The organism is Acinetobacter sp. 10FS3-1, assembly GCF_013343215.1.
Taxonomy (GTDB): domain Bacteria; phylum Pseudomonadota; class Gammaproteobacteria; order Pseudomonadales; family Moraxellaceae; genus Acinetobacter; species Acinetobacter lwoffii_C.
Window position 1 is genome coordinate 403,700 of sequence record NZ_CP039143.1, and the last position, 57,671, is coordinate 461,370.

Consider the following 57,671-nt stretch of genomic DNA (forward strand, 5'->3'; position numbering starts at 1 on the left):
GATCAGACAGTAAGTTAGGAGATCCAGCTCAAGCCCGCTAACTGCAACAGATCCAACTGTATAGTGATGATTTAATAAAAATTGCTACTAACAGCTGTTTTGTAAATACAATTCTGTACGGGGTTTGGAGTAGTCAGCTGTACAGGATTTATTCAAGCTTTGAAGCAACAAAATATTGTAAAACAGGAGAGTAGCAAGCCGGTTTATAATGACCAGCTGATTCAGGCCAAGGAAAATCTGGATGCCTTCAGTGTGATTAATGCCGCGAGTATAGCCGCTATGATCGGCCAGCCCGGTACTGAAATCCTGTCTTAACACAAACGAATCAAAGTTATAGAAGAAGAGAATAAAATAGTATTTCGCAAGCGATGCTTGCGTTTTATATTGTGCTTATGCAACTCTAATATAAGAGCATAAAGGTTAAACTATGGAAAATACCGGAATCTGGGTGGCGCTCGTCATCATTATTTTTGTGCTGGGGTCGATCTTTGGACTGCGCATTAGTCCTCGGGAAAAAGCCTTAGGCATAATGCGTGACAAAGCCCGTAAAATAGGGCTGCACCCGCGACTGGTGGTTGCACCAGAATGGACCAAAGTTCCCAAAGCGACAGAGAGTCGTGCCAGTATGGTGGCATATTATAGCATCCTGCTCCCAGAGGCGCGGTTGCCACTCATGCGTGCCCGTGTGGTCGACAATAAGCTCGAGCTGGTGCAGGGCGATGATAAATTTGCAGATTTTCCCATTGCATTAAAGGGCATTTATGCTATTGATATGCAGGCAAACTGTGTAGGAGTCTATTGGGATGAAGAAGCTGATCTTAGAGCGACTCAACTAGACGAGATCAAGACACTTTTACATGCTTTGACTAAACTTTAATTTTAGATATGAACAGGATTAACGGTTAATATGGCGAACGCTCCTCGGTCCACATCAAAAAGCAGCACGGCAAAAACTTCCGACGCTGGAAGTAAACGTGCCTTGGTGATTGTGGAGTCGCCTGCAAAAGCGAAAACAATCAACAAGTATCTCGGTCCAAACTACATTGTGAAATCTTCGGTAGGTCATGTGCGTGATCTGCCAACCGGCGGTTCTGCCAAGAGTGCAGAGAAAAAACCGGCGACACGAGTCAAATTGACCGAAGCTGAAAAAGCTGAAAAGGCACAAAATGCGTTGATTAACCGGATGGGCGTCGATCCAGAGCATGGATGGAAGGCCAAATATGAAGTCCTTCCGGGTAAAGAAGGCGTGGTCGCTGAACTGAAAAAGCTGGCCTCACAAGTTGACGAAGTTTATCTCGCAACGGATTTGGACCGTGAAGGGGAAGCGATTGCCTGGCATTTAAAAGAAGTGATCGGGGGAGATGATTCACGTTACCAGCGTGTGGTCTTTAACGAAATTACCAAAAATGCCATTCAGGAAGCCTTTAAACAGCCAGCACGTCTGGATACCAATAAGGTCAATGCCCAGCAGGCACGGCGTTTCCTGGACCGTGTGGTCGGCTTTATGATCTCGCCGCTACTTTGGGAAAAGATTGCCCGTGGTCTGTCTGCCGGTCGGGTGCAATCGGTGGCGGTCAAGCTGGTTGTCGAACGCGAACGTGAAATCCGCAAATTTATTCCTGAAGAATACTGGCAGGTTTTTGCCGATACCCAATCCAATAAAGACAATATCCGTCTGGAAGCGGTCAAGCAACATGGCAAGACCTTAAAGCTGCGTAACAAAGATGAAACCGACGCGCTTTTAAACCTGATTAAAGATGCCGAATACAAGGTCATCACGCGTGAGGATAAGCCGACCAAGGTAAATCCAAGTGCGCCTTATATCACCTCGACCTTGCAGCAAGCCGCCAGTACCCGTTTAGGGTTTTCGGTGAAGAAAACCATGATGCTGGCGCAGCGCCTGTATGAAGCTGGTTTTATTACCTATATGCGTACCGACTCGACCTTCTTGAGTACAGATGCTGTCAATATGGTGCGTGATCATATTGAGTCCGAATACGGTACAAAATACTTGCCGGCCCAGCCGAACCGTTATGGCAATAAGGCGGGGGCACAAGAAGCCCACGAAGCAATCCGTCCATCAAATGTGGCATTGAAAGGCGATAGCCTGGCCGGAGTAGAACGTGATGCGCAGCGTCTGTATGACCTGATCTGGCGCCAGTTTGTCGCTTGCCAGATGACCCCGGCAGAATATCTGTCCTCGACCATTTTAGTGGATGCCAATGGGGTAGAACTGAAAGCCAAGGGCCGTACGCTGGTATTTGACGGTTTTACCAAAGTTCGTGGTCAGAACAAGTCTGATGATGATGTGCTGTTACCGGCGGTTAAAGTCGGCGAAGTACTAAAACTGGAAAAACTCGATCCTTCTCAGCACTTTACCAAGCCGCCAGCACGCTTTACCGAAGCTTCATTGGTGAAAGAGCTGGAGAAAAAAGGCATTGGCCGTCCATCAACCTATGCTGCGATTATTTCTACTATTCAGGATCGGGGTTATGTGAAGCTGGAAAACCGTCGTCTCTATGCCGAAAAAATGGGCGAGATCGTCACCGATCGTCTGGATGAAAGCTTCAATAACCTGATGAATTACGACTTTACTGCCGATCTTGAAGGACAACTGGATAAGGTTGCGGATGGCGAGCGTAACTGGAAAGAGCTGCTGGACAGTTTCTATGGTGATTTCAAACAACGACTGACCAATGCCCAAGGCGAGAACGGAATGCGCCGTAATCAGCCGGTAGAAGTTGAGGCAGTACATTGTAAAGAGTGTGACCGTCCGATGCAGATTCGTACTGGAACTACGGGAGTATTTCTGGGTTGTTCAGGCTATAACCTGCCACCGAAAGAGCGTTGCAAAGGTACATTTAACCTGACCCCGGTTGAATCTTTGGCTGCCCTTTCCGATGATGACGCTGCAGAAACAGCAGATCTGATGTCTAAAAAACGCTGTCCAATCTGCTCAACCGCGATGGACAGTTATGTGATTGATGGCGGGCGTAAACTGCATATCTGTGGGAATAACCCGGATTGTGCCGGTTATGAGCTTGAAGAAGGCGAGTTTAAAATCAAGGGGTACGACGGCCCAACCATTCCATGTGATAAATGTGATGGAGAAATGCAGCTGAAGACTGGCCGTTTTGGTCCTTATTTTGCCTGCAACAACTGTGATAATACCCGCAAAGTCCTGAAAAATGGCCAGCCTGCGCCGCCGCGTGTGGATCCGATCAAGATGGAACATTTGCGCTCAACCAAGCATGATGACTACTTTGTGCTGCGTGATGGGGCAGCAGGTCTATTCCTGGCGGCAAGCAAGTTCCCGAAAGTTCGTGAAACCCGGGCCCCTAAAGTAGCCGAATTGCGGACTGTGGCAGATCAAATTGATCCAAAATATCAGTTCCTGTTACAGGCACCCGATGTGGACCCTGAAGGAAATCCGACTCTGGTAAAATTCAGCCGTAAGAACCAGGCCCAATATGTGGGTTCGGAAACACCAGAGGGCAAGCAGACCAAGTGGTCTCTGGTATATCAGGATGGCAAATGGGTGGAAGCCTAAAGCTTAAAAATATTCAAAAAATGCTGACGAATGTCGGCATTTTTTATTTATGATGTATGCCATTTTAAAAATAACGATAAGGCAGTTTTGGGGCAATGTGGAAAAAGATTCGGATTCTGATTTTATTGGTGATTCTACTGATTGTGGCCGTTAATGCCTATCGGGACCAGAATCAGGACTGGAATAAGCCGGTTTTTGTCCTACTGCATCCGGTCAATGCTGATGGATTGGCCACTACTCAAAATTATATCCAGCAGCTGTCAGTACAGGATCTGGAAGAGGCCCGGACTTATTTGCAAACCTCTGCACAGCAGTATCGCGGAAAGCCGACTTATTTTTATTTTAATCTGGGGCGTGAACTGAAGGAGTTGCCGCCTAAAGTACCTGAACAGGCGTCTTTATTGCAAACGGTAGGCTGGAGCCTAAAATTCAGGTTTTATGCTTGGCAACAACATCAGGACTCAGATCCGTCAGCCAACGTGACCTTATTTTTAAATTACTATGACCCGGCCCGAACCAGCCAGTTAAAACATTCCACCGCTTTACAAAAAGGTCGGATTGGTTCAGTCAATTTATTTGCCTCCGAAAAACAGGCTGAACAGAATAAAATTGTGCTGGTACATGAGCTATTGCATGCCTTTGGAGCCTCGGATAAATATGACTTGGCCACAGGCCAACCTATTTTTCCAGTAGGTTATGCTGACCCCAAGCAGCAGCCTTTATATCCACAGGCCAAAGCGGAGCTGATGGCGGGCCATCTGCCGATATCGCAAAGCACCAGTAAAATGCCCGCATCTTTAAAGCAGACCCTGTTGAATGAAATAACGGCTATTGAACTTGGCTGGAAACAATAAAAGAGAGTGTGGATAACACTGAAATTATCCACAGTCTATAACCAGCCTGAGGGATAAAAGTAGCACTTTTACACCTTTTGTTCATTTGAATTGAGTATGATCAATAAGAGAAAAAGATCATTGGAGATGAAAGAATGAAAACAGTAGGCAATGACTTGGTGCGCAGCCAGCTGCATCAACAGCGAAAATGGTATCTGGGACTGGGTATCTTATTGATGATTTTCGGTCTGGTCTTACTGGCTACTTTACCTTTTGCCACCTTGTCCGCAGTCTTTATGTTCGGGGCATTGATGATGATGGGTGGAATTCTGCATTTTATTGCGGCATTCAAAATTTTTCAGGGTGGTTTTCGCTGGTTCTGGGCCTTGTTCGGGGTTTTATATCTCCTGGCCGGATATTATGCTTTTAGCACCCCTGTACAGACAGCAGTGGTCTTGACTCATATTCTGGCCATTATCCTGATTATTGCCGGGGTTATCCGTATCCTGAATGCGCTTTTGTTCCGTACTGCACGTGGATGGGGCTGGACTTTATTATCCGGTGTATTCACCCTGCTGGCTGGTGTAGTCATTTTACAGTCCCCTGATGCACCATTTTGGGTATTGGGCTTATTTCTGGCCATTGATATTCTATTTCAAGGCGTGAATTACCTGTCACTGGCTACCTATATCCGCCGCGAAGTTCCAAAAAGTTCAGCAGAATTTTAAATAGACAGTTAAACACAGCTCTATATATTTGTGTTGCATGATGAATAAAAAACAGGGAATCAGTGGATGGCGAAAATCTTTGTACTTGCACCGGATTCCTTTAAGGAAAGTCTGAGCGCTGTCCAGGTCTGCCAGGCCATGCAGAGTGGCATCCTTCAGGTCTGTCCGGATGCTGTCTGCTTGGCAGTGCCGATGGCAGACGGCGGTGAAGGAACGGTAGATGCCTTAATCTCTAGCTTAAAGGGGCAGCAGGTTTTTTGTCAGGTCACCGGCCCATTGGCCAGTCAGCGGATCAACACCTATTTTGGTCTGGTTGATGAGGGCTGGACCGCCGTGATTGAAATGGCCAAGGCCAATGGCATTCATTTGTTAGTCCCCTCACAGCGTAATCCGATGCTGACCTCCAGCTACGGAACGGGCGAGATGATCCGGCAGGCGCTAGATCTGGGTGTGGAAAAAATCATTATCGGGTTGGGGGGAAGTGTGATCAATGATGCAGGTGCGGGGATGGCTCAAGCGCTTGGCGCGCAATTTCTGGGCGCCACCGGTGCCTCCATTCAGGTCTGTGGCGGTAATCTAAATGGTATTCACCAGATTGATTTGACCGGACTGGATGCGCGGCTGCAACACACCGAGATGGTGATTGCTTCTGATGTCAATAATCCGCTCTGCGGTACCCAGGGAGCTTCTGTAGTTTTTGCTCCGCAAAAAGGTGCGACGCCTGAGATGGTGCAGCAACTGGATCAAAATTTACACTATTTTGCCGACTGCATTGAACAGCAGCTCGGACAGCAATTTCAGAATATTCCCGGGGCAGGGGCGGCTGGTGGTTTGGGTTTTGGCTTGATGGCGCTGACTGGAGCAAAGCTTCAATCTGGTGTGGAGCTGGTGATGCAGATGACAGGTTTGGCTGAAAAAATTGCCCAGGCAGATATGGTGCTGACGGGCGAAGGCAAAATCGACAGTCAAACCGCTTTGGGTAAAACACCGTTTGGCGTCGCTCAGCTAGCCAAACGTTTGAATAAACCGGTGGTTGCTTTTGCAGGTGTAATTGGTGAGGGGGTTGAGTCGCTTTATCAGGCGGATTTTACAAAGATGGTGGGGATTAACCCGCCGGACTGTTCATTGGAAGAGGCATTAAAAAATGCCGAATTCAATCTGGAAAAGGCGGTTGCCGGATTCATTCAATCGCAAATATGAAGGTATGAGTAGATGTTACTTTTAAGGATGAAAAATAATAAAAGTCTTGTGCTGGATTGAGGGCAGATCCTTAGACTGCAATCCAAAAGCCATAATTAGGAACGCGATCTGTTAAACTATCCTTATCCACAGAATGATGAGTGACCATGAGTTTAGCCGCCCTAATTGATGAATTAAATCCACAACAAAAGCAAGCTGCGACCACCGAAGCAAAGCACAGTTTGGTTTTGGCCGGGGCGGGCTGTGGCAAGACCAAAACCATCGTAGCGCGGGCGGCTTATCTGATTGATCAAGGTGTGCCGGCCAATCAGATTCAGATTTTGACCTTTACCCGCCGTGCAGCCAGCGAAATCGTGGCACGGGTCGAGTTGGCACTGGGTGAACAGGCCAAAGGGCTGCGCGCTTCGACCTTTCATACCTTCTGTATGTATCTGCTGCGCCGTATTCCAAAAGCTTTCGGTCTGGAGCAGTTTTCCATTATTGACCGTGATGATCAGCTGATGCTGTTTCGCCTGATCCGTGGCCGTGATGACAAGAAAAATCCAAATTACTTGCCTAAGCCGCAGGAACTCTGTGACCTGTATTCTTTTGCACGAAATACCCGGCAAAAGCTTAGCTTGGCGCTGGAAAAACAGATGCCGGAATATCTGGCGCTCAAAGACCAGATTGCTGACATCATGAAAGAATATGAGGCACGTAAAAAAGCACGCAGTTTTCTGGATTATGACGATATTCTGGCGGTGGTGGCCACTGCTTTGGCGCAGTCTGACGGTCTGGTCGACTATGTCGCCTCAATTTGCCGGTATATACTGGTCGACGAAATGCAGGATACCAATCCATTGCAATGGGCCTTGCTGGAGCCGTTAAAAGATCGGATCAGCCTGTTCTGTGTCGGGGATGATGCCCAGTCGATTTATGGCTTCCGCGGGGCGGATTTTGAGAATATCCATCATTTTAAAGAGCGCGTGCCAGATGCCCAAATCTTCAGGCTAGAGCAAAATTACCGTTCTACCCAGGAAATTCTTGATCTGTCGAACTGGCTGCTGGATCAGTCCGAAATCAATTATGACAAGCGTCTGGATGCGTATCGCGGTGAAGGGATCAAACCGAAAATGCACATCTTTCCGAATGAGTTTGATGAAGCCAAATGGATTGCGATTGATATTAAAGAGCGCCATTATATCCATGGGGATAAATGGTCAGATCATATGGTCTTGGTGCGCTCCAGCTTTTCAGCCCGTCATATTGAAGCAGCCTGTATTGCTGCAAATATTCCTTACCGTTTTATTGGCGGCATGAAACTGCTGGAAACAGCCCATGTTAAAGACCTGTTAAGCCTATTGCGTGTGGTCGCGAATCCGCTAGATGACATTGCCTGGATGCGCTTTCTGACCTTATGGAATGGGGTCGGCGATGTCGGTGCAAGCAAGTTGTCTCAGCAATTGCTGATAGAGCCAGAGATGGAAATGATTGCCGGAAAATTAGAAAAATTTGGCAAGATTCCGCTGGAAACCATTTTGATCATGAAACAGATGGCAGTACTCAAAACTGAAGTACAGGCCTGTGTAAGTCTGGCTGTACAGGCAATTGAATCTCAACTGGCTGACAACTATAAAAAGGACTGGAATCGCCGTGCAGGGGATTTTGAACTGGTGAAACAGCTGGCCTCCAAGCATACCCAGCTCAGTGAATTTCTAGAAGAATATGTTTTAGACCCGGTATCTATTTCCGAAATCGAACGTCAGTCCGACAGTGATGTGGTCACGCTGATTACCATTCACTCAGCCAAAGGAACCGAACAGAAAGTCTGTTATGTGGCTAATGTCACGCCGGGGCAGTATCCACATGCACGGACCCAAGGTGATTTCGATGATGTTGAAGAAGAGCGCAGGGTGTTATATGTGGCACTGACCCGGGCGCAGAATGAGCTGATTCTGACCAAGCAGAACCTGAATCACTGGGCGCGTGAAACCGTGGATGAGCAGGGTCGCAAAGTCGAAAGCTATTTTATGAATGATCTCACCCGTAATTTGTGTACCATGGAAACGCATTACAAAACCAGGCAGCAGACCGTTAAAAGTGCCCTGATCGAACGCCAAGCGATTAATTTAGATTTTGGCATTGATCTCGATTAAACTGTCATACTTGGGTTTTACGCAAAAAGTAGAGTAGGCAGGTGCTTTTTGATTATTTTTGCCTATCTTCTTAAGGTGATCCGATGAAAATTTTAGTCCGTAACTTGGAACGCACGGTAACAGAAGCTGAATTGCTGACTTTGTTCCAGCAATATGGCACTGTGGAGACTTGTACGCTGGTACTGGATGCCGACACGGGTAAATCCAAGGGCTTTGCCTTTGTAGAAATGCCACAGGGCCGTGAAGCAGTTAAGGCAATTAAAGGCCTGAATACCCTGCGTTTGCATGGCCGTGGTATTCGCGTCAAACAGGCTGAAGACAAGCCGCAGGCTTAAACCGGGCGGTATAAAAAAGAGCATTATTGAATGCTCTTTTTTTGTGGAGATAAAAAGCTGTAAATGTGAGTAAAGCTGTAATCTTAGATGTCTTAAACAAAAAGTCAGTCTAATAGAAGAGCGCTTGCAAATCTTGGATTGCGTAATGAAGGCGGACGTTTTACTTTAAAGAGGCCAAAATATGTTTTAAATCTCAGGAAATCTCGATGACACGAGTTGCTCGCTACCATGCAGACCGTACCAACCAGAAACTTTATTTTGCTCGTTTAGCCTGCCAGCAGGCCGAACAGAATGATCATGTGCAACAGGCACAGGCGTATCGTGAAGCCGCTGTGTTTCATCTGCATGGAGCCTTGCTGGCCTTTCTGCAGGAACTGGTTCGCTACTACCGTTTAAATGATTTAACTCCGACCTTAAAGTCGATTGAGGAACAGCTGGCTGCCAAAGGTCAGATCTCGCCTGAAGTGTCGGTTTTGCAGCGCCTAGCCAAAGACGGTTTTATTGCTGAATTAAAACGTGCCCACCGCCTGTGCGAGTACGCACCCGAACCGAGTGTACCGCAAGGGGAAGACGAAACCTCTTCAAATCTCATCATTAAAGTCACACAGTCTCCACAGGCCTGGCTGCCTGATATTGCTATACTTAGAGAGTGGCACCGTGACCTGACCTATCTGATTGATGGCTTTCGTAATGAGATGGTAGAGTTCTAATCCAATGGATTAATGGCACTTGAAATTATTATTTCTAACCTTATATCAATTATTACTCTGATGATGCAAAGTGCAATCGTGCTTTGCCACCATGTTGAACATGGAGGATATATGTCTATAGAACAGTTGAAAGACTTATTTGGTAATCAAGAGGCGATTTTAGAACTCGTTCAACTTGAAGGTGGCGTGTTAGCATTAAGAAATGCAGGCTCGGAACAGCAGCCTCTGGTCATGATTCAGTTTAATGATGAAGTAAAAGCGCTTTTGGGTGACCAAACACCTGTGATCGCACAGCAGATGATTCAGGCTGCCTTATACGGCTTGCTGGAACAGCAAGTCAATGAGTGGCAGGCAGAAGTAGTGGATGAAAAACCGAAATATCTGAGTTGATTCATCCCGGTCCAGCAGCACATCTTCGGATGTGCTTTTTTGTAGTTCTCAAATTAAAAAGTGCCTTGTATCACTGCGGTCCAGGTTTTTAGTTTTCAGGGAAGAGACTTAAATTCTCCTCTAATAAAAAAGTTGCCCGGATGGACAACTTTTCACTGAGCAAGCCCGGCTTAATGTGAGCTGTGCTGATGGGCCACTTCAATCTGGTGCAAAATATAATGGCTCATGTTCTTCGCCATTTCTTCCTTGGCATAATACACTTCACCGACCTGATCACGGCGAATGATTTCGGCTTCTTCCTTGTTTTCTGCGCAGACCAGAACCTGAATTTGCGGATTCAGGGTTTTGGCAATGTCGATAATTTTATGAATATCGACAATATCCATGGGAGAAAGTACCAGTAAGCGTGCGTGCTGGATATGTGCCTGAATCAGTACGCCGGCTTCAGTGGCAATCCCGGAAACCGCAGCAATCCCTTTTTTACGTAGATCTTCGACAATTTCACGGTTTTCTTCAGCAATGACGACCTTGATGTTGTGCTGCATCAAGGACAGGGTGATACGGCGACCGACTTCACCATGACCGACAATCACCACCTGATCACGCAGATAATCCTGTGATACTTCATCTGGCAGCATGGCCAGCGGGTCCCCGCTGCGTTCCAGTAAGCGTGCCAGGGTTGAGCGTTCACGAATCCATTTTTGTACCGGCTCAATTGCAGAAAACACAAAAGAATTCAGGCTAATGGAAAATAAGGCCCCTGCCAGAATCAGGTTCTGTGCCTCCAGGCTTAACAGTTGCAAGGACAGGCCAAGGGTTGCCAGAATAAATGAAAACTCACCAATCTGGGCCAGTGAAGCGCCAACGGTTAAGGCCGTATTCAGTGGATAGCGGAAAAACAGTACCAGTGCCATGGCCGCAATGGTTTTACCAATCATAATAATACCGATGACTGCTAATACATGCAGCGGCTGTTCAACCAGAATACGCGGATCAAACAGCATCCCGACCGAAACAAAGAACAGGATCGAGAAAATTTCGCGTAGCGGTAAGGTTTCCTGTTCAGCACGGTTACTGAAGTCAGACTCTTTAACCACCATACCGGCAAAGAAGGCACCCAGTGCCATCGAGACACCAAAGATCTTGTAGGCGCCAAAGGCAATTGATACGGCCGCTGCCACCACGGTTAAGGTGAACAGTTCACGTGAACCCAGACGTGCAACCACCTGCATAATCATCGGAACCAAACGTTTACCGATAATCAGCATAAAGGCAATAAAGCCGATCACTTTAAGCAGGGTCAGCCCTAAGGTCATCCAGATACTTTCATCTACTGAACCTTCTGGGGCCTGACCGCCCAGAAGAACTGCAGTCGCTGGTAATAAGACCAGAGCAAGCACCATTACCAGATCTTCGACCAGCAACCAGCCTACCGCAATACGGCCGTTGATGGAGTCAAGCACTCCCCGATCACTCAGGGCTTTAAGAAGTACCACAGTACTGGCACAAGACAGACTCAGACCAAAAATCAGTGCAGAGCCAAAGCTCCAGCCCCACATCATGGAAATACCCATTCCCAGTAAGGTGGCAACAGCAATCTGTAAAATTGCACCGGGGAGGGCAATCCGGCGTACCTGCATCAGGTCGTTTAGGGAGAAATGCATACCGACGCCGAACATCAGGAACATGACGCCGAGTTCTGCAAGCTGGTTGGCCAGATGAATGTCACCGACCACGCCGGGAGTATTGGGACTGATCAGAATGCCGGCCACTAAATATCCGATCAGGGGAGGAAGGCGTAAACGTGCAGCAATATAGCCAAACAACAGCGCTAAGCTGAAACCAACAGCCAGTAAGATAATGAGTTCTACGTCATGGGGCACCAAACACTCCTTTATTCTGGGTTTAACGGGAAATAAGCTGAAAAAATACCAAAGTAGGTGGAAATTTTATCAAGCTGCATAAAAATAGTGCAAAAAAAAACGACCTTTAAGGTCGCTTTTTTTAAAAAGCTAAAATTATTTGATTTTAGCTTCTTTGAAAATCACGTGTTGACGGATTTTTGGATCAAATTTTTTGATTTCCATTTTTTCCGGCATAGTACGTTTGTTCTTAGTAGTGGTATAGAAATAACCTGTACCAGCTGAAGAAACTAAGCGAATCTTATCACGCATTGTCTTGACTCCTTACTTAGATCTTTTGGCCTTGAGCACGCAGGTCAGCAACAACCTTTTCAATGCCCAATTTGTCGATGATACGCATACCTTTAGTGGTTAAACGAAGACGTACAAAACGTTTTTCGCTTTCTAACCAGAAACGGTGGTTGTGCAGGTTCGGCTCGAACCGGCGCTTAGTTTTGTTGTTGGCGTGTGAGACGTTGTTACCAACGACTGGACGCTTGCCGGTAACTTGGCAAACCTTAGACATGGTGTAACTCCATTGATTTAGCCAACAGCAAATCTGTATGGCCAGTCAAAAATAAACGGATTGAATTCATTCAAGGGGCGTTTTATATCAAAAATACGCTTAAAAGACAAGCGATTTTGTCTAAAAATAAACATGAGCTGGTGTGATAGCTTATACCTTGATCAGTTATCGAAGAAGCGCCTTTGAAATCAGCTTATGAATTGGCTTATTAAACGGCGGAAGAATATATTTCAAGCTATACAGCTTAGGATTCGACATTACCGAGCGTTCATGCGACAAACTGAAGAAGCCTTCTGGTCCATGATATTTCCCCATACCGGATGCACCGACTCCACCAAATGGAAGATCATCCTGCGCAACATGCGTGAGTACCGTATTTTGTCCAAAATGCCCTGAATGAGTACGCTGTGCAATATAATCGGCACGCGCTTGATCAAAGTCGAAATAGTATAATGCAAGAGGACGCGGACGGCTATTAATAAAGTCGATAACATCGTCGATTTGATCATATTCCATGATTGGCAACAGCGGACCAAAGATTTCGTGCTGCATGATTTGCATGTCGGGCATGACATTGGTCAGAATGGTCGGTGCGATCTTGCGAACCTCGGCAAGGTTTTCCTGATGCGGATTAAATTCAATAATCTGCGCACCCTGTTCACGAGCCTCTTCCAGATAACCTTGCAAGCGCTGATATTGCTTGTCATTAATAATCGAAGTGTAATCCTGATTATGCTGGATATCCGGATACATGTGCTCAACACAGGCTTTAAAATGGTCGATGAACTCTGCGGTCTTGCCACGCGGCAGGAACATATAATCCGGGGCAACACAGGTTTGACCTGCATTCCAGAGTTTACCCACTGCAATCCGCTGTGCCACATCACGCAGATCAATGGAAGGATGCACCAGCACCGGAGATTTTCCGCCCAGCTCTAAAATCACCGGTACCAGATTTTCTGCTGCGGCTGCCATTACCGTTTTACCTACTGAAGTAGATCCGGTAAAGATCATCTTATCGAACGGCAGATGCGAGAATGCATCGGAAATCATGCCGCCCCCATTGATCACAGTCACCAGTTCTTTGGGAAAAGCCTCAGCCAGGGCTTTTTCCAGTACAGCACCAAATTCTGCCGAGGAACTGGATACTTTAATCATGGCATGATTCCCGGCAGCCAAGGCACAGATCAAGGGCCCAACAGACAACAATAAAGGATAGTTCCAGGGTGCAATGATTCCGACCACACCCAAAGGCTGATATTGCACCCAGGCTTTGGCCGGCTGGTGAATAAGGCCAACGTGACGTTTGGATGGCTTCATCCACGCCGTCAGATTTTTGCTGTAATATTTAATATGTTCCAGACAGGTCAGCAGCTCGCCGATTTTGGTTTCGCCAATCGAGCGGTTACCATAGTCCTGATTAATTGCATCGGCAAATTGATCTTGATACTTAACTAAGATACGCTTAAGTCGAGCTAAACGATCGATACGCTCCTTTGCAGTCGGCAGAGGATAGCGTAGATAAGCGTATTTTTGTTGAGCCAGCATTTCATTTAAGTACTGGCTGTCCAAAAAATGTGGTGTCATTGGTGTTGTTTTTGTATGACTGTTCATGCCGCACTACCATTATTCAAATCTCGGTTAATCAATTTTTAGAGCAAATACTCTAATTAGTCAAGTTACTTTGTGTGTTAGCCTGCTAATGCATGCACAGAATGGTTATTTTTAGGATGTCCCAAACCAAAACCTTAAAAACGAAAGAGCGTATCTTACAGCTTAGCTTAAAGTTGTTTAACGAGCGCGGTGAGCGGTCTGTAACCACCAATCATATTGCGGCTGAGCTCGGCATGAGTCCGGGCAACCTGTACTATCATTTCCGCAATAAAAACGAAATTATTAAGGAGTTGATGGAGCAGTACCAGAAGCAAACGCTGGAAATGCTGGCTTTGCCGGATGACCGTCAGCTGGATACCAATGACAAGATTCATTATTTTCAGGTATTGAGCAGTCAGCTCTGGGCTTATCGTTTCCTGCATCGAGATGTCTACCATTTGGTTGAAAATAATGAAGATTTTAGGAAAATGTATCCGCGTTTTGCCGGGCAGGTGATGCAGCAGGGACAGAAGATCTACAAAGGCTTTGTAGATGCCGGCCTTATGGAAATGACTGATTCTGAAATTGAAGCACTGATTATCAACTTATGGATTGTACTGACCAACTGGACTAACTTTTTATATATGTCGGGACATATTACCGATTCAAATAAACTGGAAGAAAAGTGGGTGTGGCAAGCCTTACGTCAGATGGTTTTTCTGGAAGGGGCGTATTTGCGCGGTGAAAGCCGTCAGACTTATGAAGGCCTGTTAAGCAGTTTGGGGCCTTCCGATCTGTTTGCCAGTCTTTCTTCTGGAAAGAATATTGAAGCTGAATCAGCTATTCAGAATATTCCAGAAACGCGCTAGAATACTTGGCCTATTTTAAATTTAACTGATTAGTGACACAAACCAACATGAATATGACGACTGCTAATACCGCACGTTTATTGATTACTTGTGAAGACAAGCCGGGCATTGTGCAGGCTGTTTCAAGCTTCTTGTATCATCAGGGTGCTAACATTACTGCGCTAGACCAATATGCGACAGCAGCGCAGGGCGGACGTTACTTCATGCGCGTTGAATTTGAATTAGATAATCTTCAAAGTCGTAAAGAGAGTATTCTCCAGACCTTTGCAGCAAATGTCGCCGAGCGTTATGCCATGCAATGGCGTTTAGCACTGGTCAGTGACGTTAAAAAAGTCGGTATTCTAGTGTCCAAGGTGGACCATGCCCTGCTTGAGCTGTTATGGCGTCATGCACGCGGCGGCCTTCCATGTGAAATCACCAAAGTCGTGTCCAATCACGAAACCTTGCGTGAGGCGGTAGAAAACTTCGGTATTCCATTTGAAGTTGTGCCTGTGACCAAAGAGAACAAGCGCGAAGCCTATGCACGGATCGATGAGTTGATGCAGGGCAATGACCTTCTGGTACTGGCGCGTTATATGCAGATTCTGGACGAAGAGTTTGTTAACACCTGGGAAATGAAGGTGATCAATATCCATCACTCATTCCTGCCTGCGTTTGTAGGAGCCAATCCGTATAAACAGGCCTATGACAAAGGGGTGAAACTGATCGGTGCCACGGCTCACTATGTGACAGCTGATCTGGATCAAGGTCCGATCATCGAGCAGGATGTAGAGCGGGTAAACCATGACTTCACAGTTGAGCAGCTACGGGAACTGGGGCAGGATGTCGAGCGTAATGTGCTGGCACGTGCGGTCAGATGGCATCTGGAAGACCGAATTATTGTAGATGGCAATAAAACGGTCGTGTTTCAGTAAACTCCTGAATCTTCATTTAAAAAAGGCATACTCAGAGTATGCCTTTTTTGTTTGCAACAAAAAAAATGCTGAAAGCATGGATTTTGAGTTGCAAATGAAAACACTTCTCATTTATTATTGGCGTACTTTCATTGTACTAACCGATGAGCTTGATAGGTTGTTTCGTATCATCTCCTCAAGGTAAAAGATTTAATGAGTCAATTTGCAGCTCCCATGACCCCTCCGCCGCCCAATCAGATGAAAAAGAAAGTCGTTTCTATTCTGGCGGCTGTACTGGTAGGGCATGCGGGTCTGCTGTGGGCAGTCAGCCAGATGAAAACGCCTGAGCTGAAGCCCGTGGACAAAGAGCCGATGAAAGTACGTTTCATCAAACTTCAGGAAGCACCAAAACCTTTACCACCGAAGCCGAAAGCAGAGCCGAAGCCAGAACCGCCAAAGCCGAAAGAAGTTAAAATTGTAGAAAAACCGCTACCGCCACCACCTAAAAAAGTCGAAAAAATTGAACAGGTGAAAAAGGCGGAAGCCCCTAAAGTCAAAGCAGCGCCTGTGGTCGAGGACCACCCGGATCCTAAACCGGCGGTTCAGACGGTGGTGACTGAAACCAAAGTGATCCCGACTCCGCCTCCAGCACCAGTTACACCGCCTGCTCCTGTCACACCACCAGCGCCGACTGCACCGCCATCACCAAAAAGTGTTTCGATTGGTGGAGGAGTATCCTGGTTACGTTCACCTAAAGTGTCATTATCACCAGGCGAATTAAAAGCATCCTGCTCTATGGTGATTGATATAGCGGCTAATGAGCAAGGAAAAGTAGTGTCTGCAAATGCACGAAATTCAGATTGTAGTCCAACGATAAAGCGCAAGGTCGAAGCGGCAGTACGTCGGGCACAATTGACCAAATATGTTGAAAATGGAGTGGCTTATCCAACACGTGTGGAACAGCCATTTGATTTTAAGATGACCAAATAACGGCTAACCCATTAGGAGTTCGGATATGAACTTTTCAGTTTATTGGCAACATGCTGATGCAGTCAGTAAAACACTGTATTTCGTGTTATTGGCAATGTCGATTGCGACATGGACCATCTTTGTACTGCGTCTGATGGGCACTCGCCAGCTGAAACAGATCGCTTATAACAGGCTGGCTCAGGCCGTGGATCAACTGAAAAGCAAATGCATTCCTTTGACTTTCGAGCAGCGTAAAGCAGTGGCTGAGCAGGCTTTGCTGCGTCAGATCGCAGTAGAAAAGGCCAACGCTGAAAAAGGTGTATCCGTACTGGGAACGATTGCTTCCATTTCGCCATTTGTAGGTTTATTTGGTACGGTATGGGGGATTTTCCATGCACTGGTGGCAGTCGGTAAAAGCGGTCAGGCCGGTCTTGCTCAGGTGGCAACTCCAGTCGGTGAAGCATTAATTATGACCGGTCTGGGGCTGGCCGTCGCGATTCCTGCGGTACTGGCCTATAATATTGCAGTGCGTTTTAATCGCGGCTTGGCACACGAGCTTCAGGACCATGCACATAGCCTGTTGATTGATACCATGTTGCAACAGGATTCTGCGGCAAAAAAAGTTGAGACAAAAATGAGCCAGGAAAGTCTGGTTGGAGGTCAAGTTTAATGGCTTTTCAATTGGGTGAGGATAACGATACAGGCATGAATGAGATGAATCTCATTCCCCTGATCGATATTATGCTGGTATTGATGATCATTTTCTTGGTGACAGCGACCGTGGCGAACCCATCAATTCCATTAACTTTACCGCAGACCACGGCTGAAATTGTCGATCTTCCGCCTGAAAATATTACGATCAGTATTAATGCAGAGGATGAAGTGGCCTGGAATGGAAATATTCTGACCTTGGCGCAGCTTGAAACCCGCTTTAACGAAGCCAGCCAGACTGAACGTCAGCCGACCATCGTGCTAAAAGCAGATAAAGAATCACGTTATGATACGGTGGCTCAGGTGATGTCGCGTGCGAGTGGAGCCGGACTCAGCGATATTGCTTTTGCAACCGAAAATTAATGATGAGAGATAAAAAAAGCGGCTGATTTCAGTCGCTTTTTTTAGGGATATTTTCAGAGATTAAGGATTTTTTAATAACGCCATAAAGTGACTACGCAATTTGTTCAGTTTCGGTGGAATAGAAAAATTGCAGTAACCCTGATTCGGATTACGGGCAAAGAAATTCTGGTGATAGTCCTCTGCCGGGTAGAAGGCTGGAGCTGGACTTAACTCAGTGACGATATTAATCCCTTCATCTTTCAAGGCCTGAATTGTAGTATCTGCTGCGGCTTTCTGTTCATCATTGAAATAATAAATCACGGAGCGATACTGGGTGCCGACATCATTTCCCTGACGGTTTAGGGTGGTCGGGTCATGGGTGGCAAAGAATACGTCCAGTAACTGGCGATAACTTACTTGCTGCTCATCAAAGTCGATTAGAATCACTTCTGCATGCTGCGTATCGCCGCGGCAGATCTGCTCATAGGTTGGATCAGGCTGATGACCACCTGCATAGCCGCTCACCACCTGCTGAACACCCTGAATCTGTAAAAATACCGCTTCAGTACACCAAAAACATCCACCGCCAAAAAGTGCTTGTTGCATGATGAAATCCTCATGGAATGGGGTCGGGTGATTATTGAATCTTGTGCCAACAGTATGAAAGATCAAAAAGCCTGTAGACACAGGCTTTTTGTAGTCGGTTGTTTAACGAGGCTGTGCGGCAGTTTCCAGCTGAATCAGTAAATTGCCATGACGGTCTAATAATTTTAGGGTTTTGCCAAACACCTGATAATGGGTCACTTTGCTAAGAGCTTCATTAAATTTCTGGTCCAGATTGTCATTATTTGTGCAGGCCATGCGCGTTCCTGCCATCTGGCCCAGACTCAGCGTGTCTTTGCTGGCAGTATAGCTGCCCATAATACGGTTACAGCCGTCTGCACCTGAAACACGTTGCGTCGCAGCATCGAATTGCAGGCTTGGGATATTATGTGCAGTTGGTGCAGTCTTGATTTCGGTATTACCAATCTGGGTCACCATCCAGGTCCGGTTTTGTAAAAGCTGTAAATTCTGGGTGGTTTGTGCTGCTGAATTGCCTGGAAGAGTTTCACAGCCCATGATGCTTAAAGTCGATGCCATAATTATTGCTGCGGTTAGTTGTTTTAACATGAAAATTACCTCACTTTTTGAATAGCTAACTGTATATAAACAAAAAAAGAATTTATCTGCCAGTCAATTTTGTATCCTGAAGATTGACTGAATCGGGTGTTAATAAAGTTTTGAAGCCGGCAAGCCGAGGCGAATCTGATCTGAATATTCTTTGCTCGATATCTGTTTTTGCTGTTGAATACGCGGATTAATATGCGCCTGTTGATACCAGGTCTGCATATTCCAAGCTTGATCTAGTGCTTTTAGATCATAAAGGTAATTGGGCAAGTAGCCCGAGACCAGAAGACGATAATCTGAAGGCAGGGCCTGCTGGGAAACGGCCTGCACCATATCAAAAACCAGCGTCGTGCAGTTACTGGTCAGGGTATTATACCATTTAGGTTCTTCAGCTAGCGCATCGGCCTGACGCAGATACTCTTTGAACAGGGCCTTGGCCTGTGCTTTGGGCATATTGACCGGAAAGAAATAGACCTGTTCGTTTCGGATATGGCTGCGTGTATAGACAATATCTTTTTCATCCGAAGCCACCAGACTCAGCTCGTATTTTCGGAAAAAGCCGCCAATCGCAGAAAACTCTTCATGTTTTTCTTTACGGATTTCAATTGAAAAAGTCAGCGGTTTTTGGTTGGCAAAATCAAAGCTGACCAGCGTGTGAGCGATTTCAGGACCCATCCAGTAGGAGGTGATGATATTCACTCCAGTGATCTGGTTCAGGTCGAAGCTGCGGCTTTCCCAGCGTTCGACATATTTTCCGTCCGGCTGCCAGTCGAAATTTCGGATATTGTGTAAAGTGACTTGATCACCTTGCTGTTCAGAGGATAACAGCCGCGAAACTTCTGGGTTCCAGTCACGATCCTGACGCGCTTCAATACTGAAATATGCAAACAGGCTGATCAGGAACACCAGCAGGTACAAGATTGTATCGACCTGGCGTGAAATCAGATGACGGGTGAAATAAATACCGAGTACGATGAGGGAAAATACCACCCAGCAGCCGATCAGGAGCATAGTGCCTATTTTGCCCAAAGGCTGCTGTATCCAGAGCATCAGGCTTAACCAGAGGCTGGAAAGCATCACGAATAGAGTAAACAGGCCACCCAGTAGCCACAGACTCCAGTGCTTTGCCGAGGGCGTGCGTCCTTGCATATCTAACCTTTTACTTAAATAGGCTTTATTTTTGATAGGTGGCAAATTCAAAAGCAATCCCGCTTTTGTCATCTATGTGTTGTGCAGATGCTACTTTTTTGAAGTCTGCCGGAATTTCCGGATAGTAGGCATCACCTTGTACATCCAGTTCAATATGGGTCAGTTCCAGGCGGTCGGTTATCTGCATAGTCTGTCTGAAAATTTCACCGCCCCCAATAATGAAAACCGTATCCGGCTTTGCTGAGGCTTTGACATCGGCAACCGCCTGATGCAGTGCCTCTTCAATACTATGCGCGACTTTGGTGCCGGCAAAAGACCATTCGGGATCACGGGTAATCACCCAGTTCACCCGTTTAGGCAAGGCGCGCCCCATAGATTCAAGGGTTTTACGGCCCATGACAACTACGCCGCCTTGAGTGATTTCTTTAAAATGCTTGAGATCAGCTGAAATATGCCATGGCAGATCATTGCCCTTGCCAATACAGCGCTGCTGATCCATAGCCACCACGTGTACCACTTCTAAATCTTGAAATGCCATAACAGCCCCTAAAGGTTGAATCCCGATGTCTCCCTCTGACCAAAGCATCTGCAAATGACACATGCTGTTTGGTCAGAAGAAATAATCAAGAGGGATGATTCAATAATAAATTAAACGGCAACCGGCGCTTTAATCGCTGGATGAGATTCATAACCGACAATTTCAATATCTTCAAATTTAAACTGGAAAATATCTTTAACTTCAGGATTCAGCTTTAACTGACATAAGCCTAAAGGCTCGCGGCTTAATTGCAGTTGAGCCTGTTCAAAATGGTTGGTATAGAGATGGGTATCACCGCCAGTCCAGACAAAATCGCCAACGCCCAGATCACAGACCTGCGCAATCATATGGGTCAGCAGGGCATAGCTGGCAATATTAAATGGCACACCTAAAAACACATCGGCACTGCGCTGGTAAAGCTGACAAGACAGCTTGCCATTGTGGACAAAAAACTGGAACAGGGTATGACAGGGCGGTAAAGCCACCTGATTGGCTTCCTTCGGATTCCAGCCCGAAACGATCAGACGGCGTGAATTCGGATTGGTTTTGATTTCATTAATCAGCCATTTGATCTGGTCAAAACCGTCCTGGTGATAGCTGCCATCCTGGTTTTGGCTGGCACCGAAATTACGCCATTGATGCCCATAGACCGGACCCAATTCGCCTGCAGGGCGGCCAAAACGCGCAGTCTGTTCTGCGGTTGCCCATTCATCCCAAATCGAGACTTTATTGTCTTTTAAATATTGAACATTGGTATCGCCTTTCAGGAACCAGAGCAGTTCAATGACGATGGAACGGAAATGAACTTTTTTGGTGGTCAGCAGAGGGAAACCTTGGGAAAGATCAAAACGCATCTGATGACCAAATACCGAGCGTGTGCCTGTACCGGTACGGTCGCCTTTATCGCCACCCTGGTCGAGAATGTGTTGTAAAAGGTCAAGATATGGGCGCATAGTTCTCTCTGTTTAAAGCTATTGAAAATTGCCATGTTAAAAATAAAAAAAAGATCAGCTCGAGATTAATTTACTGTCAGAATGGCAATTTAAATTGCACTCATCATAGCATTTTTTAACGGGCTTTCATCGTTCCGCCCACAATAAAAAATGCCGCTTGAGTGTCAGCTTAAAGCAAAATAATGGCCGCAGATGAATGGTTCAAAGGTGTGCTATGGATCAGGCTTAGCCACCGATCAGGCCAGGAGTGGGCCGAGTTTAAGTTTTAGTTTCGACCACTTTTATTTGACGTGCTCATGATGTACCAGTGATTCAGGTTTTTTTTATGGGGGCTTTATTGCCTGAGTTGTAAACATGCAGATCCAGTGCTGAACCAGTAAACTTTTGTGCTTGTTGAATTGTATATTTCATGCAAATTTTAAAGGTGACCCGATTTTCATCAGTATGTTGTATTTTCAGTTTAATTGCCCCCTAAAGGCAATATAAGTAGAGCGAATCTGGGAGCAATATACTCTGGTTTTTCAATGCTAAAAGCAGAAAATGCGAGATGTATAGATCAGTGCATGATTAAAAAGTTGAGTAAAGAAGAAAATTTAAAAGTAGGGGCTAATGTTTAAAAGAGCTAAATAAAATTTCACTATTTTCATGAAAAGTGCAGAAAAAAGAATCTCAAAAGAAAGAATGCTTTAGTTATACTTTAACAACAATAGAAAAATTTAATTACATTTTATTCGTGAAGAATAACATTTAACCGTCTAGTATTCTCCGTTTGTTAAGAAATGAAAGCCAACATCTACGGCGAGGAGGAGTAGGTAAAAACATGGTTTATGATCAGCCCGTGAATGTGAGTGCAATACATGCTCCTGTTCAAGCGAATATCATGTTGCGTTCTCAAGCAAGACAAAACCCGAAAAAAACCTCATCCGCTTCTGCAACTAAGGCAGTCGGTTCGAGTAACGGTCACCGTATCAATATTGAAAAATTCACCAGTTATTTACAGGGAATTACACGCCGGACCAGTACCCAAAAGTGTGCACGTAGTATCCGTGTGGGATTGCAGTCTTCCGGGGCAAAAATTGTCAATCATCCGGTGGCCGCAGCGGACTGGGGAAGTACCTTGAAACAACTGGGATATAAGAAAATTAATCAGTCTTTTGACCGTCCTAAAAAAGGCGATATTTATATTATTGACCGTACCGCCAAGCATCGTTATGGACATATTGCTGCTTATTCAGGAAGTGCCTGGGTATCGGACTTTAAGCAAAACAGTCATGCAATCTATCGCACCAAGAACCTGACTTATAGTTATTATCGTCTGGCCCCAGACCTTTAACTTAAATACTATCAGCGTCTTAATTGTTACAGCGTCTGGCCCGATTGACATGGATGGACGCCAGAAAAAGTCCAATTGCTGCAAAGCCCAGACATTGTAAAGCCAGCGCAAATTTTTCCCAGTCCTGTGCATGTTGCGGCAGATAACCCCATAGGGTGATCATTGCGACAATCGGGATGACCCGGCTGAGCGCAGCAAAGCCATTGGCATAAGGATGGCCGGCAGGAGTCTTGAAACGCAGCTGGCGCAGTCCATAGTTTAGTAGGCCAACTCCTACACTGAAGCTGATCCATATCGGGCCGAGCTGAGCCACAGTAGAAGCGCTATATATCAGAAGACAGACAATGATGACCACCACCAGTTTCATCTGACGGGTACAGTGTTTGGAATACCAGTGCTCAAGCATGAGGTGGCTTTGGGTTTTTCCGGTTCTGGTTCAAGAGTGACAGGGGCGAAAACAGACAGATGCTCAAAGTCATAAAGCCAATCCCCTGAGCACCCGGAAGTAAAATCTCACCCTGCTGCATGTGCATAAAAACCAGACTGATCACTAAAGCCAAAGGAATCCAGGTCAAGACGCGATAGAGCAGGCCAGTCGGCTTTTTAGAGGCAAAGTGAATTTTGCAGTAACGGCAAATCAAAAAAATAATACCTGTGCCGACAAACATTAAAATGGCATCCAGTGGCAGCGGTTGCATCCAGTACAGTAGCGTCGTCATGGCTGCAATGACTATAAAAAACAGCAGTTTTTGCAGAAAAGATAGCTGCGGATTAAACCAGAACTCAAGCATACGAATGGAGGAATGAAAGGACAAAAACTACTTTAGCATATTTTTTCAATAAAAAAGCGAGGCCGCTGCCTCGCAATGTTGTGGGTCTAATTAACAGCTTTTCTGAGGACCCCAGTCATAAATTTTCTTCTGGTAGGCATACCACATCATCCAGAGGCCAATCAGAATCATTGGCAGGCTCAGGAATTGTCCCTTGCTCATCCAGCCAATAAACAGCTGGCCATTGTCCGGTTCACGGAAGAACTCGACGATGAAGCGCGCCAGGCCATAACCGATCAGGAACAGTGCCGATACTGCCATGCGTGGGCGTGGCTTAGCGCTGAACCACCACAACACAACAAAGAGAATCAGACCTTCACACAGCGCTTGGTAGAGTTGTGAAGGATGACGTACCAGCTGCAAGGGGTCTGTCGGGAAAATCATGCCCCAGGCAAAGTTTGGATCTGTAACTTGGCGGCCATACAGTTCACTGCCTATAAAGTTACCAATCCGGCCAAACATCAGACCTGTCGGTACGCAAGGTGCGATAAAATCCAGGGTCTGGAACCAGGTCATGTTATATTTCTTGCACCACCAGAGCATGGCTAAAATCACACCGAGGAAGCCGCCATGGAAACTCATGCCACCGGTCCAGATCTGGAACAGCCAGAGAGGGTTTTCCAGAAACTGGGAAAAGCCATAGAAAAATACATAACCGACCCGGCCCCCAATAATGACCCCCAGCGCCCCAAAGAAAATCAGGTCAGACACCATATCCGAGGTCCAGCCACGCTGTTTGGCACGGTAGGTTGCCAGTCCCCAGGCAAATAAAAAGGCCAGTAGATACATCAGTCCATACCAGTGGACTTGCAAGGGCCCGAGCGAAATTGCCACGGGATCAATATTTGGATAGGTCAGCATTCCTGTTCCTTGTGATTCTGTTTTGAACAGATTTTAGCTGAAAGATAAGAAAAATGTTGTACATTCAATGTGTAAAGATCGAGAGCAGCAATTATGTGTATAGTGGCCTTAGCCTGGCAGGTACTGGAAGATACCCCGGTCTGCCTGATTTCAAATCGTGATGAATTCTATCAGCGTCCAACGCATGCTTTATATGAATGGGAACATAGTCCGATTATTGCCGGGCAGGACTTACAGTCTGGCGGGACCTGGATGGGCATTACCGCTTCAGGAAGATGGGCAGTGATTACCAATTTTCGTGATGGACGGGACCAGAATCATTATCCCACCTCACGCGGGCATATTATTCAAAAATTTCTGGAATCAGAGCTGCCGCCAATCCGTTTTGCCCGGGAACTGGAAAAGCATCAATGTGATTATGCCGGTTTTAACCTGTTTATGGGCGATCAGCATCAAGCGGTGTATATGAGCAATCGGGGTGAAGCACCACAAGTGCTGGCGCATGGGGTGTATGTCGTCTCAAATGGACTGATAACAGAAGACTGGCAAAAAAACCGCCATTTGCGTAAGCGCTTTACCCAGGAGTTTCTGCCGATGTTGCAACAGGACCGTATTTCGGAAGCAGAGCTGTATGATGCAGCTTGGGATATCTTGGAAGATGAACGCCAAGTGATTCCAGATCTGTTACCTCAAACCGGGATCTCGGTCGAAATGGAACAGCTGCTGTCTTCGACTTTTATTCAAAGCCCGACTTACGGCACCCGTTGTTCGAACTTCCTCAGAGTGAAAAGGGGGCAGTGGCAATGGCTGGAAAAATCCCAGCAAGGTGACATGGCAGGACAAGTGGTAGAGAAAATCATCACACTGCAATAAAAATGCCGACATTTGTCGGCATTTTTGAGAGCTCTGGATTAAGCCTGGGCTGTTTCCAGTGCTTCCCCTGCGATTGCACCACCATCTTTACGGGTAATCACCACAGTGGCAGAGCGAGGTACTTTACCTAAGCGGCTATAACGCTCACTTTGGTTAGCAGGCCATGCGCCGCCCGGGTGCTGCACGTTAACAAAGATTGCTTTGTAGTCCGGGGTAATGGTAACACCGGTAATTTCACAACCTGACGGGCCAACAAGGAAACGACGTACGCGATCATTGCTTAACTGCGCACCGACAAAAGTTTCTTGTCCTTCCTCTTTGGTGGTTGCAGCAAAGGCTTTATGGCCATCACCCACGGAACCAGGAAGTGCAGCAAGCATCATACAGTTGGTTTCGTCGGTATATTGGCCATCATCAGTTTGAATCCATAAGATACCGCGTGGATCGAACCACATGCCATCCGGGCTAGAAAAGTCATTGAGATTATCCAGACCAGACAGGTTGATGTTTGAAGCGGCACGTGCTTCGGCGCCAAACAGGAAGATGTCCCAAGTAAACGTAGTGGCAGTGACAGTGTCATCAGTTTCACGGAAACGGATGATATGACCATTCATATTGCCTGAATTGCTGGCACTTGAACCTTTGAAATCGACATAACTACGCGGATTTGCAGCATCCGTTGGGTAGGCACGACCACGGTTACTGTTGTTGGTCAGGGTAACATAGACTTCGCCATTTTCAGGGTTTACCGCCACCCATTCCGGACGGTCCATTTTGGTTGCACCCACATGGTCGGCGGCCAGACGAGCATGGACCACAATATCTGCTGCATCTTTGAAAGAATAAGTAGTATTGGCATGATCTAAACCATTTTTACCATAACTTAGCTCAACCCACTGGCCTGTACCATCTTCTTTAAATTGTGCAACGTACAGGGTTCCTTTATCCATATACTTGTCACCTGCGGCATAGCCACCATTGACATCTTTAGGATCCCAAACGGCTTCAGAGACAAACTTATAGATATATTCGCCCGTAGCATCATCACCCATATAGAATGCAAGTGGCTGGCCCACAATCGGATTACTAGAGCGGCAATCTTCATGAGCAAAACGGCCGAGTGCAGTACGCTTAACCGGGCGAGTGTTTGCACTGAAAGGGTCAATTTCAACAATAAAGCCACAGGTATTTATAGCATTACGGTAGTCACTTAAAGCATTGCCATTCGGATCAGCCGTAATGTTCCAGCGGTCATACAGATCACGATCGCCTGTGAGTTCCGCATCTGTCTTATCCCAAAGGTATTGACTTTCTGAAGACTTGCCACGGCCATAACGTGCTAAAGCAACTTGTTCATTATCTGGGCGTACATCACCCTCATCACGAGAGAAGTAACCACTCCAGTTTTCTTCGGCAGTCAAATAAGTGCCCCAAGGTGTATACCCATTACCACAGTTGGCAAAAGTACCACGGGTTAATGTCCCCGTTGGTGAAAAGCGGGTTTTGACCAGGTCTGAGCCACGTGCCGGTCCGCGCAGTTCCATTTCTGTTGCAGCGGTAATACGGCGGTTAAATGGGGAGTTCAAATTAATTTTTACGTTTTGAGTGTTTGGATCTTTCTGAATTTCAATGACTGAAACACCGTGAGCATTTACTTCACGAATAATCTGCTCTTCAGGACGTTTGCCATCTTCTGTTGTAATCACACCTACTGGTGTATGTAACTCAGATTGTTGTAGATACTCATGGTTTAAAACCAGTAAACCTTGTTTTGATTCTTTTAATGAGTAATTTTTCTTGGTTGGGTCCATGCCAAAGAATGACATCCCGTCGTGGTTATCACCTGCGCGGAATTGGTAAGATGGACCTGAAGGTAATTCAGAATCTGTTTTTTCAGGATAGCTGCTATTGATCGGATCGCCAACAGCATACAGAACATTAAGCTCGTAGCCTTCAGGCACACTAAAAAAGTTCTGGGTATTTTTTTTAACCGCTTCAAAAGACAGCTTGTTTGGACGTTGCGCCAGGTCGCTCCATACATGCTTATCATTTTCTTTATCTGGGTTAGGTGGGGTCGGTCCAGAAGAGGTATCATCGTTGTCATCAGAGCAACCGCTTACAGACGCTGCAAATGCCAAAGCCATGGCGCCGCTGCCTGTTTTAGCAATAAAGCTGCGACGGTTGATATATTGATTCAGAATCGTTTGGAAATGGGTATTATTTGAGGTATTGCTATCTTCGGTAAGGTCCTGACAAGGTATCATTTCTTTATTTTGCATTTGAAAGTCCTGTTAAAATCAAGTGTTCAGTTGTGTTGAAGTTGTTTCATACCATAAGCCTACTATATGACAGTACGCTTAAGGAAATATTGCAATAAAGTGAAATAAGTTATTGGAATTAAAAATAAAAAAGAGACGGTTGTAGCCGCCTCTTTTTATTCTCGATTGATTCTTTAGGTCTCGATATCTTTTAAACGTCTTTTCTCAATCAGCTTCCCGGTCAACAGCCCAGTCTCAAATAACAGCCACATAGGAATGGCCAGCATAATCATCGACAAGGCATCGGGTGGCGTCACGAACATGGCCACAAAAAAGCATCCGACAATAATAAATTTGCGTTTTTCAACTAACTGTTCGGTACTCACCACTCCAATTAAAATTAACACCAGAGTAATAATCGGGATTTCAAAAGTCAGGCCAAAAACCAAAAACAGTTTTAAACAGAAATTGAGGTAACTGTTAATATCCGTCATGGGAGCAACAGTTTCAGGGGCTACACTGATAAAAAAGTGCAGAATCGAAGGTAAGGCCACAAAATAAGCAAAACTGATTCCGAGATAAAACAGAATAATACTGCCCAAAAGTAGCGGCAGTGCCAGACTTTTTTCTTTTGCATACAGAGCAGGCTTAATAAAGGACCACAACTGATACAGAATAAAAGGCATAGTGATCATCAATGCCAGAAAAAAGTTAAGCTTAAAGGGCGCCATAAATGTCGCTGTCACATCTGTTGCAATCATGGTCGATGTGGCAGGAAGCTGTGCACGTAGAGGCTCAGACAAAAGCTGATAGGTAGAATTGGCAAATGGCAATAAACAGAAAAACAGGCCGATCAGCACCGCCACAATTTTAAACAGGTATTTGCGCAGAATGACCAGATGCTGGGTAATGGGCATCTCTTCAAGCAGCGGCTGTTCAGGAATGGCTTCGGAATGGGCAGTAGGCAAGGAACTCATACGGCTACCTTCATATCCAGATATTGTTGGGGGTGGTCTACAGTGGTTTTAGGTTGACTGCGAGAGGGCAAGTACACCGCAGGAAGGGTGGTTTTTAAAGGTTCATAACTTAAAGATTTATAGCTGAGAGTTGATTGATCTCGAGTCATGCTGTGCTGCACCTGATCGGTTTCAAGCGGTTTTTGCAAATTCTGTATTTGTGCCTGCATTTTTGCTTCAAGCTCCTGAATACGTTTCATCTCTGCCTGCATTTGTTCACGCAGTTCCGATAAACGCAATTCACGATCCAGGTCATTTTGAATATTGCTGACGGTACGTTTAACTTTGCCATACCATTTGCCGACAAAACGTACAGCTTCAGGTAGCTTGTCCGGCCCCAGCACCAAAAGTGCAATGATCCCGAAGATAAACAGCTCGGTCATTCCAATATTGAGCATGGCAGTCTCTTAGCTTTTGACTGAACTTTCAGGTGTTTTTACTTGTGCATCAATCGTGCGTGGCTGTTGCAGCTGCGCTTGTTCAGCTTCTTCATCTTTCACTGACTTTTTAAAATCCTTGATTGCACCACCTACATCTTTGCCCAGGTTTTTTAACTTTGATGTACCGAACAATAAAATCACCACAATTGCAAAAATCAGTACATGCCAAATTGATAATCCAGCCATCATTTTATCCTCTTTATATTATGGCTCTATCTCAACAGGCTTTTATGACTCAGAGGTGACGGTTATATTTCTTTTTGAAGACAAGAGAAGAAGCAAGACTGAATATGATAGGATTTTTTACATTGATACAAATGAGTCCTGTCGGGTATGGCGCTGCTTCTGCCTCTGATCTCTTTTTTAACCGGATATTGGGGCGTTCAATATTTAAAATCCCTTCGCCCCTTCATGGCAGCAATGCTGGCCCGGGTGCTGATTCCACTCGTTATCATTTATAACATGGTGTTTTATCAGCAAGGCAGCCTGTGGCTGCTTGGCTTTAGCGTATTCAGTTCCATTCTGCTATTCAGCCTGTTTTATGCTTTAAGTAAAGATAAACTCCGTGCCCTGTGTTTTAGCTATTTAAATGGGGTATGGCTGGGTTTTCCTTTTGCTCTGGCCGTTTTTGGACCTAAGGCCAGTAGTACGATTGTGGCGCTGTATATTGGGGGTTCACTGTTTGGCAATGTTGCGGCTATTCTGGCCGTCAGCTCCACACGGCAGACTCCCCAATTTATTCTTAAAAATGTCCTGATCTCTCCACCTGTTATTGCTTTGAGTATTGCCGCAGTCCTGTCGTTTTGGGACTTGAGGGCTTATGAAATGCATCCGGTCGTGCAATGGGGGTATCAGGCCAATAAAGTACTGGTGACTTTTAGCGGAATGTGCATTTTAGGCATGTGGCTGAGTAAAGTGCGGATTCATTTACGAGATCTGCAACGTAGCCTGCTGCTTATCAGTGGCCGCTTTATACTTGCGCTGGGACTGACAGCAGCCGCTTATTTCACTTTGCCGATTCCACCTCAACTCCTTATTTATGCCGTCATGCTGATGTATTTTTTATTACCGCCTGCGGCCAATATTGTGGCGCTAGAAACGCATTATCAGGGTACAGGCCATTCAGCCAAATATATTGCGTCAGGAACAATTGCCAGTGCCATACTCATCGCGCTTTATGGCATGATCTTGCATATCTGGGTGCCGGGTTTATAAATATTCGATCAATACCGGGACATGGTTTGAATAAGAAAGGGCTTATTTATCGCTTTCTAACGCCCTCCTCAAAGGGAAGAAGGGCTTTGTTGTGCTCGCTTATTTCTCTAGACTGGCTTTAAACAGCTGCATGGCCTGACCACGATGACTGATTTTATTTTTCTCCTCTTTATTCATTTCTGCGCTGGACAACTGCAATTCAGGTAGCCAGAACAGGGGATCATAACCAAAACCATTTTCGCCACGAGGAACTTCCAGAATTTCACCTTTCCAGATGCCCTGAAAAATTTGTGGTAGTGGATCTTCGGCATGCTGGACCAGCGCCAATACACAAACAAACATACCGTCAATGACTTCATTTTCTTTACGCAGCGGCTTGAGTTTGCTTAACAGCTTTTCATTATTAGCTGTATCATTGCCATGTTCGCCTGCATAACGTGCCGAGTAAATTCCCGGTGCACCGCCTAATATAGGCACACAAATACCGGAATCATCGGCAATCGCAGGTTTGCCTGAAATCTTTGCTGCATGACGGGCTTTAATAATGGCATTTTCTACAAAGCTTAACCCATCTTCGACCGCATCTTCGATATTCAGCTGACCTTGTGGAACGACGTCGACAGGCAGTTGTAACTCTGCAAACAGTTTTTCAAATTCAGCAATTTTACCTTTGTTGTTACTTGCAAGTACCAAGGTTCCCTGAGATAACCAAGCCTGAGCTGACATATATTCGCCACTTATGAGTTGAAAATACGGAACAGGTGATTTTAACCGAATTCAATCTAAAGTCGCTAATTTTACCTAAATTTGTACCACCTCATCTTTTGAGGCGGTGAGCTGCTTCACCAGATGCTTTAAATTGCTGCTCCAGCAAGCCGGTTGATCTGCAATCAAGTAGGTGTTCATGGTGGCAAAAGGCTCATGAATTTCCAAAACGTCTACTGCATTTCTAAAATGTGACTGCTCAACATAGGAACGCGGTAAAATTGCCATTCCCATATTCATGCTGACACAGCTCATAATACCGTCCAGGCTACCCATTTCGATAATATGACAAACGGCGAGCTGTCGACTCTGTAAAAATAAATCGATGACACGACGGTAACTGCATCCTTGGCGGAATGCGAGAAATTTCTGTTGTTGGAGCGTTGCGGCAGTCAAGGGCTGCATGGTATTTTTTGAAGTTACCACCACCAGCTGTTCTGTAAACAGATGCAGATTATACAAACCATGCACTGGCTCAGGACTGGCAATAAAGGCACAATCCAGCTGAGCATTCTGTACGGCTTCAATCAGTGTACGGCTGGGGGCGGTCTGCAAGCTGAAGGATAGGGCAGGGAAGCTTGCAGAAAATCTGTTTAAGATCTGCGGCAGATGGACAGCAGCAGTAGTTTCCATACTGCCAATCTGGATCGGATGCGAAAGATAGGGCTTTTCCTCAATAAAAATACTTTTCACTTCATCATGCAGGGACAGAATTTTTCTGGCATAAGTGAGCAGCTGTTCGCCAGCTCTGGTCGTTCTGACTGGTGTTTTACGGTTCAGCAGTTCAGTGTTTAGCTCGGACTCAAGTTTTTTAATGTGGCTGGTGATATTGGATTGAACCGTAAACAGTTTGTTGGCAGCCAGAGAAAAACTTCCCAGCTCAACAACCGTCAGAAAAATTTCCAGGGATTTTAACTGCATACTTTTATCTCAAAATATCTCAAAAATAGATAATAGCTATCTCTAAGAATCATTTTACATGATGATGGTTTTTCATTCTAATGCATGAATGATTTAAGTTTATGCAGTGTTAAAATTATGGCAGCTTTTTTTAAACAAGGTTTGCTTTATCTGACGATAGGGCTGACAGTGCTGTTTTTTCAACAGCTGGATGCTCAGTTTCAGCAAAAAACTGGCTACAAAAATCTCTTTGAGGACGTGCCTGAGCATTTTGGGCAATAGTTCAGGCCATAAAAAAGCACCCGAAGGTGCTCTTTTGTAAATCCAGCTTATTGTGCCTGAATCCATTTGTCTGCACGGTCACGTGCCTGACGGATTTGATCTTGAGTCAGGTTGGCTGCCAGAGCCGTTTTCTTGCCTTCAGAAAGACTGATAACCTTATTGTCCAGCATGCCGTCACGGGTAGAAAGCTCATACCACTGATAGGCGCCCATATAATTTTTCTTTTTCTCTTCCATCATGGCAAGGTTAAAGCTGGCACGGTTATCGCCACGGCTAGCTGCCTTTTCAAAATACTGGCGGGCAAGCGTTTCATCTTTTTTAGTACCGATGCCATCTGCTAGCATACGGCCTACATTTAGCTGGGCTACGGCTAAGCCTTGATCCGCAGCAGCTTTATACCAGCTAAAAGCCTGACGCTCATCTTTTTGAATGTCTTTGCCATACTGATATTTAGTCGCCAGATAGAACTGTGCTCCTGGTTGACCGGCTTTGGCAGCTTTAATCAGGCTATTAATGTCCATAACTGAATATTGGGCGGCTTGGCTTGCCACCGATGGGCTTGGCGCAACATAATCTGCATGGGCATTTAAGCTAAAAAGTCCCGCCAGTAGCGTCGTAGTGATTAATAATTTTTTCATAGAGCGCTCACTCGATAAATTGCGACTTCACCAAACAGATTAGGAAGGTGCTTGCTGAGCAAGCTGTCCTGTTGATTCCCATTTACAGCGAGTCGATTAATAATATTAATATTATTTTCCGCACAAAGAGCTTCAAAGTCACGGAAGGTGCATAGGTGAATGTTGGGCGTGTCATACCACATATAAGGTAAAGCCTCCGAAACCGGCATTTTCCCTTTTAAAGCCAGAAAAGAACGGGTTCTCCAGTGGGCAAAGTTCGGGAAAGTAATAATCGCCTGTTTACCTACGCGCACCATATCACGCAGTAATACGTCTGGTGCATCTACGGCCTGTAAGGCCTGTGCCATTACAACATAGTCAAAAGACTGATCGGCAAAACGGCTTAAACCGAGATTTAAGTCCTGCTGGATGATATTTAACCCGCGACTGATTGCAATTGCAATCTTTTCCTGATCAATTTCTAATCCATACGCACGAATATTGTGTTTTTTGCTCATGTGCGCGAGCAATTCACCATCGCCACAGCCGAGATCCAGAACACGTGAGCCTGGCTTGATCCAGCGTTCAGCAAGTTGTTGGTCAATACGCATTACACAGCCTCCTGCGGGGTTGTTTTCAGGTGTTCTTCACCACCCAGGAATGCACGCAGGGATTTAACGTACAGCGGAATTGGAAATAAGAAGGAGTCATGGCCCTGCTCAGCATTAATGTCTAAATAGCTGACCGGTTTATGATTGGTAATTAAAGCATCCACGATTTCTTGTGAACGCTCAGGCGCAAAACGCCAGTCCGTAGAGAAAGACACCACCAGGAATTGACACTGGGTATGTGCCATCGCCTTAACCAGAGACTGTTCATATTCACGTGAAGGATCAAAGTAATCCAGCGCTTTGGTCATAATCAGATAAGTATTGGCATCAAAGTTGCGGCTGAACTGTTCACCTTGATAACGCAAATAACTTTCTACCTGGAACTCGACATCAAAACCATACATAAATTTGCCTGATTTTAAATCACGGCCAAACTTCTGTTTCATGGCTTCTTCGGACAGATAGGTGATATGACCCACCATCCGTGCCAGAATCAACCCGCGTTTTGGATAGCTGTCATGTTCCAGATAACGGCCATTGTTAAAATCCGGATCAGATAGAATCGACTGGCGCGCTACTTCATTAAACGCAATATTTTGTGCCGAAAGCTTTGGAGCACTGGCAATAATGACACATTTCTTTAAACGGTCTGGATAATCCACCGACCATTGCAGGGCCTGCATGCCACCGAGCGATCCTCCAATGATCGCATACCAGACCTGAATACCAAGACGGTCAGACAGGATGGCTTGAGTCTTGACCCAGTCCCGTACCGTTACCAGTGGAAAGTCTGGACCGTACGGGCGATTGTCATTTTCTGGATTAGGAGAGATAGGACCGGTCGAACCACTACAGCCGCCAATATTGTTGAGCGCCACCACAAAAAACTTGTTGGTATCGATGGCTTTGCCTGGACCAATACAGGCATCCCACCATCCGGGTTTCCTGTCATCTTCATGATGATAGCCCGCTGCATGATGATGGCCTGACAAGGCATGACAAATCAGAATGGCATTGGACTTATCGGCATTGAGTTCACCGTAAGTTTCAACCATCAGTTCAAAACGTGGGAGGATGCGACCGCATTCAAGCTCTAACGGCTCTTCAAATTGGAACTTTTGTGGGACTACAATGCCCACTGAGTCTGCTGGAAAAGACACGGGAATGATTCGCCTTAAAACTTTAATATGAATAATAAAAGGATACCATTTGCAGGTATCCTTCAAAAGTCATTTTAATGCTATGAATGATAGTTAATTCTTATACTGTAGCTTAGACCGCTGCAGCAATCACCTGATCAGTGCTTAATACTCCCTGTTCAATCAGGCGGTTGGTACAGGCAATAATGGCTTCAATTGAAGAGGTCACAATGTTGTCGTGGACTCCGGCACCGAATGCAGACTTGCCTGTACCTTTGACTTGAAGCTCAATCAAGGCCAAAGCTTTGGCATGGGCACCTGAACTGATGCTGCGCTCTTCATAGCTTACAACATCAATTGGCAGTTGCAGCGCATCTAAGATCGCAGAAATCGGACCATTGCCTTGGCCACGTACATGACGAGACTGACCTTCAATCTCAAGATCAAGTTCAATCACCTGACTGCCATTTTCATCAGACAAACGATAGTTCTTGGCTGAATAATGGGCATCTTTAGCAGCCACATAGGTTTCTTTAAACAATTTCCAGATTTCAGTAGCAGAAATCTCTGTACCGTCTTCATCGGTTTTTTGCTGGACGATTTGCGAGAATTCAATCTGTAAACGACGTGGCAAGGTCACGTTGTAGTTGGATTCTAACAAATAGGCAATCCCGCCTTTCCCTGATTGTGAGTTAACCCGGATCACTGCATCATAGTCACGGCCCAAGTCTTTCGGGTCGATTGGCAAATATGGCATATCCCAGATTTCTTCGTTTTTCTGGAACTCAAAACCTTTTTTGATCGCATCCTGATGCGAACCGGAAAAGGCAGTAAAGACCAAATCACCAGCATAAGGATGGCGTGGGTGTACAGGCAAACCGGTACATTCTTCAACAGTGGCAATAATTTCGTTAATGTTGGAGAAATCCAAGTTCGGTGCAACACCTTGGGTATACATGTTCAAAGCAATCGCAGCCACATCGACGTTACCGGTACGTTCGCCATTTCCAAAGACACAGCCTTCCACACGATCAGCCCCGGCCATAATGGCCAATTCAGAAGCTGCAATACCGCAACCACGGTCATTGTGGCAGTGCACCGAAATGATCACGCCGTCACGACGCTGGATATTGCGATGCATCCATTCTACCTGGTCGGCATAGACGTTAGGACCTGAAACCTCAACTGTTGCCGGCAAGTTCAAGATCACTTTATTGGTCGGAGAAGCTTCCCAGATTTCAGTCACTGCATCACAAACATCTTTAGCCACTTCCAATTCAGTTGCTGTAAAACATTCAGGGCTGTACTGAAAAACAAACTCGGTTTCAGGCTGTTTGGCGGCGTATTCTTTAACTTTGCTTGCGGCATTAATGGCAAGCTGCTTGGCCCCAGCAACATCAACATTTAAGACTTTTTGACGGAAGGTCGGCGAATTCGAGTTATAGATATGCACGATCGCACGTTTTGCACCTTGCAAAGATTCAAAAGTACGCTGAATCAAATGATCACGTGCCTGTACCAACACCTCAATGTAGACATCGTCCGGAATATGATTTTCTTCAATTAATTTGCGGGTAAAATCGAAATCAATTTGCGATGCAGATGGGAAGCCGATTTCAATATGTTTGAAACCGATTTTGACCAGCATCTGGAACATTTTGAACTTCTGCTCGATGTTCATTGGCTCAAAGATCGCCTGGTTACCATCACGCAGGTCGGTACTCATCCAGATTGGGGCCTTGGTGATTTCATTATTCGGCCATTGACGGTCTGGAAGATCGACACGTTGATACATGCGACGATATTTTTTACTTGGATCTGCCAACATCATGAAAGAGCTCCTTTGTAGTCTGGCGTACCGTGCTCTTGGATGAAGCGGTCGCGGGAACTACGGCATAGATTTTGTCTATAATTGTGTTCATGCAGAAGGTCAACGTCAGGAAAAAAGCCCAGAATATTTTTGGAATATCGTCATCTGGATTTGCGGGACTGCTGCATGATTACCCTATACCCCAGAGTTTAATCCAGTTAGGGCGAAATTTTTTTGCTTTTTTTATAGATTTTAGTTGTATCTTAATAAATATTTTCTTGTAAACCATTCAAAGTGAAAAAATATTTTATGGTTGGCTTTTATTGTTGTGGGTTTTTCTTTGATTCTATCAGTCTGGCTAATATTTTACTGAATCAGTTTGAAAAATAAAAGACTAGGGTGCTTTATAGCTTGCTGGACTCGCCTTAGGTCGACCTAAAGCTCAGCCCATTTGCGTATCAGGTTATGATAAAGATTGGTGAGTTTTATAACTTCAGCATGCTGATCACCCAACTCGATTCTTAAATTCTGAATTGTCTGATCCAGATTAAACAGCATATGGCGCTCTGCATCATCCCGAATCATGCTTTGTACCCAAAAGAATGAAGCGACCCGGCAGCCAGAAGTGACCGGCGTCACTTCATGCAAGCTGGTCGACGGATACAGAATCATATCGCCAGCGGGAAGTTTGACTTCATGATAGCCATAGGTGTCTTCGACCACCAGTTCACCACCTTGATATTCTTCCGGCTCACTTAAAAAAACCGTACAGGATAAATCGGTTCTAAGCCGCTCGTTGCTACCACGAATACGGCGGATCGAATTGTCGACATGGAAACCGAAAGCTTCATTATTTTCATAGCGGTTAAACAGAGGAGGAATAATATCCAGCGGGATCGCAGCGGATAGAAATAAAGGATGCTGACCCAAGGCTTCCAGAATAATCGTACTTAAGTGCTGAGTCAGGGGATGATCTTCAGGCAATTGCTGATTCTGTTTGACGCTAGCAGACAGTGTGCCAGCAGTCACTTTGCCATTGACCCATTCAACTTGAGCCATTTCTTTGCGGAAATACTGTACCTGCTCTTTGCTCAATACATTTGGAATATGATGCAGCACGAAAAACACCTGAATAATTTTGTTTGAGTGAGCATAGCCCCAATGCTAGAGCTATGCGAGTCCGATTTAATTAGTATTTGAAGTTCAGAGAAAGCACGGCACTACGGCCTTCTGCTTCGGTTGCATAGTGAGAGGCATAAGCTTTAGTGAAATAACGCTCATCAGTCAGGTTGTTGACATTCAATTGTAAGTCAACATTCTGGTTCACATGATAACGTGCCATGGCATCGTAACGCACATAGCCTGGAACCCACTTGGTATTGGCTGCATCACCATAAATTTTATCCATTGCAACAGCACCCGCACCTAAAGTTAAAGCAGGCGTTACAGCATAGGTAGTCCAAAGGGTTGCAGAATTTTTAGGTACATTCTGCATTTGCTTACCTTTGGCAGGGTTGTCAGGTGTACATACCCCTTGACGGTTACAGGATGGGCCCGGATTCACAGTTTCACTGTCGAGATAAGTATAACCAGCAGATACAGCCCATTTATCCGTAATTTGACCATTTACGCCCAGCTCAAGACCGTCTACTTGGGTTTCGCCGCCATTGGTATATGTAGCAGCATCCAATTGAATCCGTGTATTTTGTTTTTCAGTACGGAACACGGCAGCGGTTAAATTCAGTCTTTCATTTAACACATCCCACTTTGTACCGATTTCAAAGGTACGGCTTTCTTCTGGATCAAGGTTACTGTAAGCAGCTCCAATACCTTCAGAACCATCACCTGCATCGACGCCAACAGGATTTGCTGATGTGGCAAAGCTGGCGTAAATCGAACCATTTTCTGTTGGTTTGAAGGTTAAACCTGCTTGATAAGAAAAGAAGTCGGTATCTGAGCTGATTTTTGTACCTGCTGGAATCATACTGCTACCAGAACCTGAGTTTTTGTTATAAACCAGCTCGGTATCAAATTTATCCCAACGAACACCCAGATCTAACAACCATTGCGGATTAATCTCAATATTATCCAAGAAATATACGGATGTATTTTTAGTGGTAGTGGTCGAAATGCCACGATTTGCAGTGGTTGAACCTAACCATGGATCATTTGAATTTGGATTATAGGCACTCGTACACCAGAAGTTTGATGCTGAACCAATAAGACCTAAACAGCCATTCGTTGCATTTAAGTTTAATTCGTTATTAACATTTGGAAGCGTAGTTGTAGTCACACCTAAATCTGTCAGGTTATAGCTGCCTTTATCAGACTCTTGGTGAGAATATTCCACACCTGTATTAAAGCTATGGTTTAAAGCACCCGTATTAAATTTACCTGTTAAAGAAAGTTGATCGGTAAAACCTTCTGTATCTGTAATACGGGTATTGGCACGACGTACTACGCTACCATTAGAAATGTTGAGTTTAGAGTCATCCGGTTGAGTCCAAACATAGTCATTTTTAGATTTTGAGTACTGGGTAATATTGGTCAGCGTTAAATTGTTATTTAAATCATGTTCTAATTTAAGTGTGCCAATCTGATTTTCCTGCTTTTGGAAATCACGATCTTTCCAGCCATAATAGATACCTTGTTTTACATCGAGCGGCTTGCCAGTCGCTGTTTGGTTTGCAGGATTCCAGTAAGGCACCCCTGAATCAGGTGTATCATCCGATTTTAAATAGTAATAACTTAAAGTAGCACGGGTAGGGGTGTCCAGACCAAATACAATACTTGGCGCAATACCGGCACGTTTATATTCAGCACCGTCTTTTTGACCTGCTTTTTCATTCTGATGTCCCATCACGGCAACACGTGCCGCAATACCATTACCAAAGTCTTTGTTACCATCTAAAGTAATACGTTGATAATTATCTGTACCGCCAGCAACTGAGCCTTCTAGAAAATCGCCCGCTTTAGCGACTTTAGAAATCATGTTAATGCTGCCGCCAGTGGTGCCTGCACCGCCCATGGCAGAAGCAGAACCTTTGGTCACTTCAACTTGTTCTACCGCAAACATTTCACGGTTTTGAGAAGTGGCATTACGCACGCCGTCTACATACATCGAACTTTCAGAGTTATAACCCCGGATAAACGGACGGTCACCATTCGGGTTGCCCCCTTCACCTGCACCCAAGGTAATCCCTGGAACTGTACGCAAGGCATCGCTTAAGGTAGTGACTTGTGTATCTTCGATTAACTGTTTTGAAATGACCGAAACTGACTTAGGGGTATCAAGTAAAGGCGCAACAAATTTGTTATTGGCAGATTGATCTACTTTAAGGCTGGGCGCTTGTTCAGCTTTCACTTCCTGGTGAATCGTCTCAAGCTTGATGATATTTTCATCCGCCATTGCCTGCGCGGCTACAATTGACAAAGAAGAGGCAATCGCGGAGGAAACGATCTTTTTGCGTGTTGTTATGTAAGTCATGGTAAAAGAATTTATCTTGATTTAGGTTTGAAGATGATAGTAATTATTATTATCATTTCTATATTTGTAAGATTGGTATTAACGATAATAAAAAACAGACCAATAGAAAAGTAAATGAAGTAAATAAACAACTTGTTGTTAAGTGTATGTATTTTATAAAAATTGAAAAATATGATAGTTTCTTTTAATTTAATTGATAATAATACTTATTTAGATCTGCGTTGGTTTTAAGAAAAATTTTGAAAATTACAAAAAAACCCTACATTAAGCAGGGTTTTTTTATAAGAAATATCAATTAAATATTAGAAGTCATATGAAATAGATAACCAGTAGTTGCGGCTTGGAAGGTAGGTACCAGATGTACTACGGCCAGTTGATAAATACTTATAACCTGTTACATCATTGACTGTCTTATGTTCTGTAAAATCTTTATCTAATAAGTTATTTACTGACATATTCAAGCGTAACTGATCATTTACTGTATAACTAGTACCTAAATTAAATAAGTTATATCCGGCGAATTTATTACCATACATTTTATAAATTTCAAAGTTGTCACCTGAGGTGGGTATGCTTGAGAAGCGTGTACGACTTGATTTATATTCATGTTGCAGCCAAACATCAAGTGCTGGATTAATATGCCACGTGGAGGTCAGGTTGAAGGCATCACGAGGGTTGTTATTGTAGTACAGACCTTCGTTTTCACCATCTGTCACTTCACTCTTAGTGTATGTATAAGAGGCTTTGAGATCCCACTCAGGTAAGATCGTATATTGTAAACTAGCCTCAGCGCCATACACTTTAGCTTCTTGGGCATTGATATCTTGCGAACATTCATCCACAGGACAAATTGCTTGATCACTAATATCGTTGCTTATGATGGCATCTTCAATTTGATTATAAAATGCTGTAGCTGTGAAATTAATTTGGTCGTTCGGCTGTAGATTAAAACCGAGTTCGTAGTTGGTAGAGGTCTCAGGTTTTAAGTTTGGATTACCAAAAACATAGGTTTCACCTTGACCACTCATATTAACGAGACCATTTTCAAGATCTTTAGCACTAGGAGCTTTGTATCCTGTAGTAATACCACCTTTAATGGTTAAAATATCGTTGGTATTCCATACTAAGTAAGCTCGAGGGCTAAAGTGTCCTCCAAAGCCTGAATGATCTTCATAGCGACCACCAAATGTTAGTCCTAACTGATCAGTAAGTCGCCATTCATCTTCTGCATAAATAGCCCAAGAGTTTTTATCGAATTTATTTTTACCCGTAATGTGATGAGCAATATTGTCTTCAATTTCTGATTTCTTAAATTCTAAACCACCCGTAACTTTATGGTCGCCAAGCTGTGAAATTATATGGCTATCTGCCACAAGATCAGTACTTTTTAAAGTACGGTCAGAACCAATGCGTGGGTCAGAGCTACCTTTAGGGAAAGCATCGCTTGGTAAGGTTCTTCCTTCTGTTTCGGTTTCTGAGTGACTAATATACGTTTTCCACAGACCAAAACTATAATCACCTTCATGACCTACAGCCACTTGGTTGCGTGAAAACTCAAGCTCATCTTTATAACCACTGGCTTTTTGGGGAGTGTCTTGTGTACCTAAACGGTTATCAGCATTGTCATAGGTTTGCGAGGATTGAAAGCCGTCTAACCACAGGGAATTTTGACTATCGGCTTGGAAAGTCAGTTTTGCACCGACATCGTAGTTTTCAGCAGTTGTTGGGCGTGGATCACGAGAAGTTCCCTCACCAATACGTTCAGATTTTTGACGATCTAAATATGAACCACGTAGTTGCAGACCTAATTTTTCATTTACAAGTGGACCATTGAGTAAGAAGCTGGTTTTCCAAGAGTCCGCTTCGGCATTATTTTCCATAACATTACCGCTGACAGTAATGTTGCCATTCCATTCATCTGATACTTTTTTAGTAATGATGTTAATCACACCACCCATGGCATCTGAACCATATAGGGTAGACATTGGACCACGGATGACTTCAATACGTTCAATCGCTGAAAGAGGAGGCATAAAACTTGTAGCTGCTTCAGCGAAGCCATTTGGCATAATGTTATCATTGGCAGTTGTTTGACGACGGCCATCAATTAAGATAAGTGTGTCATCAGCTCCCATTCCACGCATGCTGACATTTAGGCCGCCGGTTTTACCCACACCATTACGAACATCGATACCAGGAACATCTGCTAACAAATCAGCAATACTGGTCGCATTTTTCTTTTCAATATCTTCTTTTGTCACTACACTAATGGAAGCTGGTGCATTCTTAAGCTCTTGTTCAAAACCCGATGCTGAAACCACAATTGTTGACAGCTGATGTGTAGTTGTTGGAGCAGCTTCCTGAGTAGTCTGTGCAACAATCGAAGTTGCGGTGACTCCCAGAATGGCTCCAACAAGAGGACGAAGAGTAAAAGTATGCATAACCAAAATTCCAGTTTGAGAGAGTGTAGAGTTTTGTATTAAATTCGATAGAGAATATTAATAAGAATGTTTATCATTTGCAATAAAAATAAATAATTAACTTTAGGCAGGTTACAAAAGAAGAAAGCGCTTTGAAGAAAAGAGAGGCAGGGAAGATAAATTAAAAAAATTAGAAAAAGAGCGTATTTTTTGTATATCCTTTAAGGTTGTCATATAATGTGGCACATTTTTTTATAAACCTGTTATTACCAAATATATAGAGGAAGCCATGCAAGTAACTTCTGAAGCGGTTTCGGGCGTTGCCCGTCGTTTAAATGTTTCTGTACCGACGAGCCGTATTAATGAGCAATTTGAAGCTCGTTTAAAACGTACTGCTAAAACTGCGAAGATCAACGGCTTCCGTCCAGGTAAAGTGCCTGTGAACGTGGTTCGTCGTGAATACGGTGCAGGTATCTATCAGGAAGTTGTAAACGACATTATTCGTGATACAGTATTTGAAGCGATCCAGCAAGAAAAAATCAATGCTGTTGGTATGCCAAATATCGAAAAAACTGAGATGAAAGATGATGCTTTAGTATATGAAGCAACTGTTGAAGTTTATCCAGAAGTTGAAGTGAAATTCGAAGGCCTGGAAGTTGAACGTAAAGCGTCTGAAGTCAATGACAAAGACGTTGACACTATGCTGGAAAACCTGCAAAAACAACGTGCTTCTTGGGCTGAAACAAAAGGCATGGCGAAAAAAGACATGCAGGTGACTTTTGATTTCGAAGGTTCAATCGACGGCGAGAAGTTTGAAGGCGGTTCTGCAGAAGATTTTAAACTGGTATTGGGTTCTGGCCGTATGATCCCTGGCTTCGAAGATGGCATCATCGGTATGAAGAAAGGCGAAGAGAAAGTTATTGATGTAACTTTCCCTGAAGACTACCAGGCTGAAAACCTTGCGGGTAAACAGGCTCAGTTTAAAATCACTGTAAAACTTGTTGAAAAGCAAAAACTTCCAGAAGTTGATGCTGAATTCCTGGAAATCTTTGGTGTTTCTGCAGAAGAAGGCGTAGAGAAATTAAAAGCTGACGTTCGTAAAAACATGGAACGTGAAGTGAAAAATGGACTACGCAATCAAGTGAAAGGTGCGACTTTTGATGCGCTGGTAGCTGCAAACGAAGTTGAACTTCCAGCTGCAATGGTTGCTCAGGAAATTGATCGTCAGCGTCAACAGATGATCCAGCAGTTCACGCAGCAGTTTGGTGCACAAGGTGCAAAAGCATTTGATTCAAGCATGCTTCCAGATGACCTGTTCAAAGAACAAGCTGAAAAATCAGTTAAACTTGGCATACTGGTGAGCAAGGTTCTGGCTGATGCGAAAATTGAAGTAGATCAAGCGCGTGTAGATGCGTATATCGAAGATATGGCTTCTTCTTATGAAGATCCAAACGAAGTCATCGAATACTTCAAAAATGACCAGCAGCAACGTGCTCAAATCGAAGCAGTTGTACTTGAAGATCAGGTAGTGGATCACATTCTGGCATCTGCTAAAGTGACTGATACGACTGTAAGCTATGAAGACTTATTGAAAGAGCAGCAAGCTCGTCAACAAGGCTAATCCTAGCTGGTCATAAAAAGGCGCTTTATGCGCCTTTTTTTGATAGCGTAATTTTACCTGATATTCAGTTTTTCACAAAACTAATGCAAAAAATATCTTGGAATTGCAAGCGAATATTTTGCAATTTCAGTCATTATCCCTCATATTGTGAGTATGGATTAAGTCACAAAAATTTAGGAATAAATAAACGTATGTATGTTCCAATGATCGAAAACGCTTTAGTTCCAATGGTGGTAGAACAATCCTCTCGTGGCGAGCGTTCTTTTGATATTTATTCACGTCTTTTACGTGAGCGGGTTATTTTTCTCTCAGGTGAAGTTGAAGACCACATGGCCAATCTTATTGTGGCACAAATGTTGTTTTTAGAAGCTGAGAACCCAGATAAGGATATTCACCTGTATATTAACTCACCAGGTGGTTCAGTCACTGCGGGTATGGCTATTTATGACACCATGCAGTTTATCAAACCTGATGTGGTGACTTACTGTATGGGACAGGCGGCTTCAATGGGTGCGTTCCTGTTGAATGCCGGAACCAAAGGCAAGCGTTATTGCCTTGAAAATGCGCGTGTCATGATTCACCAGCCTTTAGGTGGTTTCCGTGGACAAGCTTCGGATATTGAAATTCATGCACGTGAAATTCTGTTCATTAAAGAACGTTTAAACCGTTTAATGGCTGAGCATAGTGGTCAGGACTATGAAAAAGTGGCACGTGATACTGACCGTGACAACTTTATGACTGCTCAGCAAGCGAAAGAATACGGTCTTGTGGATGAAGTACTTACTAAACGTCCATAAGTTTTACAGATTGAGATATTGGAGTAAATATGTCCGAACATCCTCAAGGACAAAAGCATTGTTCATTTTGCGGTAAAACGCAGTCTGAAGTCGGAAAGCTGATTGCAGGCGAGGACGCATACATTTGTAATGAATGTGTGGACGTATGCTTAGATTTGGTTCAAACCAGTCAGCAGGTCGAAACCAATGACTGGGCGAACCGTCCTTTACCGAAACCGCATGAAATCCGTGCAGCGCTCGATCAATATGTCATTGGTCAGGATCTGGCGAAAAAGACCTTATCTGTTGCAGTGTATAACCATTACAAACGTCTGAAAGTACAGACCAATGGTAAGAAAGCAGATGACTCTATTGAAATTGCCAAGAGTAATATCCTGTTGGTTGGTCCAACCGGTTCAGGTAAAACCTTATTGGCACAAACCCTTGCCCGTCTTCTAGATGTGCCTTTTGCCATGGCAGATGCAACGACCCTCACAGAAGCAGGTTATGTGGGCGAAGATGTTGAAAACATTGTACAAAAGCTTTTGCAAAAAGCCGATTATGATGTGGAAAAGGCACAAAAGGGGATCATCTATATCGATGAAATCGATAAAATTACCCGTAAATCTGAAAACCCATCCATTACCCGTGATGTATCGGGTGAAGGTGTGCAGCAGGCTTTACTGAAAATGATCGAGGGTACGGTTGCTTCTATTCCGCCGCAAGGAGGACGCAAGCATCCACAGCAGGAATTCATTCAGATTGATACTGCAAATATCCTGTTTATCTGTGGCGGTGCCTTCTCTGGCTTAGAGAAAATTGTCCAGCAGCGTCAGGAAAAAGGCGGTATTGGTTTTACGGCTGAAGTACGTAATAAAGATGAAAGCAAAAAGCTGTCTGAGCTATTCCGTCAGGTCGAAGCCAATGACCTGGTGAAGTTTGGTCTGATCCCAGAATTTATTGGTCGTTTGCCAGTCATTGCAACACTGGATGAGCTGGATGAAGATGCCTTAATGCAGATTCTGACAGAGCCAAAAAATGCCTTAACCCGTCAATATCAACACCTGTTTGAGATGGAAGATGTGGATCTGATCTTTGAGGAGTCAGCCCTACAGGGGATAGCTAAAAAAGCACTTGAGCGAAATACAGGTGCGCGCGGTCTGCGTTCGATTCTGGAAAACGCACTCCTTGAAACCATGTATGATCTGCCAAGCCGCACTGATGTAGGCACTGTAGTGGTGAATGAGGCGGTAATTAATGGAGAGGCTGCACCGGAATTCAGGGCGGAACGCCAGCCCCAATCTCAGGAAGAGCCGGTCAGCAAGATTGATTTAAAGGTAGTAAATAGTCGATCTGCCTGATTGCTATTCGTCAGAAACGTGCGAAAACTTCGTGTTTTCGCACGTTTTTTATTTCCAAATTCTAAACCCGAGTGTTAATCTCAACATCTGGGCGTGGACGCCTAAAATAAAAAAGCAGGGCACCTGCATATGCAAGAAGAAGAAAAACGCAGTGAGGGATAAACATGCGTGGAGTCGCAATAGTACTCATCAGCAGTTTGGTATTGATGGGGTGTCATGGTAAAAAAGCCCTAGTTGAGCCTAGTCAGCCACTCAGCACTTTAAAAAATATTGATCTTGAAAAAAAGCCGGGTTTTATCGAACAGCATCGTATGGGTATGATGAGCATTGGCGGCTGGGTTAACCAGAAACAGGGACAAGCTTTCCAGACCGTTCAACCACAGCATACTGATGCAGCGATCGTATATTTATATCGTCCAGATTCCAACTGGAACCGCCAGGAAATTGTGGCAGCCAGTCTGTTTATTAACCAGCAGCATATTTCAAGTTTATTGCACAACCATTATTACTGGGTAGAGCTTCCGGCGGGTAGTTATCGTCTGAGTAGCAGCCGACCTTTAGGCGCTTTACATTTTCAGAAACCCAAGTATCTGGATTTCAGTGTTGAAGCGGGACAGTCCTATTTTATTAAATATGATGAAGAAAATTTTAATACGCGCCGCAGTATGTCTGGGCCTTTGATGCTCATGCCGCACAATGTAGGGCTCAATGAAATTGCATTTACCCAGCTCAAATCACATAGCTTTAATTTTGTTGCCCAAGACCAGAAAACTGGCAAGGTGCGTAAAAAGGCCCAAAAAATTCAGATGCCTAAATATGATCCTGCAACTGATGTACAGCTGATTGCACCTTTTAAACTTTGGGATCCACATAGCTGGTAATACCATCAGTTCATAAAAAAGCACCCAGATGGGTGCTTTTTTATAGCTCTTAAATTAGCCCTCAGCAGCATCAACTACTGGAATCTTACCAATTTTCGCCTGCCAGATTTTTGGAGCAGTGGCGTGTACAGAGGTACCGTTTACGTCCACAGCCACAGAAACCGGCATATCTTTCACTACAAATTTGTAGATCGCTTCCATACCCAGGTCTGCAAAAGCAACAACTTCCGCTTCACGGATCGCTTTAGACACCAGGTACGCAGCACCACCAACAGCCATTAAGTAAGTCGCTTTGTTGTCTTTGATGGCTTCAACAGCAGCAGGACCACGGTCCGCTTTACCGATCATGCCAAACATGCCAGTCGCTTCAAGAACTTGACGCGTAAATTTGTCCATACGTGTTGCAGTAGTAGGACCAGCAGGGCCAACGACTTCATCACCGACTGGATCGACTGGGCCTACGTAATAGATGAACTTGCCTTTCAGATCTACAGGAAGCTCTTCACCATTGTTCAGCATGTCTACCATACGTTTATGGGCTGCATCACGGCCGGTATAGATGGTACCGTTAAGAAGCAGGGTATCACCTGGTTTCCAAGAATTCATTTCTTCCTGAGTGATGTTGTCAAGGTCAACGCGCTTAGAAGAAGACGAGTCCCAAGTCACTGATGGATAATCTTCAAGGCTAGGCGCCTGAATATGTGCTACACCTGAACCATCCAGGGTGAAATGTGCGTGACGGGTTGCTGCACAGTTCGGAATCATACCAACCGGTTTACCCGCAGCATGACATGGGTAATCTTTGATTTTAATATCCAGCACCGTGGTTAAACCGCCCAGACCTTGAGCGCCAATACCAAGTGCATTGACTTTCTCGAAGATTTCTATACGAAGCTCTTCCAGTTTGTTTTGTGGACCACGACGAAGCAATTCGTCCATGTTGATCTCTTCCATCAATGCTTCTTTGGCCAGCATCATGGCTTTTTCCGCAGTACCCCCAATACCGATACCGAGCATACCAGGAGGACACCAGCCGGCACCCATAGTCGGGACGGTTTTCAGTACCCAGTCCACGATTGAATCTGACGGGTTTAGCATTGCTAGTTTAGATTTGTTTTCTGAACCACCACCTTTTGCAGCAACCGTAATATCCACTTTGTTGCCTGGAACAAGTTTGTGATAGATCACAGCAGGTGTATTGTCTTTGGTGTTCTTTCGACCAAATGCAGGGTCTGCCAATACAGAAGCACGCAGTACGTTTGAGTTTTCTAGATAACCTTGGCGTACACCTTCATTAATAGCATCATCCAGGCTCATGGTTAAATCAAATTTAACATCCATGCCCACTTCAACAAATACGTTGACGATACCAGTATCCTGGCAGATCGGGCGATGGCCTTCTGCACACATGCGTGAGTTGATTAGAATTTGCGCGATTGCATCTTTCGCAGCCTTGTTCTCTTCACGGTCGTACGCACGGCTCATCGCTTGGATGAAGTCTTGTGGATGATAGTAAGAAATGAACTGAAGCGCATCTTTTACGGATGTGATCAGGTCATCTTGCTTGATAATAGTTGTCATACAAATATCTCTTGAGCGGGCTGATAGCTAGCGGGCTAAATTATAAGACAAAAGGATCAGGTTGTGGGCATTTTGCGGGGACATTGGCTGAAAGTTTATAGTTTGAGCAACTGCTCGCTGGAAAAGTTATCCGGAACTGTCATAAATGATGAAAAAAATTGCCTATATTTAAACTTATATTACAGCTTTATTTTTATAAAAATAAATTACTTTATCATAAATAATTGATTTTTATACATTAATATAATTTATTGAATATTTTATTTTTGTCATATAACTGTCATATATCTGACTCATAATGAGCGCATTAAAAGGAGACCTTGAACATGACTACAAGTATCTTAATGGTTGCAGGCTTTTGTATTTATATCGCAGCAACGTGGATGTACGGCCAAAAAGAAGATCAAGCTTAAGCTTTATCTTCTTTTTGCATTTTATACTCTCAGTATTCTATTCTTCTTCAAATCTTCAAATCTTCAAATCTTCAAATCTTCAAATCTTCAAATCTTCAAATCTTCAAATCTTCAAATCTTCAAATCTTCAAATCCTATTATTTTACGTGATGAAACACAGCTATTTTGTCCTATTACATTCTTAACTGATCAATACTGAAAGCCTGAATACCCTTACACATAGTCGGATTCTCAGCGCTTAGACTAAAGATTCTTTAATTTTACTAATGGGCAACTGGAATGAATAATATTAATGTAAATGACATCAAAGAACATGCCTCGGTAATTGCATCATGCGGCACGCAAGTCGGAAAAGTAGATCATTTAGAAGGGCAGGACTCAATTAAACTCACCAGAAGTGATGATGAAAATAACGAGCATCATCTGATTCCTTTGAGCTGGGTAAGTGAGGTGAAAGGTGATCAGTTGGTACTCAACAAAACTGCAGATGAAGTTCGTGCACAATGGACTACGATGTAATTGATGTTGATTTCTATATAAAATAGAATGTAGAAAAGAGCTAAGTCTCGATAAAAAAGCCAGTCATATTGACTAGCTTTTTTATTACCATTAGAAATATTTAGGACACTTGGTCTGGCAATAAAAAACCATTCAATGAATAGAATGGTTAAATTCAATGTAGAAAGCTAAACTCAAATTCACCCCAATTATTGCAATTGATAGAAGTATCAATTAATCAAAATTAATTTTATTCATTAGTTTAAGACTTAGTTAATGAATATTTATCTGGCCCTTTATAGATTAATATAAAAGGTGACTCTGAGATAAAAAGCACTGATGAAAATCATAAACTGTATAATATTATGAGGGATAAATGAAAAAGGGATCATCGATTACACGTGTATTGGATATTGTGGAAGCAATCTCTACAGCCAAGCATCCTCCTACTCCCTTGGATTTATCCATTCAACTTGATATTCCTAAACCTAGTATTCATCGACTTCTACAGACGCTAGAGCAGGAAGGTTTTGTTACCTATGATACGTATGGTGGTTATATTATTGCCGACCGTACCTGTAAGATGTTGATGGCTACATGGGAACAAGAATCTCGAAAAGTTGAACGACTGGCAATTCTTCAAAAATTATCTAATCAGATTAATGAAACTTGCGGGATTGCTATTTTAAAAAATAATCAGATGCTTTATACCGATCGAGTACAAACCAATTGGCCACTACAGATTTATTTGCCTGTAGGTTCAGAAGTACCTTTATGGTGCACCTCTAGCGGAAAATTATTTTTAAGTTATCAGCCGAAAAATAAACGTAAAAATATTGTTGAGCATTTACCTATTACTCAACTTACCAAAAATACAATCACTGACCCCAAACTTTTAGAGCAAAACTTGGAAGAAATTTTTAATAAAAAGCTAGGAACAGATAATGAAGAATTTGTTGCGGGTATGGTAGCTTGCTCTGTTCCTATTCAAAAACAGGACAATATTGTTGCATGTTTATATATCCATGCACCTACTATAAGAAGGTCATTAGATGATTTACTCGCATTTGAACCTTTATTAAGGCATGCGGCACATGAACTGAGTAAACTTATCGAAAATGAGGCATAAAAAAGAAGAGTAAATCTTTTAAAGATTTACTCTTCTGATAAGAAGAAAATAGGGAAAATTAATTTAAAGTAGGCATGGAGAATTGTGCGCCTTCTCTAATGTTGGCAGATGGCCAACGTTGCGTGATGGTCTTACGGCGGGTATAAAAACGTGCGCCATCTGGACCATAAGCGTGTAGATCACCAAATAAAGATCTTTTCCAACCACCGAAACTGTGTGATGCAACGGGTACTGGTAGTGGAATATTAATTCCTACCATCCCCACTTGAATGTGATCTGAGAAATAACGTGCAGCCTCACCATCACGAGTATAGATACATGTTCCGTTTCCATATTCATGTTGATCAATCAGGTCCATCGCTTCTTGCATCGTATTAACTCGCAAGATTTGTAACACTGGGCCAAAAATTTCTTCTTTGTAACTCACCATGTCAGGACGTACCTGGTCAATGAGTGTAGGTCCTACATAGAAACCATTTTCATAGCCTTCAGGCGCTGCCTGACGGCCATCTACAACAATAGTGGCACCTTGCTGTTCCGCACTGTCAATATAGCCAATCACTTTAGCTTTATGTTGAGCGGTAATCACTGCACCGAAATCATTACTTTTGTCAGAAAAATGACCGAATTTTAATTTTTGGATCTCATTTTTTAGTTTTTCAATAACTTGATCAGCAATTTCATCACCTACTGCGACAGCTACTGATAATGCCATGCAGCGCTCACCAGATGAACCAAATGCAGCACCAAGCAAAGAGCTAACGACATTATCTATATCCGCATCAGGCATAATAATAGCATGATTTTTTGCTCCACCTAGAGCCTGACAACGTTTGCCTTGTGAGGTAGCAGTTGTATAAATATATTCAGCAATTGGGGTAGAACCTACAAAACTGATCGCTTGTACACGAGGATCATATAATAAGGTATCTACCGCTTCTTTATCTCCATTTACAACATTTAATACACCATCTGGTAAACCAGCCTCTTTTAAAAGTTGGGCAATAAATAGTGTAGAAGATGGATCGCGTTCTGAAGGTTTCAGTACAAAAGTGTTCCCACATACAATTGCCATTGGGAACATCCACAGTGGAACCATAACAGGGAAGTTAAATGGTGTAATGCCCGCAACCACACCTAAAGGCTGCATTTCACTCCAGGAATCAATATTAGGTCCTACATTTTTGCTGTATTCACCCTTTAGGAATTCAGGAGCACCACAGGCATATTCTACATTTTCAATACCACGTTGTAGTTCACCTGCTGCATCATGGACAATTTTACCGTGTTCACTACCGATTAGCTCACAGATTTTATCTGCATTTTTTTCAAGTAATTCTTTAAACTTGAACATAACCCGGGCGCGCTTGAGTACAGGTGTGTTACGCCATGCAGGAAAAGCGGCTTCTGCAGCGGCAATGGCCTGTTCGACTGTTTGCTTACTTGCAATCGCAACTTCATTTTCAGAAGTGCCAGTTGAGGGATTAAAAACTTGTTGAGTACGATGAGCCTCTAAGCAAGTTTCACCATTAATAAAATGTCCGATAGTTGTCATAATCTAATTCCTTGAATAAATATAATTAGGTTAGCTTTTTAATCTTGAATTACCAAAGCTTGTTATAAAGTTCGATCATTTCTGAAATAGAGGGTACACGTGGGTTATTGCCTGGTGAGCCAGAAGCTAAAGCCTGCTCTGCCATAGTCTGAATAACTTCATCAAAATATATCTTTTCGACTCCAAATTCTGCAAGAGTAGGGACTTGTAGCTCTTTGTTGATTTGAATGAGTGCAGATACTAGTTTTTGGTTGGCAACATCATCATGATCATCAATATGTGCGACCCCAATTGCACGGGCACAATCAGCATAGCGTTCAGGTGCAGCTGCAATTGAATATTCAGTAATCAAGGGCAATAACATGGCATTGGAAAGGCCATGTGGTACATGGAAAAAAGCACCTATTGGTCGACTCATACCATGAACGAGAGCAACAGATGCATTTGAAAAGGCGATACCGGCTAAAGTAGATCCAAGCATCATGCTTTCTCGCGCAAGTTCATTATTTGGTTCATGGTAGACACGCTTTAAGTTAGGACCGATCAAACGCATAGCAGCGATAGCCTGTGCATCACTATAAGGACTTGCTTTTTTACTCACATAAGCTTCTATGGCATGGGTTAAAGCATCAATACCTGTATCTGCTGTTGTCCGGGCAGGTAAAGACATAGTTAATTGATAGTCTACGATCGCAGCAATAGGAAGAAAGCCTATTCCGGCACAGAGCATTTTTTCACTCGTTGCATCATTGGTAATAATCGTAAAACGTGTACATTCAGAGCCAGTACCAGCTGTCGTTGGAATGGCAATAATAGGCAAACCCGTTTCATTGACCTGGCGAGGGAATTTGTAATCACGAATCTCACCACCAAATTTTCCTAAGATACTAATAGCTTTGGCACTATCAATTGGGCTGCCACCGCCAACTGCGATAATTGAATCATATTGACCTGATCTGACTTTGACTACACCAGCTTCAATAGAGCTCGATGTCGGTTCTGGGATAGTTTCATCAAAATATTCAGATGTGATATTTGCCTCACTGAGAATAGTTTGGATTTCTGAAATATAACCCAGCGATACCATCACTTTATCCGTGATAATAAGTGGTTTGCTACACCCTATAGTTTTTAATATGTCGGGAATCTTGAACCTGGAATTTTTTCCAATTTCCATAATTCTTGGTAAATTAATAGTATGAGTCATTCATATCTTCCTTTATTAATAACTTTTCGACTTGTTTTAGAAAGAACCAAACATTGTTCCAAGTGTAATAACACCAGTCAGTGCAATTAATGGAATAATGACTGCGACGACAAACATGTCATAATAGGATTGTTTATGTGTTAGTCCACATAAAGTAATAATGGTAATTACCGCACCGTTGTGAGGGAGGGAATCAAGAGCACCAGAAGCCATGGAGGCCACACGATGCATAAGTTCTGGATTGATTCCGAATTCTGTTGCCAAATTCATATAGGTTTCACCCATCGTATTTAAGGCAATACTCAAACCACCAGAAGCAGAACCTGTAATTCCGGCTAAGACATTAATTACGATTGCCTCTGAGATTAGAGGATTATGAGGTGCAAGCCCTACAAGAAAATCCCTAAGAATGAGGAAGCCAGCCAAGGAGGCGATGACTGAGCCATAACCTACTTCTGATGCTGTATTAAAAATAGGCAAGAAAGAAGAAGATACACCTTGTTGTAGTGACTCTTTAACATTGGCAATCCTGTTCCAGTTACAAAAAATAATAGTTAAACAGGCAAGTACTAAAGCGCAGATAATGGCCCATAAACCAACAACAGAGTTAAGAGAGGTATTACCAAATTTATCTGTGGCCAAATATGAAACGTCAAGTTGAGGTAAGATCAATTTAGTTAAAACAAGGTTGGTCACAATCACCACAATAATCGGGGTAAATGCGATCATCAAGCTAGGACCTGCTTGGTGACGGGGACCTTGATGATGTTCTATATGATTGCCATAGCCCTCATTATTTGCAGCAGCATGCGCAATTCTACGATTAAGCCACCACATACCTGCAATCAGCATAAAAATTGAGGAAATTATTCCCAAACCAGGGGCCGCATAAAGATCTGTTCCAAAAAAAGGCATTGGAATAGCATTCTGAATCGCTGGTGTACCTGGTAACGCAGTCATTGTAAAGGTCAATGCACCTAACATGATTGCACCTGGAATTAACCGTTTAGGAATATTTAGTTCTCTAAATAATGCAGCTGCAATTGGAAAGACTGCAAAACCAACAACAAACAGCGACACCCCACCATATGTCAGCACTGCACATGACAATACAATCGAAAGCATTGCACGGTGATGACCTAAGTTATTGACGAAGAAGTTAGCAATAGTATTTGCTGAACCTGAATCCTCCATTAATTTCCCAAAAATGGCACCAAGTAAAAATAATGGGAAATATTTGATGATGTAACCACCGAGGCCAGTCATAAAAACTTGCGAGTAAAACCCGAGTAATTCATGACTATACCCGCTCCAGAGCACGGCAAATAATGCTAAAGCAGGTGCCAAAATAATTACGCTAAATCCTTTATATGCTAGATACATGAGCAATATTAAGGATAAGACAATTCCTATCAGTCCTATCATGGGCACACATCCTGTTTATCTTAAATATTCTTATAATTTCCGTATAATGATACGATTCGTATCATTATTGATGTATATAATTTATGCAAAAAGAAGTCAAGTTCTTTTGGTAACGTATTTATATTAGTAAACAAAATTATTAATAGAGGATTTTTTACGTGAAAAATAAATATATGTTTTAAATATAAATTTATTAAAAAACAATAAAAAAAACCACCCTTATGGGTGGTTGTTAAAATCTACAATATATCTATTGACCTTGCTGATCCGCTTGAATGGCTGTCAAGGCAATAGTGAACACGATGTCATCTACTAATGCACCACGTGACAGGTCATTGACCGGCTTGTTCAAGCCTTGCAGCATTGGACCTACACTAACCACATTGGCAGCACGCTGTACGGCTTTATAGGTGGTATTGCCGGTATTCAGATCTGGGAAGATGAATACATTGGCGCGGCCAGCCACTTGCGAGTCTGGAGCCTTTTGACGGCCTACACTTTCTACAGAAGCAGCATCGTACTGCAATGGACCATCAATCAGCAGATCTGGACGACGTTCCTGAGCGATACGGGTCGCCTCAGCAACTTTTTCAACTTCTGCACCTGCGCCTGAAGTACCGGTAGAATAAGAAATCATCGCGATACGCGGATCAATTCCAAATGCTTTGGCAGAGTCGGCAGACTGAATGGCAATTTCAGCCAGTTGTGCCGCGTCTGGATCCGGGTTAATTGCGCAGTCACCATAGACATACACTTCATCCGGTAACAGCATGAAGAAGACTGAAGACACCAAGGAGTAATCTGGAGCAGTCTTGATGAGCTGGAAAGCAGGACGAACAGTATTGGCAGTCGTATGCACGGCACCAGATACCAGACCATCGACCTGATCCAGTGCCAGCATCATGGTACCTAGCACCACGCTATCTTGTAACTGCTCACGGGCCTGCAACTCATTGATTTTGCCTTTACGCAGCTCGACCATCGGGGCAACATAATTTTCACGGATCAGGTCAGGGTCAATAATTTCCAGATCATCTGGTAATTCAATACCACGAGCTTTAGCCACTTCAAGCACAGACTCTGGCTTGGCCAGAAGAATACACTGAGCGATATGGCGTGACTGGCAAATGGCTGCTGCCTGTATCGTACGCGGTTCATCACCTTCTGGTAATACAATGCGTTTTTTCGCTGCAATAGATTTTTGTACCAGTTCGTGGCGGAAGGCAGACGGAGAAAGACGCGGCTTGTAAGAACCATTAAGGGTGGCGTTCAACCAATCCGGATTAATATGACTGGAAACGAAACGCGTCACCTGTTCAGCACGCTCAATATCATCTACTGGAATTTCATTGCTGAGATTGGTCAGCTTTTGTGCGGTTTCAAAGGCACTTAATTCTGTATGCAGGATCGGCAGCCCTTGTTTGATCGCAGTCTGGCAGAACTCCAGTACCAGATCATTCGGCTGGTAGTGTTCAGTCAGAACCAGTCCAGCCAAAGGAATGCCATTGCTGCTGGCCAAACTACTTGCCAGCAGAACATCAACACGGTCTGAGGCACTGATGATCAGCTCACCTGCAACAAATTTATGCAGTTCATGTTCGATATTGGCAGAAATCAGGCTGCTGTGCTGAACGCGGCGCTGTTTAGCTTCACCTTCATTGATCCAGTAAGCAGAAATGTGGGCAGCCAGATCTGAGATACGTGGCACACTCAAGGTTTTGCTAAAAGGCACCAAACCGATGACTGGCAGCTTTTCACACCCAATATGTGGATGAGTCTGCTGAATCGCAGCAACAAATTTTTCTGTATCTTCAGTCAGGCGCAGAGCAGGGTTGAGAGTAACCGGAATCTGGGCAGATTCTTCTGACAGGCCTTTGGTGCGCATCAGCAGAATTCCGGACAGGCGTGTTGAACTTAAGCCACCGAAATTGCGGATCTGCTGTTCTAACTTGTCGGCGGTTTGTAAAGGCTGCTGAATATCCGCATTGCTTACGATCACGACTTTGGCATCCAAAGCCTGAGCAAGTGCGGTATTCAGGTCATCGGCAAAACCGTCAGTGGTATTTGGCAATAAACCTTGCACGATGATCAGGTCATGCTGCTTGGCAATCTGGCGGTGCAGACGGACTGCATCTTCAAGCAGTTCATCCTGTTCACCCTGACTCAAGCGTTGCAGAACCGTGTTATAGCTAATCGGCTCAACCGTCTCACTCTGAGAGATATGATGATAGAGCGCTGTGGTACGGTCTACGGTGTCTGCTCCTTCCTGAGTGAAAGGTCTGAGAAATCCAGCCTTAACACCCTGACATTCCAGTGCATATACCAAACCCAGACATGCAGATGTTAGGCCTACACCTTCCCCAGTCGGAACCAGTAAAATCGTTTTCATACGTATATCAACAATTATAAATATCAGATAAAAGAGGGTTGCGCTTGCTTAAGCAAGCGCTGGTTCAGCTTCATACTTTTTTATAGAAGCACTTTCTACTTCAAGCTCAACCACATTTTCGGTTTCTTTTGCGATGCGAGCTTCTTCATCCGTTGGCACCACCCAGATTTGTGGACCTGTTCCGTTGTCGATGCGGCCTTCAGTGCCACGCTTTAAGTTATTATTGCTGTCTTTATCTAGGTTAAAGCCAAAGTGTGGTAGGTAAGCCATAGTTTTTTCACGGATATAGGCAGAGTTTTCGCCAATACCACCGGTGAAGAACAAGCCATCCAGACGAGGTAGGCCACAGCTTAGGGCGGCCAGAGATTTTGCTAAACGGTAGCAGAATACTTCAATCGCCAAAGTTGCATCTTCATTACCATTTTCAGATGCTTCGATCAGGGTGCGCATATCATTGGACAGATTGTCAGATAGGCCGAGCAAGCC

At 44.1% G+C, this 57,671-nt stretch carries 55 protein-coding genes (1 of these 55 cut by a window edge); 24 read left to right on the forward strand and 31 right to left on the reverse strand.

The annotated features are described in order from the left end of the window. Positions 1-159 precede the first annotated feature (159 nt). The 10 genes from E5Y90_RS01840 (at position 160) to E5Y90_RS01885 (ending at position 9,881) form a co-directional block, all read left to right on the forward strand. Complete coding sequence (locus tag E5Y90_RS01840) at positions 160-315, forward strand: hypothetical protein (protein ID WP_174659239.1); 156 nt, start codon at positions 160-162, stop codon at positions 313-315. Between the two features lie 112 nt (positions 316-427). Further along, entirely contained in the window at positions 428-877 is a 450-nt protein-coding gene (locus E5Y90_RS01845) for an ammonium transporter (protein WP_174659240.1), read from the forward strand. Positions 878-907: 30 nt separating this feature from the next. Further along, positions 908-3,550, forward strand: coding sequence for a type I DNA topoisomerase (gene topA, locus E5Y90_RS01850; protein ID WP_174659241.1), 2,643 nt, complete (start codon positions 908-910; stop codon positions 3,548-3,550). A gap of 95 nt (positions 3,551-3,645) precedes the next feature. After that, a complete protein-coding gene (locus E5Y90_RS01855) occupies positions 3,646-4,404 on the forward strand; it encodes a hypothetical protein (RefSeq protein ID WP_151207042.1) in 759 nt (252 codons plus the stop codon). A 134-nt stretch (positions 4,405-4,538) separates the two neighbouring features. After that, positions 4,539-5,111, forward strand: coding sequence for an HdeD family acid-resistance protein (locus E5Y90_RS01860; RefSeq protein ID WP_174659242.1), 573 nt, complete (start codon positions 4,539-4,541; stop codon positions 5,109-5,111). A gap of 66 nt (positions 5,112-5,177) precedes the next feature. After that, entirely contained in the window at positions 5,178-6,311 is a 1,134-nt protein-coding gene (locus E5Y90_RS01865) for a glycerate kinase (protein WP_174659243.1), read from the forward strand. A gap of 146 nt (positions 6,312-6,457) precedes the next feature. Further along, complete coding sequence (locus E5Y90_RS01870; RefSeq protein ID WP_174659244.1) at positions 6,458-8,446, forward strand: ATP-dependent helicase; 1,989 nt, start codon at positions 6,458-6,460, stop codon at positions 8,444-8,446. 83 nt (positions 8,447-8,529) lie between these two features. After that, on the forward strand, positions 8,530-8,781 hold the full coding sequence (locus E5Y90_RS01875; RefSeq protein WP_151203329.1) for an RNA recognition motif domain-containing protein: 252 nt from the start codon (positions 8,530-8,532) through the stop codon (positions 8,779-8,781). 206 nt (positions 8,782-8,987) lie between these two features. Further along, positions 8,988-9,491 (forward strand): DUF6586 family protein, encoded by a 504-nt coding sequence (locus E5Y90_RS01880; protein WP_174659245.1) that lies wholly within the window; start codon positions 8,988-8,990, stop codon positions 9,489-9,491. A gap of 111 nt (positions 9,492-9,602) precedes the next feature. Next, positions 9,603-9,881, forward strand: coding sequence for a hypothetical protein (locus E5Y90_RS01885; RefSeq protein ID WP_151203331.1), 279 nt, complete (start codon positions 9,603-9,605; stop codon positions 9,879-9,881). A 170-nt stretch (positions 9,882-10,051) separates the two neighbouring features. On the opposite strand, the gene E5Y90_RS01890 is transcribed toward E5Y90_RS01885, so the two are convergent. The 4 genes from E5Y90_RS01890 to E5Y90_RS01905 form a co-directional block, all read right to left on the reverse strand. Beyond that, positions 10,052-11,764 carry a cation:proton antiporter gene (locus E5Y90_RS01890; protein ID WP_151203332.1) on the reverse strand — a complete coding sequence of 571 codons (1,713 nt, stop codon included), beginning with the start codon at positions 11,762-11,764 and terminating at the stop codon, positions 10,052-10,054. 135 nt (positions 11,765-11,899) lie between these two features. Continuing rightward, a complete protein-coding gene (gene rpmG / locus E5Y90_RS01895) occupies positions 11,900-12,055 on the reverse strand; it encodes a 50S ribosomal protein L33 (protein ID WP_001205031.1) in 156 nt (51 codons plus the stop codon). Positions 12,056-12,071: 16 nt separating this feature from the next. Next, a complete protein-coding gene (rpmB, locus tag E5Y90_RS01900) occupies positions 12,072-12,308 on the reverse strand; it encodes a 50S ribosomal protein L28 (RefSeq protein ID WP_004976147.1) in 237 nt (78 codons plus the stop codon). 165 nt (positions 12,309-12,473) lie between these two features. After that, a complete protein-coding gene (locus tag E5Y90_RS01905) occupies positions 12,474-13,922 on the reverse strand; it encodes a coniferyl aldehyde dehydrogenase (protein WP_174659246.1) in 1,449 nt (482 codons plus the stop codon). A 116-nt stretch (positions 13,923-14,038) separates the two neighbouring features. Between E5Y90_RS01905 and E5Y90_RS01910 the strand changes: the two genes are divergently transcribed. The 5 genes from E5Y90_RS01910 to E5Y90_RS01930 all read left to right on the forward strand — a co-directional run bounded on the left by E5Y90_RS01910 (position 14,039) and on the right by E5Y90_RS01930 (position 17,706). Next, entirely contained in the window at positions 14,039-14,770 is a 732-nt protein-coding gene (locus E5Y90_RS01910) for a TetR/AcrR family transcriptional regulator (protein WP_151207028.1), read from the forward strand. A gap of 47 nt (positions 14,771-14,817) precedes the next feature. After that, positions 14,818-15,684 carry a formyltetrahydrofolate deformylase gene (purU, locus tag E5Y90_RS01915; protein WP_151203335.1) on the forward strand — a complete coding sequence of 289 codons (867 nt, stop codon included), beginning with the start codon at positions 14,818-14,820 and terminating at the stop codon, positions 15,682-15,684. Between the two features lie 192 nt (positions 15,685-15,876). After that, the gene (locus E5Y90_RS01920; protein WP_174659038.1) at positions 15,877-16,653 is read left to right on the forward strand and encodes a TonB-dependent receptor; all 777 of its coding nucleotides are present in this window, start codon (positions 15,877-15,879) and stop codon (positions 16,651-16,653) included. A gap of 25 nt (positions 16,654-16,678) precedes the next feature. Further along, complete coding sequence (locus tag E5Y90_RS01925) at positions 16,679-17,302, forward strand: MotA/TolQ/ExbB proton channel family protein (RefSeq protein ID WP_174659247.1); 624 nt, start codon at positions 16,679-16,681, stop codon at positions 17,300-17,302. Further along, entirely contained in the window at positions 17,302-17,706 is a 405-nt protein-coding gene (locus tag E5Y90_RS01930; protein WP_174659248.1) for an ExbD/TolR family protein, read from the forward strand. Before E5Y90_RS01925 ends, E5Y90_RS01930 begins: the two co-directional genes overlap by 1 nt. A 60-nt stretch (positions 17,707-17,766) precedes the next feature. Here E5Y90_RS01930 and msrA read toward each other — a convergent pair whose 3' ends face one another. The 5 genes from msrA to thyA form a co-directional block, all read right to left on the reverse strand. Then, complete coding sequence (gene msrA, locus E5Y90_RS01935) at positions 17,767-18,291, reverse strand: peptide-methionine (S)-S-oxide reductase MsrA (RefSeq protein WP_174659249.1); 525 nt, start codon at positions 18,289-18,291, stop codon at positions 17,767-17,769. A 102-nt stretch (positions 18,292-18,393) separates the two neighbouring features. Then, positions 18,394-18,855: an META domain-containing protein gene (locus E5Y90_RS01940; protein ID WP_174659250.1), complete on the reverse strand. Its 462-nt coding sequence runs from the start codon at positions 18,853-18,855 to the stop codon at positions 18,394-18,396. Between the two features lie 99 nt (positions 18,856-18,954). Continuing rightward, complete coding sequence (locus tag E5Y90_RS01945; RefSeq protein WP_174659251.1) at positions 18,955-20,001, reverse strand: DUF4105 domain-containing protein; 1,047 nt, start codon at positions 19,999-20,001, stop codon at positions 18,955-18,957. A 25-nt stretch (positions 20,002-20,026) separates the two neighbouring features. Beyond that, complete coding sequence (locus E5Y90_RS01950) at positions 20,027-20,539, reverse strand: dihydrofolate reductase (RefSeq protein ID WP_174659252.1); 513 nt, start codon at positions 20,537-20,539, stop codon at positions 20,027-20,029. Positions 20,540-20,649: 110 nt separating this feature from the next. Continuing rightward, on the reverse strand, positions 20,650-21,492 hold the full coding sequence (gene thyA, locus E5Y90_RS01955) for a thymidylate synthase (RefSeq protein ID WP_151203343.1): 843 nt from the start codon (positions 21,490-21,492) through the stop codon (positions 20,650-20,652). A gap of 820 nt (positions 21,493-22,312) precedes the next feature. Between thyA and E5Y90_RS01960 the strand changes: the two genes are divergently transcribed. After that, on the forward strand, positions 22,313-22,825 hold the full coding sequence (locus tag E5Y90_RS01960) for a CHAP domain-containing protein (RefSeq protein WP_174659253.1): 513 nt from the start codon (positions 22,313-22,315) through the stop codon (positions 22,823-22,825). A 19-nt stretch (positions 22,826-22,844) separates the two neighbouring features. On the opposite strand, the gene E5Y90_RS01965 is transcribed toward E5Y90_RS01960, so the two are convergent. From E5Y90_RS01965 to lgt, 3 genes are all read right to left on the reverse strand, one after another. After that, positions 22,845-23,231, reverse strand: coding sequence for a hypothetical protein (locus E5Y90_RS01965; RefSeq protein WP_174659254.1), 387 nt, complete (start codon positions 23,229-23,231; stop codon positions 22,845-22,847). After that, positions 23,224-23,616 carry a hypothetical protein gene (locus E5Y90_RS01970; protein WP_174660540.1) on the reverse strand — a complete coding sequence of 131 codons (393 nt, stop codon included), beginning with the start codon at positions 23,614-23,616 and terminating at the stop codon, positions 23,224-23,226. Before E5Y90_RS01970 ends, E5Y90_RS01965 begins: the two co-directional genes overlap by 8 nt. 90 nt (positions 23,617-23,706) lie before the next feature. Further along, a complete protein-coding gene (gene lgt, locus E5Y90_RS01975; protein ID WP_174659255.1) occupies positions 23,707-24,516 on the reverse strand; it encodes a prolipoprotein diacylglyceryl transferase in 810 nt (269 codons plus the stop codon). A gap of 93 nt (positions 24,517-24,609) precedes the next feature. Between lgt and E5Y90_RS01980 the strand changes: the two genes are divergently transcribed. Further along, entirely contained in the window at positions 24,610-25,389 is a 780-nt protein-coding gene (locus tag E5Y90_RS01980; protein WP_174659256.1) for an NRDE family protein, read from the forward strand. 38 nt (positions 25,390-25,427) lie between these two features. Here the strand turns inward: E5Y90_RS01980 and E5Y90_RS01985 are convergent, their stop codons facing one another. From E5Y90_RS01985 to tatA, 4 genes are all read right to left on the reverse strand, one after another. Beyond that, positions 25,428-27,668, reverse strand: a complete 2,241-nt coding sequence (locus tag E5Y90_RS01985; RefSeq protein ID WP_174659257.1) for a PhoX family protein — start codon at positions 27,666-27,668, stop codon at positions 25,428-25,430. Between the two features lie 173 nt (positions 27,669-27,841). Continuing rightward, the gene (tatC, locus tag E5Y90_RS01990) at positions 27,842-28,624 is read right to left on the reverse strand and encodes a twin-arginine translocase subunit TatC (protein WP_151203349.1); all 783 of its coding nucleotides are present in this window, start codon (positions 28,622-28,624) and stop codon (positions 27,842-27,844) included. Then, positions 28,621-29,061, reverse strand: coding sequence for a Sec-independent protein translocase protein TatB (gene tatB / locus E5Y90_RS01995; RefSeq protein WP_174659258.1), 441 nt, complete (start codon positions 29,059-29,061; stop codon positions 28,621-28,623). The genes tatC and tatB overlap by 4 nt, the downstream gene beginning before the upstream one ends. A 9-nt stretch (positions 29,062-29,070) precedes the next feature. Beyond that, positions 29,071-29,289, reverse strand: coding sequence for a Sec-independent protein translocase subunit TatA (tatA, locus tag E5Y90_RS02000; RefSeq protein ID WP_151203351.1), 219 nt, complete (start codon positions 29,287-29,289; stop codon positions 29,071-29,073). A gap of 147 nt (positions 29,290-29,436) precedes the next feature. Between tatA and E5Y90_RS02005 the strand changes: the two genes are divergently transcribed. Beyond that, positions 29,437-30,318: a permease gene (locus E5Y90_RS02005; protein WP_174659259.1), complete on the forward strand. Its 882-nt coding sequence runs from the start codon at positions 29,437-29,439 to the stop codon at positions 30,316-30,318. Positions 30,319-30,417: 99 nt separating this feature from the next. Here E5Y90_RS02005 and rdgB read toward each other — a convergent pair whose 3' ends face one another. The 9 genes from rdgB to E5Y90_RS02050 form a co-directional block, all read right to left on the reverse strand. Further along, the gene (gene rdgB / locus E5Y90_RS02010; protein WP_174659260.1) at positions 30,418-31,044 is read right to left on the reverse strand and encodes an RdgB/HAM1 family non-canonical purine NTP pyrophosphatase; all 627 of its coding nucleotides are present in this window, start codon (positions 31,042-31,044) and stop codon (positions 30,418-30,420) included. Positions 31,045-31,119: 75 nt separating this feature from the next. Then, complete coding sequence (locus E5Y90_RS02015) at positions 31,120-32,004, reverse strand: LysR family transcriptional regulator (RefSeq protein WP_174659261.1); 885 nt, start codon at positions 32,002-32,004, stop codon at positions 31,120-31,122. Positions 32,005-32,312: 308 nt separating this feature from the next. Continuing rightward, a complete protein-coding gene (locus E5Y90_RS02020; protein ID WP_151203355.1) occupies positions 32,313-32,903 on the reverse strand; it encodes a tetratricopeptide repeat protein in 591 nt (196 codons plus the stop codon). Then, positions 32,900-33,493, reverse strand: a complete 594-nt coding sequence (metW, locus tag E5Y90_RS02025; protein WP_151203356.1) for a methionine biosynthesis protein MetW — start codon at positions 33,491-33,493, stop codon at positions 32,900-32,902. The genes E5Y90_RS02020 and metW overlap by 4 nt, the downstream gene beginning before the upstream one ends. Then, the gene (gene metX / locus E5Y90_RS02030; protein ID WP_174659262.1) at positions 33,493-34,653 is read right to left on the reverse strand and encodes a homoserine O-succinyltransferase MetX; all 1,161 of its coding nucleotides are present in this window, start codon (positions 34,651-34,653) and stop codon (positions 33,493-33,495) included. The genes metW and metX overlap by 1 nt, the downstream gene beginning before the upstream one ends. Positions 34,654-34,765: 112 nt before the next feature. After that, the gene (gene leuA / locus E5Y90_RS02035) at positions 34,766-36,463 is read right to left on the reverse strand and encodes a 2-isopropylmalate synthase (RefSeq protein WP_151203358.1); all 1,698 of its coding nucleotides are present in this window, start codon (positions 36,461-36,463) and stop codon (positions 34,766-34,768) included. A 414-nt stretch (positions 36,464-36,877) separates the two neighbouring features. Further along, positions 36,878-37,561 (reverse strand): Fe2+-dependent dioxygenase, encoded by a 684-nt coding sequence (locus tag E5Y90_RS02040; protein ID WP_174659263.1) that lies wholly within the window; start codon positions 37,559-37,561, stop codon positions 36,878-36,880. A gap of 70 nt (positions 37,562-37,631) precedes the next feature. Beyond that, positions 37,632-39,929, reverse strand: a complete 2,298-nt coding sequence (locus E5Y90_RS02045) for a TonB-dependent receptor (RefSeq protein ID WP_174659264.1) — start codon at positions 39,927-39,929, stop codon at positions 37,632-37,634. A gap of 302 nt (positions 39,930-40,231) precedes the next feature. Next, complete coding sequence (locus E5Y90_RS02050) at positions 40,232-42,370, reverse strand: TonB-dependent receptor domain-containing protein (protein ID WP_174659265.1); 2,139 nt, start codon at positions 42,368-42,370, stop codon at positions 40,232-40,234. A gap of 268 nt (positions 42,371-42,638) precedes the next feature. Here E5Y90_RS02050 and tig point away from each other — a divergent pair, with 268 nt between their 5' ends. From tig to E5Y90_RS02070, 4 genes are all read left to right on the forward strand, one after another. After that, entirely contained in the window at positions 42,639-43,970 is a 1,332-nt protein-coding gene (gene tig / locus E5Y90_RS02055) for a trigger factor (RefSeq protein WP_151203362.1), read from the forward strand. Positions 43,971-44,161: 191 nt separating this feature from the next. Continuing rightward, the gene (clpP, locus tag E5Y90_RS02060) at positions 44,162-44,767 is read left to right on the forward strand and encodes an ATP-dependent Clp endopeptidase proteolytic subunit ClpP (RefSeq protein WP_151203363.1); all 606 of its coding nucleotides are present in this window, start codon (positions 44,162-44,164) and stop codon (positions 44,765-44,767) included. Between the two features lie 29 nt (positions 44,768-44,796). Further along, a complete protein-coding gene (gene clpX / locus E5Y90_RS02065; protein ID WP_174659266.1) occupies positions 44,797-46,107 on the forward strand; it encodes an ATP-dependent protease ATP-binding subunit ClpX in 1,311 nt (436 codons plus the stop codon). Between the two features lie 164 nt (positions 46,108-46,271). Then, positions 46,272-46,988 (forward strand): DUF2846 domain-containing protein, encoded by a 717-nt coding sequence (locus E5Y90_RS02070; protein WP_174659267.1) that lies wholly within the window; start codon positions 46,272-46,274, stop codon positions 46,986-46,988. Between the two features lie 54 nt (positions 46,989-47,042). Here the strand turns inward: E5Y90_RS02070 and E5Y90_RS02075 are convergent, their stop codons facing one another. Next, the gene (locus tag E5Y90_RS02075; RefSeq protein ID WP_151203366.1) at positions 47,043-48,569 is read right to left on the reverse strand and encodes a fumarate hydratase; all 1,527 of its coding nucleotides are present in this window, start codon (positions 48,567-48,569) and stop codon (positions 47,043-47,045) included. A 692-nt stretch (positions 48,570-49,261) separates the two neighbouring features. On the opposite strand from E5Y90_RS02075, the gene E5Y90_RS02080 reads away from it, so the two are divergent. Beyond that, a complete protein-coding gene (locus E5Y90_RS02080; RefSeq protein WP_174659268.1) occupies positions 49,262-49,501 on the forward strand; it encodes a DUF2171 domain-containing protein in 240 nt (79 codons plus the stop codon). A 355-nt stretch (positions 49,502-49,856) separates the two neighbouring features. After that, positions 49,857-50,609: an IclR family transcriptional regulator gene (locus E5Y90_RS02085; RefSeq protein WP_174659269.1), complete on the forward strand. Its 753-nt coding sequence runs from the start codon at positions 49,857-49,859 to the stop codon at positions 50,607-50,609. Between the two features lie 58 nt (positions 50,610-50,667). On the opposite strand, the gene E5Y90_RS02090 is transcribed toward E5Y90_RS02085, so the two are convergent. The 5 genes from E5Y90_RS02090 to E5Y90_RS02110 form a co-directional block, all read right to left on the reverse strand. Continuing rightward, positions 50,668-52,164, reverse strand: coding sequence for a CoA-acylating methylmalonate-semialdehyde dehydrogenase (locus E5Y90_RS02090; RefSeq protein WP_174659270.1), 1,497 nt, complete (start codon positions 52,162-52,164; stop codon positions 50,668-50,670). Between the two features lie 49 nt (positions 52,165-52,213). Continuing rightward, positions 52,214-53,371, reverse strand: coding sequence for an iron-containing alcohol dehydrogenase (locus tag E5Y90_RS02095; RefSeq protein WP_174659271.1), 1,158 nt, complete (start codon positions 53,369-53,371; stop codon positions 52,214-52,216). Positions 53,372-53,407: 36 nt separating this feature from the next. Then, positions 53,408-54,796, reverse strand: a complete 1,389-nt coding sequence (locus E5Y90_RS02100) for a GntP family permease (protein ID WP_174659272.1) — start codon at positions 54,794-54,796, stop codon at positions 53,408-53,410. Between the two features lie 250 nt (positions 54,797-55,046). Then, entirely contained in the window at positions 55,047-57,185 is a 2,139-nt protein-coding gene (gene pta / locus E5Y90_RS02105) for a phosphate acetyltransferase (RefSeq protein WP_174659273.1), read from the reverse strand. 48 nt (positions 57,186-57,233) lie between these two features. Next, positions 57,234-57,671: the final stretch of an acetate/propionate family kinase gene (locus E5Y90_RS02110; RefSeq protein WP_151203369.1), read on the reverse strand. The gene runs 786 nt beyond the window's last position; the window shows 438 of its 1,224 coding nt (coding positions 787-1,224); the start codon falls outside the window, past its right edge; its stop codon occupies positions 57,234-57,236.

What these genes read in the sequence shown, in the direction of transcription:
- E5Y90_RS01845 (WP_174659240.1), top strand. Translation starts at nt 428, where the DNA reads ATGGAAAATACCGGAATCTGGGTGGCGCTCGTCATCATTATTTTTGTG.
- topA (WP_174659241.1), top strand. Translation starts at nt 908, where the DNA reads ATGGCGAACGCTCCTCGGTCCACATCAAAAAGCAGCACGGCAAAAACT.
- E5Y90_RS01855 (WP_151207042.1), top strand. Translation starts at nt 3,646, where the DNA reads ATGTGGAAAAAGATTCGGATTCTGATTTTATTGGTGATTCTACTGATT.
- E5Y90_RS01860 (WP_174659242.1), top strand. Translation starts at nt 4,539, where the DNA reads ATGAAAACAGTAGGCAATGACTTGGTGCGCAGCCAGCTGCATCAACAG.
- E5Y90_RS01865 (WP_174659243.1), top strand. Translation starts at nt 5,178, where the DNA reads ATGGCGAAAATCTTTGTACTTGCACCGGATTCCTTTAAGGAAAGTCTG.
- E5Y90_RS01870 (WP_174659244.1), top strand. Translation starts at nt 6,458, where the DNA reads ATGAGTTTAGCCGCCCTAATTGATGAATTAAATCCACAACAAAAGCAA.
- E5Y90_RS01875 (WP_151203329.1), top strand. Translation starts at nt 8,530, where the DNA reads ATGAAAATTTTAGTCCGTAACTTGGAACGCACGGTAACAGAAGCTGAA.
- E5Y90_RS01880 (WP_174659245.1), top strand. Translation starts at nt 8,988, where the DNA reads ATGACACGAGTTGCTCGCTACCATGCAGACCGTACCAACCAGAAACTT.
- E5Y90_RS01885 (WP_151203331.1), top strand. Translation starts at nt 9,603, where the DNA reads ATGTCTATAGAACAGTTGAAAGACTTATTTGGTAATCAAGAGGCGATT.
- rpmG (WP_001205031.1), bottom strand. Translation starts at nt 12,055, where the DNA reads ATGCGTGATAAGATTCGCTTAGTTTCTTCAGCTGGTACAGGTTATTTC.
- rpmB (WP_004976147.1), bottom strand. Translation starts at nt 12,308, where the DNA reads ATGTCTAAGGTTTGCCAAGTTACCGGCAAGCGTCCAGTCGTTGGTAAC.
- E5Y90_RS01905 (WP_174659246.1), bottom strand. Translation starts at nt 13,922, where the DNA reads ATGAACAGTCATACAAAAACAACACCAATGACACCACATTTTTTGGAC.
- E5Y90_RS01910 (WP_151207028.1), top strand. Translation starts at nt 14,039, where the DNA reads ATGTCCCAAACCAAAACCTTAAAAACGAAAGAGCGTATCTTACAGCTT.
- purU (WP_151203335.1), top strand. Translation starts at nt 14,818, where the DNA reads ATGAATATGACGACTGCTAATACCGCACGTTTATTGATTACTTGTGAA.
- E5Y90_RS01920 (WP_174659038.1), top strand. Translation starts at nt 15,877, where the DNA reads ATGAGTCAATTTGCAGCTCCCATGACCCCTCCGCCGCCCAATCAGATG.
- E5Y90_RS01925 (WP_174659247.1), top strand. Translation starts at nt 16,679, where the DNA reads ATGAACTTTTCAGTTTATTGGCAACATGCTGATGCAGTCAGTAAAACA.
- E5Y90_RS01930 (WP_174659248.1), top strand. Translation starts at nt 17,302, where the DNA reads ATGGCTTTTCAATTGGGTGAGGATAACGATACAGGCATGAATGAGATG.
- msrA (WP_174659249.1), bottom strand. Translation starts at nt 18,291, where the DNA reads ATGCAACAAGCACTTTTTGGCGGTGGATGTTTTTGGTGTACTGAAGCG.
- E5Y90_RS01940 (WP_174659250.1), bottom strand. Translation starts at nt 18,855, where the DNA reads ATGTTAAAACAACTAACCGCAGCAATAATTATGGCATCGACTTTAAGC.
- E5Y90_RS01945 (WP_174659251.1), bottom strand. Translation starts at nt 20,001, where the DNA reads ATGCAAGGACGCACGCCCTCGGCAAAGCACTGGAGTCTGTGGCTACTG.
- E5Y90_RS01950 (WP_174659252.1), bottom strand. Translation starts at nt 20,539, where the DNA reads ATGGCATTTCAAGATTTAGAAGTGGTACACGTGGTGGCTATGGATCAG.
- thyA (WP_151203343.1), bottom strand. Translation starts at nt 21,492, where the DNA reads ATGCGCCCATATCTTGACCTTTTACAACACATTCTCGACCAGGGTGGC.
- E5Y90_RS01960 (WP_174659253.1), top strand. Translation starts at nt 22,313, where the DNA reads ATGGTTTATGATCAGCCCGTGAATGTGAGTGCAATACATGCTCCTGTT.
- E5Y90_RS01965 (WP_174659254.1), bottom strand. Translation starts at nt 23,231, where the DNA reads ATGCTTGAGCACTGGTATTCCAAACACTGTACCCGTCAGATGAAACTG.
- E5Y90_RS01970 (WP_174660540.1), bottom strand. Translation starts at nt 23,616, where the DNA reads ATGCTTGAGTTCTGGTTTAATCCGCAGCTATCTTTTCTGCAAAAACTG.
- lgt (WP_174659255.1), bottom strand. Translation starts at nt 24,516, where the DNA reads ATGCTGACCTATCCAAATATTGATCCCGTGGCAATTTCGCTCGGGCCC.
- E5Y90_RS01980 (WP_174659256.1), top strand. Translation starts at nt 24,610, where the DNA reads ATGTGTATAGTGGCCTTAGCCTGGCAGGTACTGGAAGATACCCCGGTC.
- E5Y90_RS01985 (WP_174659257.1), bottom strand. Translation starts at nt 27,668, where the DNA reads ATGCAAAATAAAGAAATGATACCTTGTCAGGACCTTACCGAAGATAGC.
- tatC (WP_151203349.1), bottom strand. Translation starts at nt 28,624, where the DNA reads ATGAGTTCCTTGCCTACTGCCCATTCCGAAGCCATTCCTGAACAGCCG.
- tatB (WP_174659258.1), bottom strand. Translation starts at nt 29,061, where the DNA reads ATGCTCAATATTGGAATGACCGAGCTGTTTATCTTCGGGATCATTGCA.
- tatA (WP_151203351.1), bottom strand. Translation starts at nt 29,289, where the DNA reads ATGGCTGGATTATCAATTTGGCATGTACTGATTTTTGCAATTGTGGTG.
- E5Y90_RS02005 (WP_174659259.1), top strand. Translation starts at nt 29,437, where the DNA reads ATGGCGCTGCTTCTGCCTCTGATCTCTTTTTTAACCGGATATTGGGGC.
- rdgB (WP_174659260.1), bottom strand. Translation starts at nt 31,044, where the DNA reads ATGTCAGCTCAGGCTTGGTTATCTCAGGGAACCTTGGTACTTGCAAGT.
- E5Y90_RS02015 (WP_174659261.1), bottom strand. Translation starts at nt 32,004, where the DNA reads ATGCAGTTAAAATCCCTGGAAATTTTTCTGACGGTTGTTGAGCTGGGA.
- E5Y90_RS02020 (WP_151203355.1), bottom strand. Translation starts at nt 32,903, where the DNA reads ATGAAAAAATTATTAATCACTACGACGCTACTGGCGGGACTTTTTAGC.
- metW (WP_151203356.1), bottom strand. Translation starts at nt 33,493, where the DNA reads ATGCGTATTGACCAACAACTTGCTGAACGCTGGATCAAGCCAGGCTCA.
- leuA (WP_151203358.1), bottom strand. Translation starts at nt 36,463, where the DNA reads ATGATGTTGGCAGATCCAAGTAAAAAATATCGTCGCATGTATCAACGT.
- E5Y90_RS02045 (WP_174659264.1), bottom strand. Translation starts at nt 39,929, where the DNA reads ATGACTTACATAACAACACGCAAAAAGATCGTTTCCTCCGCGATTGCC.
- E5Y90_RS02050 (WP_174659265.1), bottom strand. Translation starts at nt 42,370, where the DNA reads ATGCATACTTTTACTCTTCGTCCTCTTGTTGGAGCCATTCTGGGAGTC.
- tig (WP_151203362.1), top strand. Translation starts at nt 42,639, where the DNA reads ATGCAAGTAACTTCTGAAGCGGTTTCGGGCGTTGCCCGTCGTTTAAAT.
- clpP (WP_151203363.1), top strand. Translation starts at nt 44,162, where the DNA reads ATGTATGTTCCAATGATCGAAAACGCTTTAGTTCCAATGGTGGTAGAA.
- clpX (WP_174659266.1), top strand. Translation starts at nt 44,797, where the DNA reads ATGTCCGAACATCCTCAAGGACAAAAGCATTGTTCATTTTGCGGTAAA.
- E5Y90_RS02070 (WP_174659267.1), top strand. Translation starts at nt 46,272, where the DNA reads ATGCGTGGAGTCGCAATAGTACTCATCAGCAGTTTGGTATTGATGGGG.
- E5Y90_RS02075 (WP_151203366.1), bottom strand. Translation starts at nt 48,569, where the DNA reads ATGACAACTATTATCAAGCAAGATGACCTGATCACATCCGTAAAAGAT.
- E5Y90_RS02080 (WP_174659268.1), top strand. Translation starts at nt 49,262, where the DNA reads ATGAATAATATTAATGTAAATGACATCAAAGAACATGCCTCGGTAATT.
- E5Y90_RS02085 (WP_174659269.1), top strand. Translation starts at nt 49,857, where the DNA reads ATGAAAAAGGGATCATCGATTACACGTGTATTGGATATTGTGGAAGCA.
- E5Y90_RS02090 (WP_174659270.1), bottom strand. Translation starts at nt 52,164, where the DNA reads ATGACAACTATCGGACATTTTATTAATGGTGAAACTTGCTTAGAGGCT.
- E5Y90_RS02095 (WP_174659271.1), bottom strand. Translation starts at nt 53,371, where the DNA reads ATGACTCATACTATTAATTTACCAAGAATTATGGAAATTGGAAAAAAT.
- E5Y90_RS02100 (WP_174659272.1), bottom strand. Translation starts at nt 54,796, where the DNA reads ATGATAGGACTGATAGGAATTGTCTTATCCTTAATATTGCTCATGTAT.
- pta (WP_174659273.1), bottom strand. Translation starts at nt 57,185, where the DNA reads ATGAAAACGATTTTACTGGTTCCGACTGGGGAAGGTGTAGGCCTAACA.